At 40.4% G+C, this 57,671-nt stretch carries 62 protein-coding genes and 1 pseudogene (1 of these 63 running past the window's edge); 34 read left to right on the plus strand and 29 right to left on the minus strand.

Features of this window, described 5'->3' with window-relative positions:
- Positions 1–246: 246 nt before the first annotated feature.
- The 7 genes from F0227_RS11605 to F0227_RS11645 form a co-directional block, all read right to left on the minus strand.
- The gene (locus F0227_RS11605; protein WP_171753375.1) at positions 247–819 is read right to left on the minus strand and encodes a hypothetical protein; all 573 of its coding nucleotides are present in this window, start codon (positions 817–819) and stop codon (positions 247–249) included.
- Positions 820–977: 158 nt separating this feature from the next.
- Positions 978–1,994 carry a hypothetical protein gene (locus F0227_RS11615; protein WP_103163841.1) on the minus strand — a complete coding sequence of 339 codons (1,017 nt, stop codon included), beginning with the start codon at positions 1,992–1,994 and terminating at the stop codon, positions 978–980.
- A gap of 158 nt (positions 1,995–2,152) precedes the next feature.
- Complete coding sequence (locus tag F0227_RS11620) at positions 2,153–3,988, minus strand: NERD domain-containing protein (protein ID WP_171753376.1); 1,836 nt, start codon at positions 3,986–3,988, stop codon at positions 2,153–2,155.
- A 179-nt stretch (positions 3,989–4,167) separates the two neighbouring features.
- Positions 4,168–4,614, minus strand: coding sequence for a hypothetical protein (locus F0227_RS11625; RefSeq protein ID WP_171753377.1), 447 nt, complete (start codon positions 4,612–4,614; stop codon positions 4,168–4,170).
- Between the two features lie 104 nt (positions 4,615–4,718).
- Positions 4,719–5,510 (minus strand): hypothetical protein, encoded by a 792-nt coding sequence (locus tag F0227_RS11630; RefSeq protein WP_171753373.1) that lies wholly within the window; start codon positions 5,508–5,510, stop codon positions 4,719–4,721.
- Positions 5,461–5,868: a hypothetical protein gene (locus F0227_RS21940; protein ID WP_171753374.1), complete on the minus strand. Its 408-nt coding sequence runs from the start codon at positions 5,866–5,868 to the stop codon at positions 5,461–5,463. Before F0227_RS21940 ends, F0227_RS11630 begins: the two co-directional genes overlap by 50 nt.
- Before the next feature lie 204 nt (positions 5,869–6,072).
- Positions 6,073–6,861, minus strand: a complete 789-nt coding sequence (locus F0227_RS11645) for a hypothetical protein (RefSeq protein ID WP_171753378.1) — start codon at positions 6,859–6,861, stop codon at positions 6,073–6,075.
- Between the two features lie 238 nt (positions 6,862–7,099).
- Here F0227_RS11645 and F0227_RS11650 point away from each other — a divergent pair, with 238 nt between their 5' ends.
- Complete coding sequence (locus F0227_RS11650; RefSeq protein WP_171753379.1) at positions 7,100–8,065, plus strand: integron integrase; 966 nt, start codon at positions 7,100–7,102, stop codon at positions 8,063–8,065.
- Positions 8,066–8,149: 84 nt separating this feature from the next.
- Here F0227_RS11650 and F0227_RS11655 read toward each other — a convergent pair whose 3' ends face one another.
- Positions 8,150–8,779: a response regulator gene (locus tag F0227_RS11655; protein WP_171753380.1), complete on the minus strand. Its 630-nt coding sequence runs from the start codon at positions 8,777–8,779 to the stop codon at positions 8,150–8,152.
- A gap of 67 nt (positions 8,780–8,846) precedes the next feature.
- Positions 8,847–10,532, minus strand: coding sequence for a nitrate/nitrite two-component system sensor histidine kinase NarQ (gene narQ, locus F0227_RS11660; protein WP_171753381.1), 1,686 nt, complete (start codon positions 10,530–10,532; stop codon positions 8,847–8,849).
- A gap of 250 nt (positions 10,533–10,782) precedes the next feature.
- On the opposite strand from narQ, the gene napF reads away from it, so the two are divergent.
- From napF to F0227_RS11700, 8 genes are all read left to right on the plus strand, one after another.
- Positions 10,783–11,298 carry a ferredoxin-type protein NapF gene (napF, locus tag F0227_RS11665; RefSeq protein WP_171753382.1) on the plus strand — a complete coding sequence of 172 codons (516 nt, stop codon included), beginning with the start codon at positions 10,783–10,785 and terminating at the stop codon, positions 11,296–11,298.
- Positions 11,282–11,533 carry a chaperone NapD gene (locus F0227_RS11670; protein ID WP_253822083.1) on the plus strand — a complete coding sequence of 84 codons (252 nt, stop codon included), beginning with the start codon at positions 11,282–11,284 and terminating at the stop codon, positions 11,531–11,533. The genes napF and F0227_RS11670 overlap by 17 nt, the downstream gene beginning before the upstream one ends.
- 10 nt (positions 11,534–11,543) lie before the next feature.
- Positions 11,544–14,030, plus strand: a complete 2,487-nt coding sequence (gene napA / locus F0227_RS11675) for a nitrate reductase catalytic subunit NapA (RefSeq protein ID WP_171753384.1) — start codon at positions 11,544–11,546, stop codon at positions 14,028–14,030.
- 23 nt (positions 14,031–14,053) lie between these two features.
- A complete protein-coding gene (gene napG / locus F0227_RS11680; protein WP_171753385.1) occupies positions 14,054–14,824 on the plus strand; it encodes a ferredoxin-type protein NapG in 771 nt (256 codons plus the stop codon).
- Positions 14,825–15,679 carry a quinol dehydrogenase ferredoxin subunit NapH gene (gene napH / locus F0227_RS11685; RefSeq protein ID WP_171753386.1) on the plus strand — a complete coding sequence of 285 codons (855 nt, stop codon included), beginning with the start codon at positions 14,825–14,827 and terminating at the stop codon, positions 15,677–15,679.
- A complete protein-coding gene (locus F0227_RS11690) occupies positions 15,669–16,103 on the plus strand; it encodes a nitrate reductase cytochrome c-type subunit (protein ID WP_171753387.1) in 435 nt (144 codons plus the stop codon). The genes napH and F0227_RS11690 overlap by 11 nt, the downstream gene beginning before the upstream one ends.
- Before the next feature lie 8 nt (positions 16,104–16,111).
- On the plus strand, positions 16,112–16,693 hold the full coding sequence (gene napC / locus F0227_RS11695; RefSeq protein ID WP_171753388.1) for a cytochrome c-type protein NapC: 582 nt from the start codon (positions 16,112–16,114) through the stop codon (positions 16,691–16,693).
- Between the two features lie 151 nt (positions 16,694–16,844).
- A complete protein-coding gene (locus tag F0227_RS11700) occupies positions 16,845–17,168 on the plus strand; it encodes a hypothetical protein (protein WP_171753389.1) in 324 nt (107 codons plus the stop codon).
- 16 nt (positions 17,169–17,184) lie between these two features.
- On the opposite strand, the gene F0227_RS11705 is transcribed toward F0227_RS11700, so the two are convergent.
- The gene (locus tag F0227_RS11705) at positions 17,185–18,324 is read right to left on the minus strand and encodes a GGDEF domain-containing protein (RefSeq protein WP_171753390.1); all 1,140 of its coding nucleotides are present in this window, start codon (positions 18,322–18,324) and stop codon (positions 17,185–17,187) included.
- A 310-nt stretch (positions 18,325–18,634) separates the two neighbouring features.
- Between F0227_RS11705 and F0227_RS11710 the strand changes: the two genes are divergently transcribed.
- Complete coding sequence (locus F0227_RS11710; RefSeq protein ID WP_171753391.1) at positions 18,635–20,995, plus strand: ATP-binding protein; 2,361 nt, start codon at positions 18,635–18,637, stop codon at positions 20,993–20,995.
- 139 nt (positions 20,996–21,134) lie between these two features.
- Here F0227_RS11710 and F0227_RS11715 read toward each other — a convergent pair whose 3' ends face one another.
- Positions 21,135–21,869: a flagellar brake protein gene (locus tag F0227_RS11715; RefSeq protein WP_171753466.1), complete on the minus strand. Its 735-nt coding sequence runs from the start codon at positions 21,867–21,869 to the stop codon at positions 21,135–21,137.
- Positions 21,870–22,322: 453 nt separating this feature from the next.
- Between F0227_RS11715 and F0227_RS11720 the strand changes: the two genes are divergently transcribed.
- On the plus strand, positions 22,323–23,300 hold the full coding sequence (locus tag F0227_RS11720; RefSeq protein WP_171753392.1) for a diguanylate cyclase: 978 nt from the start codon (positions 22,323–22,325) through the stop codon (positions 23,298–23,300).
- Here the strand turns inward: F0227_RS11720 and F0227_RS11725 are convergent.
- The 3 genes from F0227_RS11725 to F0227_RS11735 form a co-directional block, all read right to left on the minus strand.
- Positions 23,293–24,342: an endonuclease/exonuclease/phosphatase family protein gene (locus F0227_RS11725; RefSeq protein ID WP_171753393.1), complete on the minus strand. Its 1,050-nt coding sequence runs from the start codon at positions 24,340–24,342 to the stop codon at positions 23,293–23,295. The genes F0227_RS11720 and F0227_RS11725 overlap by 8 nt on opposite strands.
- A gap of 160 nt (positions 24,343–24,502) precedes the next feature.
- Complete coding sequence (locus F0227_RS11730) at positions 24,503–26,185, minus strand: alpha-glucosidase (protein WP_216613402.1); 1,683 nt, start codon at positions 26,183–26,185, stop codon at positions 24,503–24,505.
- A gap of 43 nt (positions 26,186–26,228) precedes the next feature.
- Positions 26,229–27,269, minus strand: coding sequence for a LacI family DNA-binding transcriptional regulator (locus F0227_RS11735; protein WP_171753394.1), 1,041 nt, complete (start codon positions 27,267–27,269; stop codon positions 26,229–26,231).
- Positions 27,270–27,551: 282 nt separating this feature from the next.
- Here F0227_RS11735 and F0227_RS11740 point away from each other — a divergent pair, with 282 nt between their 5' ends.
- The 7 genes from F0227_RS11740 to F0227_RS11770 all read left to right on the plus strand — a co-directional run bounded on the left by F0227_RS11740 (position 27,552) and on the right by F0227_RS11770 (position 33,554).
- A complete protein-coding gene (locus F0227_RS11740; protein ID WP_171753395.1) occupies positions 27,552–28,901 on the plus strand; it encodes an ABC transporter substrate-binding protein in 1,350 nt (449 codons plus the stop codon).
- Between the two features lie 95 nt (positions 28,902–28,996).
- On the plus strand, positions 28,997–30,007 hold the full coding sequence (locus tag F0227_RS11745) for a sugar ABC transporter permease (protein WP_171753396.1): 1,011 nt from the start codon (positions 28,997–28,999) through the stop codon (positions 30,005–30,007).
- Complete coding sequence (locus F0227_RS11750; RefSeq protein ID WP_171753397.1) at positions 30,008–31,171, plus strand: carbohydrate ABC transporter permease; 1,164 nt, start codon at positions 30,008–30,010, stop codon at positions 31,169–31,171.
- 57 nt (positions 31,172–31,228) lie between these two features.
- A complete protein-coding gene (gene ugpC / locus F0227_RS11755) occupies positions 31,229–32,320 on the plus strand; it encodes a sn-glycerol-3-phosphate ABC transporter ATP-binding protein UgpC (protein WP_171753398.1) in 1,092 nt (363 codons plus the stop codon).
- Between the two features lie 33 nt (positions 32,321–32,353).
- A complete protein-coding gene (locus F0227_RS11760; protein WP_171753399.1) occupies positions 32,354–32,494 on the plus strand; it encodes a hypothetical protein in 141 nt (46 codons plus the stop codon).
- Positions 32,495–32,893, plus strand: coding sequence for an OsmC family protein (locus tag F0227_RS11765; RefSeq protein ID WP_171753400.1), 399 nt, complete (start codon positions 32,495–32,497; stop codon positions 32,891–32,893).
- Positions 32,894–33,044: 151 nt separating this feature from the next.
- Positions 33,045–33,554, plus strand: a complete 510-nt coding sequence (locus F0227_RS11770) for a DUF2850 domain-containing protein (RefSeq protein ID WP_171753401.1) — start codon at positions 33,045–33,047, stop codon at positions 33,552–33,554.
- Between the two features lie 20 nt (positions 33,555–33,574).
- Here the strand turns inward: F0227_RS11770 and F0227_RS11775 are convergent, their stop codons facing one another.
- Both F0227_RS11775 and F0227_RS11780 read right to left on the minus strand, forming a co-directional pair.
- A complete protein-coding gene (locus F0227_RS11775) occupies positions 33,575–34,468 on the minus strand; it encodes a cation diffusion facilitator family transporter (protein ID WP_171753402.1) in 894 nt (297 codons plus the stop codon).
- A 172-nt stretch (positions 34,469–34,640) separates the two neighbouring features.
- Complete coding sequence (locus F0227_RS11780) at positions 34,641–35,519, minus strand: LysR family transcriptional regulator (protein ID WP_171753403.1); 879 nt, start codon at positions 35,517–35,519, stop codon at positions 34,641–34,643.
- 459 nt (positions 35,520–35,978) lie between these two features.
- On the opposite strand from F0227_RS11780, the gene F0227_RS22090 reads away from it, so the two are divergent.
- On the plus strand, positions 35,979–37,166 hold the full coding sequence (locus F0227_RS22090) for a tyrosine-type recombinase/integrase (protein ID WP_171753404.1): 1,188 nt from the start codon (positions 35,979–35,981) through the stop codon (positions 37,164–37,166).
- 129 nt (positions 37,167–37,295) lie between these two features.
- Here F0227_RS22090 and F0227_RS11790 read toward each other — a convergent pair whose 3' ends face one another.
- Positions 37,296–37,871: an outer membrane beta-barrel protein gene (locus tag F0227_RS11790; RefSeq protein WP_171753405.1), complete on the minus strand. Its 576-nt coding sequence runs from the start codon at positions 37,869–37,871 to the stop codon at positions 37,296–37,298.
- Positions 37,872–37,988: 117 nt separating this feature from the next.
- Positions 37,989–38,597, minus strand: coding sequence for a hypothetical protein (locus F0227_RS11795; RefSeq protein WP_171753406.1), 609 nt, complete (start codon positions 38,595–38,597; stop codon positions 37,989–37,991).
- A 333-nt stretch (positions 38,598–38,930) separates the two neighbouring features.
- Between F0227_RS11795 and F0227_RS11800 the strand changes: the two genes are divergently transcribed.
- The 3 genes from F0227_RS11800 (at position 38,931) to F0227_RS11810 (ending at position 41,133) form a co-directional block, all read left to right on the plus strand.
- Positions 38,931–39,413 (plus strand): tetratricopeptide repeat protein, encoded by a 483-nt coding sequence (locus tag F0227_RS11800; protein WP_171753407.1) that lies wholly within the window; start codon positions 38,931–38,933, stop codon positions 39,411–39,413.
- A 309-nt stretch (positions 39,414–39,722) separates the two neighbouring features.
- Entirely contained in the window at positions 39,723–39,935 is a 213-nt protein-coding gene (locus tag F0227_RS11805) for a DUF3955 domain-containing protein (RefSeq protein WP_171753408.1), read from the plus strand.
- Positions 39,936–40,476: 541 nt separating this feature from the next.
- A complete protein-coding gene (locus F0227_RS11810; RefSeq protein ID WP_171753409.1) occupies positions 40,477–41,133 on the plus strand; it encodes a hypothetical protein in 657 nt (218 codons plus the stop codon).
- Positions 41,134–41,645: 512 nt separating this feature from the next.
- Here F0227_RS11810 and F0227_RS11815 read toward each other — a convergent pair.
- Positions 41,646–43,232, minus strand: a pseudogene (locus F0227_RS11815) (GGDEF domain-containing protein); the annotation flags it as partial.
- Positions 43,229–44,281, minus strand: coding sequence for a spermidine/putrescine ABC transporter substrate-binding protein (locus F0227_RS11820; protein WP_171753410.1), 1,053 nt, complete (start codon positions 44,279–44,281; stop codon positions 43,229–43,231). The pseudogene F0227_RS11815 and the gene F0227_RS11820, both read right to left, overlap by 4 nt.
- 231 nt (positions 44,282–44,512) lie before the next feature.
- Between F0227_RS11820 and F0227_RS11825 the strand changes: the two genes are divergently transcribed.
- Positions 44,513–44,713 carry a hypothetical protein gene (locus F0227_RS11825; RefSeq protein ID WP_253822084.1) on the plus strand — a complete coding sequence of 67 codons (201 nt, stop codon included), beginning with the start codon at positions 44,513–44,515 and terminating at the stop codon, positions 44,711–44,713.
- A 103-nt stretch (positions 44,714–44,816) separates the two neighbouring features.
- On the opposite strand, the gene F0227_RS11830 is transcribed toward F0227_RS11825, so the two are convergent.
- The 7 genes from F0227_RS11830 to F0227_RS11860 form a co-directional block, all read right to left on the minus strand.
- Positions 44,817–45,107, minus strand: coding sequence for a hypothetical protein (locus F0227_RS11830; RefSeq protein WP_171753411.1), 291 nt, complete (start codon positions 45,105–45,107; stop codon positions 44,817–44,819).
- A gap of 70 nt (positions 45,108–45,177) precedes the next feature.
- Complete coding sequence (gene yejK / locus F0227_RS11835) at positions 45,178–46,182, minus strand: nucleoid-associated protein YejK (RefSeq protein ID WP_171753412.1); 1,005 nt, start codon at positions 46,180–46,182, stop codon at positions 45,178–45,180.
- 238 nt (positions 46,183–46,420) lie between these two features.
- Positions 46,421–46,678 carry a hypothetical protein gene (locus F0227_RS11840; protein ID WP_171753413.1) on the minus strand — a complete coding sequence of 86 codons (258 nt, stop codon included), beginning with the start codon at positions 46,676–46,678 and terminating at the stop codon, positions 46,421–46,423.
- On the minus strand, positions 46,662–47,315 hold the full coding sequence (locus F0227_RS11845) for an AAA family ATPase (protein WP_171753414.1): 654 nt from the start codon (positions 47,313–47,315) through the stop codon (positions 46,662–46,664). Before F0227_RS11845 ends, F0227_RS11840 begins: the two co-directional genes overlap by 17 nt.
- Positions 47,312–47,830 (minus strand): PadR family transcriptional regulator, encoded by a 519-nt coding sequence (locus tag F0227_RS11850; RefSeq protein WP_171753415.1) that lies wholly within the window; start codon positions 47,828–47,830, stop codon positions 47,312–47,314. Before F0227_RS11850 ends, F0227_RS11845 begins: the two co-directional genes overlap by 4 nt.
- 94 nt (positions 47,831–47,924) lie before the next feature.
- On the minus strand, positions 47,925–48,434 hold the full coding sequence (locus F0227_RS11855; protein ID WP_171753416.1) for a hypothetical protein: 510 nt from the start codon (positions 48,432–48,434) through the stop codon (positions 47,925–47,927).
- 303 nt (positions 48,435–48,737) lie between these two features.
- A complete protein-coding gene (locus F0227_RS11860; RefSeq protein WP_171753417.1) occupies positions 48,738–49,448 on the minus strand; it encodes a S24 family peptidase in 711 nt (236 codons plus the stop codon).
- A 141-nt stretch (positions 49,449–49,589) separates the two neighbouring features.
- On the opposite strand from F0227_RS11860, the gene F0227_RS11865 reads away from it, so the two are divergent.
- Positions 49,590–49,832 carry a YdaS family helix-turn-helix protein gene (locus F0227_RS11865; RefSeq protein ID WP_171753418.1) on the plus strand — a complete coding sequence of 81 codons (243 nt, stop codon included), beginning with the start codon at positions 49,590–49,592 and terminating at the stop codon, positions 49,830–49,832.
- Between the two features lie 513 nt (positions 49,833–50,345).
- On the opposite strand, the gene F0227_RS11870 is transcribed toward F0227_RS11865, so the two are convergent.
- Positions 50,346–50,642 carry an addiction module antidote protein gene (locus F0227_RS11870; protein WP_171753419.1) on the minus strand — a complete coding sequence of 99 codons (297 nt, stop codon included), beginning with the start codon at positions 50,640–50,642 and terminating at the stop codon, positions 50,346–50,348.
- Positions 50,643–50,645: 3 nt separating this feature from the next.
- Positions 50,646–50,945, minus strand: coding sequence for a type II toxin-antitoxin system RelE/ParE family toxin (locus tag F0227_RS11875; RefSeq protein ID WP_171753420.1), 300 nt, complete (start codon positions 50,943–50,945; stop codon positions 50,646–50,648).
- Positions 50,946–51,013: 68 nt separating this feature from the next.
- Here F0227_RS11875 and F0227_RS11880 point away from each other — a divergent pair, with 68 nt between their 5' ends.
- The 10 genes from F0227_RS11880 to F0227_RS11925 form a co-directional block, all read left to right on the plus strand.
- Positions 51,014–51,325, plus strand: coding sequence for a hypothetical protein (locus F0227_RS11880; RefSeq protein WP_171753421.1), 312 nt, complete (start codon positions 51,014–51,016; stop codon positions 51,323–51,325).
- Positions 51,318–51,710 (plus strand): hypothetical protein, encoded by a 393-nt coding sequence (locus F0227_RS11885; RefSeq protein ID WP_171753422.1) that lies wholly within the window; start codon positions 51,318–51,320, stop codon positions 51,708–51,710. The genes F0227_RS11880 and F0227_RS11885 overlap by 8 nt, the downstream gene beginning before the upstream one ends.
- Positions 51,703–52,746 carry a hypothetical protein gene (locus F0227_RS11890; RefSeq protein WP_171753423.1) on the plus strand — a complete coding sequence of 348 codons (1,044 nt, stop codon included), beginning with the start codon at positions 51,703–51,705 and terminating at the stop codon, positions 52,744–52,746. Before F0227_RS11885 ends, F0227_RS11890 begins: the two co-directional genes overlap by 8 nt.
- Before the next feature lie 101 nt (positions 52,747–52,847).
- The gene (locus F0227_RS11895; RefSeq protein WP_171753424.1) at positions 52,848–53,225 is read left to right on the plus strand and encodes a hypothetical protein; all 378 of its coding nucleotides are present in this window, start codon (positions 52,848–52,850) and stop codon (positions 53,223–53,225) included.
- 9 nt (positions 53,226–53,234) lie between these two features.
- Entirely contained in the window at positions 53,235–54,260 is a 1,026-nt protein-coding gene (locus F0227_RS11900; protein WP_253822085.1) for a DUF968 domain-containing protein, read from the plus strand.
- A complete protein-coding gene (locus F0227_RS11905) occupies positions 54,257–54,727 on the plus strand; it encodes a VRR-NUC domain-containing protein (RefSeq protein WP_171753426.1) in 471 nt (156 codons plus the stop codon). The genes F0227_RS11900 and F0227_RS11905 overlap by 4 nt, the downstream gene beginning before the upstream one ends.
- 84 nt (positions 54,728–54,811) lie before the next feature.
- Positions 54,812–55,285 carry a hypothetical protein gene (locus F0227_RS11910; RefSeq protein WP_171753427.1) on the plus strand — a complete coding sequence of 158 codons (474 nt, stop codon included), beginning with the start codon at positions 54,812–54,814 and terminating at the stop codon, positions 55,283–55,285.
- A 160-nt stretch (positions 55,286–55,445) separates the two neighbouring features.
- Positions 55,446–55,676 (plus strand): hypothetical protein, encoded by a 231-nt coding sequence (locus tag F0227_RS11915; RefSeq protein ID WP_171753428.1) that lies wholly within the window; start codon positions 55,446–55,448, stop codon positions 55,674–55,676.
- Positions 55,677–55,885: 209 nt separating this feature from the next.
- A complete protein-coding gene (locus tag F0227_RS11920; RefSeq protein ID WP_171753429.1) occupies positions 55,886–57,010 on the plus strand; it encodes an HD domain-containing phosphohydrolase in 1,125 nt (374 codons plus the stop codon).
- Between the two features lie 524 nt (positions 57,011–57,534).
- Positions 57,535–57,671 carry the beginning of a TIGR02642 family protein gene (locus tag F0227_RS11925; RefSeq protein WP_171753430.1) on the plus strand. 658 nt of this gene lie beyond the right edge of the window, so the window shows 137 of its 795 coding nt (coding positions 1–137); the start codon lies at positions 57,535–57,537; its stop codon lies off the right edge, out of view.

A 57,671-nucleotide genomic window follows, 5' to 3' on the forward strand; every position in this document is an offset into this window, starting at 1 on the left:
TTTATCCTTAACGCAAATAGCGATAACACCCCAATTGATAACGAAATACGTGTTTTTCTGCTGACATTGCTTAACCAGTTTAAGCATCAGGATAAAGAGTAACAGATAAAAGACAGGCACCATTGTCGGTGCCTGCTTTCGTAATTATCTTAATAAATTCAATTGGATACCAAAAATTTCAAATTATAGAAAAAATTATATTAGTTTTTTCATGAGGTGCCTGTCCTCGTTGTCCTAAATTTATTGTTATGTTTTATTTTCTGGTGAGTGCACTTTTATTGCGCTCATATGCTCTTTCACCCATTTAATGATAGGTATGGTTGAGAACAAAATGAGCAAATATAATATACTATGTATATTAATGCCCTCATCAACTAGTTTGCTTACTCCAATATACCCTAGATACAATGCACTCCAAAACGGCAACCCCATAATTGCCAATGCAGTTCCTATCACTACATTTTTGTTAAACGGTACATTCTCGTTTGGACTCATATAGTGATGGAACATTATAAAGTTGAATGAACTTGGATAAAGCAACCTATAAATATCATTTTTCTCATTTTCCTTGATGTATTCGAATACGAGATAGAACTGATAATAGAGAACTGAAAAAAACTTATAAAGTGTGAAGTAGTAGAACAGCAAAACAACAGCAATGGCATCAGGCCTCTTCAATTCAAACGATATGATCGGAACCTTTATGACTTCTTTTCCATCCACATTTGATATCAGAAGTACCAGCAAAATGAGTGAACTGACCAAAAATGTAAGGTGTTTTGATAGAAGCTTCCCTGCTTCAAATAGTGTATTTTCCAATATTGACCTCCCACTCAGTTTGATAAAACATAACGCCCTGTTAAGGTGTGAGCAACGCAATACAAAAGCCGCCGCATACCACCTTAAACACTAAGCGCAACGCATAGTGAAAATGCCACGCGTTGCGAATCACTCTTGAACAGTTTGTTAGGCGAATTTTACTTTCGAGGTCGTGCTTTCTTTTTGTAGATGACAACTTTCCAAGATATTTCCCTATTATATGATTCACTGATTACTTTAGATGTATCGCGTTTATTTTTACTCGAAAATACATCATCAGGTAGTTCTTTCGCTAGGTCATAGAAAGCGCCTAAAACTCCTTTCAACATTGAACCATATTCATCCCCCCACAGGTATTTAAGAGACAAATCTATATCAACCTTTTGACAACTAGCTATAAATTTCGAATTGCTAAAGTTTGATTGCAAAAGTATTCGATCAATTTCAGAATACACTTTTTCATATTTCTGACTAGTTGCCTTTGCTCCAACAACAACTAAAAGACCATTATTGCGTAAGTTCTTCATACAATCATAAAGTTCGCTCTCGAACTCTTTGACTTGAGAAACTTCCGTTAAAAAATTGCTGAATACTACTAAATCATATCGATGCTTTTGAGTGTGACGCCTAACTATATTATCACCATCAGTACCAATATCATGCATTAGAAAGTGCTGATCAAAGGATATATTTTTAAAATCATGGAATGTTCCATGATGGTATGGCACATTCCAGAAGTGTTTATTTATAACTTCATAGTTTGCATATTCAGTAAAATGATGTAGCCAGTTTCTAAACTGATGACTTCTCTCTACATAATCAATTTTGAAGTTTTGATTGTTTTTGGAAGCGAAAAAGTCAGAGAGCGCAAACATGGACGGTCCAGGACCGGTACCAACATCAAGAATATCAAAGGGGTATTCGCTCTGTTTTTCTACAATCAGATTCAAATTATCAAGCTCTTTAAATATCAATTGAAAACGATGGTATCGATCCAAGAAATGGATTAGCGCATAAGCCTCTGCAGTACCAACGTCTTCATACGTAATTTGATCACAATTTCTAAGTACATTTTCAAATTGGGAGCATATTTCAACCAAAACCTCGGGAGATGAAGTAAGCTGCTTTACATAACCTAATAGCACTTCATTCATCAATTCAAACTGCTTTTTCATTTTACTCTCATGTTGATTTTGTTATTCGCCTAACGCCGCGTTAAGTAGTGAGCAACGCTGCCACAAAACTGAACCATAGCACCGTAAACACAAAACCCAACGATAGAATGAAAAATGCCATGCGTTGGGAATCTGTCTTAAACGCTTTGTTAGGCGAATTATTTCCGGCGATTTTTACGCTTTGACTTGTTGGCTATTTTTCTTTTGGCTTTCTTTTCTTTAGACGCCTTACTTTTTGGTTTTTTCTTTCCAAAAATTGAGTCGCGATTTAACTCTTGCATAACAGGAACTACAGGAGAATGAGTAAACTCCTCTCCGTTAAGCATAGCCATATATATTTTATCAAAGATATTTGATTCGGAAATGTCTAGGGGAATAAAATCGGCTTGAGCCTCTATGAAATGTTCAAGTCCGCCGTAGTTTAAATATGCTCCAGCGTACTCAAGTTCATCAGTGCCAAACACCTTGCCATGTAGTTGCGATCTTTGATTTAAATAGTTATAAAATTCGTCATGTTTTAACCCCAAGAAGTTAAAGCCATTGATCATGCACTCCAAATCTTCAATATTTATAACCCAAGGGTATGTATCTTCATTTTCCTTTTCCAAAAGCAATGATAAATCAGTAGCTAAAGCGCCAAAATCATCTCTTGTTATGCATATACAGTAAATATTCTCAAATTGTTCTAATCTCAGCTCTCTAAGGTGGTTACCTTTTTTATCATATAAATTGGCAATACAATTTTTTCTTATATTATCTTCTAATGCATGTGCTTGATTATATGCTTTTTGGATACCCGCATTACTTTTAAAATGGTCGTTGATTCGTGTGAAAGCTCTAGAAGGATCACGCAAAGGTTCTCTAGGAGGAGAGGCTTTAGCCTCTACGACGATAAGATTTTTCTCATGTATAATTACTAGATCATGCTCATGATGGGATTTGTCTGTTTCAAAAGCACTCTCGTAAAACTCGGCATCTGTAGGAAGTATTTTCTTAAACTGGTCGATAGTTTTTTCTTCTAGCCTTCTATCTCTTGCTTTGAGAAAAGAAGCAGATTTTTTACTTTTAGAGAGTACCTTCTCAACATTCTCTATAATTGACTGATAAAAAGAATTATTAACAACAAAATATAACTTCTTTCCGTCTACAGAGAAAATTGGCTTTGATGTGACCGGATTAGTATCAGTGATATATTTAATTTCATCAGACTCCCCTCGAATTGTAGTGAAGTATGTCAAAATTGATGATTTTACTTTTTCGCCAAATCGGTCTTCTAAATCGGATATATCAATTGCGTATAGCTCATTTGTACCATTAAAGAACTTTTCAGTTAGCTCCTTTAGTTCCTGATTATTTTTAACACTTTCCAGAGCAGTATTAGAATCCAAGTCCATTTGCTTTACGAACTCAGCATGGTGGTCCTTCATTTTGTTGACAACAACTTTCAGCTCTTCAAAATGCTCCATGATTCTTTCTTCAAAGTAGTCGCCTACTGCGAGCATTTCCTCGTGAGAGATACCGAATGTATCAATAACTGTTTGCTCAAACCCCGAATAATAATATCTAACCCTAGACTTAATCTGGTCTGTAGAAATCTTAAATCCACCTGCAAAGTAATTTATAAATGCAGGCATTGCGACATGTCGATCTTTGTGCCATTTCTCACTAAGCCCTTCAATCTGTTCTCTTTTCTCAGGGAAATAGGCAAAAGCATACTTATTAAAAATTGAGTTCAGTATCTTAATGATTTGAGTCGATTTACCCTCGTCTAATACTTTTTTCTCAGATGGGTCAGGCTGGTGACTTGCAATTGCAAGCAAGTACATTCCTTGCTTTTGAGGAGAGGATAAGTAGTCTCCTTTCTGATTCCCAGCTACGAAGTTTCTTTGCTCCATTGCTACAAAATTAACGATATCTTCTAAAGATAACTCACTCGTTATTCTTTTTAGTTTTGCAACTTCTGAGAGGAGTTCTTTGTGTAACAACGTATTCATCATTTACCTATTATTATATTTTCGTGGATACCACTTTATTCGCCTAACGCCCTGTTAAGGTGTGAGCAACGCAACACTAACGCCCCTGCATACCACCTTAATCACTTAAACCAACGCATGATAAAAATGCCACGCGTTGCGAATCACTCTTAAACAGTTTGTTAGCCATACTGCCATACTTAGGCACGCTTCATTTTGTTTGCTAACTTGTTGTTAATTTGAATTTTTTTATTAAGCTGATTTGGAGTAAGTTTGCGCTTTCGCATAACGTCTAAGTAAAAGCTTTTTTCCCAATCATTAATCCAACCTTTGTCGTAAGCGTAAGTTATTGCCTCTGCATTTAGCGATTTCTCATCGTCTTTTCTAACCCGCTTTATTGCTTGGAAAATCTTATCTGAAGGTAAACCAATGAACTTCTTAACACAGCAGTTTCCAACGGTCGCATAATTAGAATTTAACTTGTTCTTAAGATTACAAATTTCAATGATAGGGAAGTGCCCACACAAACAACGCTCGGGTTCGTCAGCTTCGTATATTTCGTACAGAATCCATTCAGATTTAGCTACATCCCATAGCTGCGATTGAGACAGCTTAATTATTTCTTCTGTTAATTTATATTCCGACATACTTACCTCGTATGGCTAACGCCGCATTAAGGTGTGAGCGGCGCTTGGCTATACTTGAGCGAAGCGAAAGCGCCAAGCGTTGCGAATCACTCTTAAATGCTTTGTTAGGTTTTTTGCGTTGATTCTTCTACTTTTTCTTTTTTACCACTCTTTTTATTGAAAGCTTGACTAGAGTGAATCATGTCTCCAGATTTTATACCTTTTTTAAACTTTCGGATATCCAGTTTCAAGGTACACCAAAGCCAAAAATCTACTCTAAATGCCACTTTCAATAAGCTATTTTCCACAACATACTGTGCAGCTAGTTGACCTGTTTCATTCCCTGCTAAAAGCTGTAAATATATTGCTTCTTTATCAATGAAGCCATCAAGACTCTTAGTCTTAATAAAGCGATACTTCCGGATAAACTGACTTAGCTTTACAGCGATCAATGGATACTCCTCAGACACTAGCATTACCGCTTCATCAAGCTCTTTTTCAAATTCTTGAGAGTTGTCTGCATACTGGGAAAAAGCTCTCTGTCGACCATGTTCCCAATCCTTAAGTTCAGTGCTTAGGTTTTTGGTATATTCTTGTGCGCCTTTAACCTCAAGCATTTCAAAGTTCAGTTTATATAATGATGTAATAGCTTTACGCATTGAACGTCGACGAAGATTTCTCGATTTAACAGCCCCTGCCACCTCACTAAGAAACCAGCCTACAGCGACACCTAAAATGGGTAGTATGTCTTTTATTTCCACGAAAATCCCTCTGAAACCTAACACCGCATTAAGGTGTGAGCGACGTTTGGCTATACTTGAGCGAAGCGAAACTGCCAAGCGTTGCGAATCACTCTTAAATGCTTTGTTAGGCTGATCTACACTTTCGACAGTATGACTGTGCTCGCTTAGTTCCATTCGTCATAACTCGATAACCGAAGTAAGCTTCTACTTCTTGAGTTGTTTTGGCAATCGTATTGCATGTCGGTGATGGGCACTGAGCTATAACACCTTCAGGTTTCACTTTCTTAACAAAGGAGGTAACTTTGTTTTTTGCTTTGTCCAATTCACGCGTTGTTAGACTTTTAGAACCGATAGGCTCTTCGACTTTATATCGACGATAGAATTCTGTACATACGAAAACCAACCCACAAAATACAAAGAATGGCTCATATGACCCTTCAGGATCTAGCATCCACAACATACCCAAGATAACCAGTACAATAATTGCACCCAACTCTAACTTGGCAATTTTACCCAAGTTTTTAAAATTCATAGTAAATAACTTTCTCCTCGTGAAGCCTAACGCCTTGTTAAGGGGTGAGCAACGCAATACCGATGCCACCGCATACCACCTTAAACACTAAACGCAACGCATAGTAAAAATGCCACGCGTTGCGAATCACTCTTAAATTTATTGTTAGGTACTTTGCGCTCCGATGTTAAAAATAACACTTCATTTTTTATATTTCCAAGATACTCAACCAAGTTCGCAATAAACTTTTGAGAAAAATCCGACGTCTTCACCAATTACCCTGTCAACTGATAGATTGTGATATTCTGCAAGCCATATATACTTTTCTTTAGCCTTATCATTAGGTGCACTTTGATAAGCTTTTTCAATTGATTTTGCATGAATACTTAACCATTTAGCCTTTTCGAAGATTCCCTTAACGACAAGGTCTTGCTCACAATATACCTTGATGTAGTCTATAAAGTACAAGCCATTTTTATCAATAAGAAAATCACTAAAATAATCACTCCTCATAGGCTTTCCATTTTCATTTCTTTTTACCGTAGGACTTACGAAAGTATTATAAAAATCTTCGCCAACTGTTATTATTGGCATTAAAGCTTCTGACTCTAGCCTTACAGTGTCAATTGCAGCTGGACCTATCAAAGTATTATCTTCACTAAACAACCAGCTAAACTCTATCCCTCCACGAAGAAAAATACCATCATGCACGCATTTAGCCTGAACAATTGAAATATAAGCTATAAATTCCTCAAAAAAAACAGGACTCATATACCTTCCCATTGGAACATTAAGAAAAGCACAGTCAGAAAAATAAGAAAACTTTCTACTCTTTAAAAAAGGCGCCATATATAACCAAGGTTCATAGTCCGCTGTAAATATCTCCCTGAGACGATTTACTTTATCTACAAGATTTCTTATATCCTCCTTAGTATCACACTTTCTTATGTCATTGCTCATTCCCAAAATATCTATAAAAACAACTATATTTTCATTAATGTTATCTAAATTCATAATCCCCACCAAGATCTATACCTAACAATTCTTATACGACAAAATGTCCATATAACATATTTCTAAATTGTCGTATATTAATCTAATTTTATATAACCTATCACAAAACCATATATAGAACATTGCGATAGCCATTTATTGTTTTTGAAGTTGGTCGAAAAAAGAGACAGTCGTTTTAGAAACTGGACATTAGGTGAATTCTACTCTTTCTGTATATAAAAACAGCTAAGGTTGCTTAATGAAAAGTTTATTTCTGCTTAGTTTAAAAGAACATATGATGGCGCGGCATTATGCCAAAAGAACAATTAAAACGTATCTGTTTTGGGTTGTGCAATACATTCGCTTTTTTAAGTTAAAACATCCAAGTGTGCTTACTACACAACACGTTGAACAGTTTCTTAACCATTTAGTAATAGACAAAAATGTTTCTTCCAGTACACAGGCTGTTGCGCTTAATGCTCTTCGATATTTATATATTGAGTACCTTCAAGTCGCAGACTCATTCGAGCTTAACTATCAATACGCGAAACGAGCAAGGAAGCTCCCAACGGTGCTTACGCATGTTGAGGTTAAACAATTGCTTAGCCACTTAAAACCAACACTTTCATTGCCTATTAAGTTGATGTACGGCTCGGGGTTAAGGGTGTCTGAATCTATACGTCTTAGAGTTCAAGATATCGATTATGACTATTTAGCAATTAAAGTTTGGCAAGGGAAGGGCAATAAAAATCGCATTGTGACTTTGGCGCCAGAACTAATCGATGGATTGAAGTTGCAAACAGAAAACGCCCGACATTATTTTAATATAGATCTGCTTAATGCTAACTATGCTGGAGTCTGGATTCGTCCATCGTTGCGCCGTAAATATCCTTTGGCTTCAACAGAGTTTGGTTGGCACTATCTATTTCCTAGCGGTAGGTTAAGTCTCGATCCTGAGACAAACCTATTGCGACGGCATCATATAAATGAAAAGAGTTTGCAACGGGAGCTTAAAAGGGCGGCCAACATGGCAAAAATTTCTAAAAATGTCACTTGTCATACCTTAAGGCACAGTTTTGCAACTCACCTTTTAGAAAGTGGTGCGGATATTCGTACGGTTCAAGAACAGCTTGGCCACCAAGATGTGAAAACAACTCAAATATACACTCATGTTTTACAACGAGGGGCACATGGAGTACGTAGCCCTTTGTCATCGTTGATTTAGCAAGGTTTACGTTGGGTAGAAGTTACCTAATACCGCACTGCATTGATTACTAACAGTTTGGTATTAGGTCAGAAAGGAAATAACTTAGGCTTTACCTTGGCTCTCCAAGTAAAGTACGGTGGCTGCCACTCGTGATTTTACTCTTAGTTTCTTAAGTAAGCTTTTAATGTGTACTTTTACCGTTGCTTCTGAAATAAAGAGTCGTTCGGCAATTTGGCGGTTACTGTAACCACGAGCTACCTCAACAAGTATCTCTTTCTCGCGTTCAGTTAATGAGCTAAACATGTCATCGGTTTTGGATTGATCGCGCATCACATCAAGTACCACCTGACTGTATGCAGAGCCGGTGTCCATGGCCTTTTTTAGTAGCTCGACAAGTTCATCCGGTTCGGTATCTTTTAGAAGGTAACCGTCTGCACCAGCTTCAATGAGTGCGCGGATATCTTGGCTGTTATCAGATACCGTTAGGACGATAACGGTTGATGTTACCCCTTCTTCTCGCAGAACTTTTAGGGTATCCAGTCCAGACATGCCCTTCATGTTTAGATCAAGTAATATAAGGTCAGGCTCATTCTTACAAGCCAGTGTAACCGCATCGGCCCCATTACTTGCTTCAGAAATATCAGTAAACTCTTCTTCATATGAGAGCAGCTGACTAATACCACGTCGCATCAGTGGGTGATCATCAACAATAAGTACGTTCCAGTTTGACATTCGTTTTTCCTGTTATCTATCAAATCTTGTACAACAAAATTATTACCATTCGTTGTGAGGCTTGATATTACATCTGTAATGGGAAAAGTAGCTGAATTGTGCAGCCTTCTCCTGGTTTACTATTAATATGTAAATCGCCCTGAAGGCGATCTGCTCTTTCTGCCATTATAGTTAAACCATAGTGATTTAGCTTTTCCACTTCGGTGCAGAACCCGGTGCCGTTGTCGGTGATATTGATATTTACAATGCCACCTTTCTCTTGGCAACTTACTCGAATATTTGACGCTTGGGCATGCTTAATAGAGTTAAGAACGGCCTCTCTAATTAACTGAATAACATGCACTTGATGGTTGGCCCGCAGCGAAATGGACGCCAGCTTATTATCCAATGTTATCTTAGCATCCGTCTGTTCTTCTAATGGTTTAAGCAATTCTTGCAACGCCTCGCCCAAATTTGCTTTGCCTATGGTCAATCTAAAGGTGCTAAGCAACTCTCTTAACTGAGTATAGGTTGCACTAAGCTGAGTATCGATCTCTTTAGCAGTGTCGCGTGCTTGTGGGATGTTCTCTTTGGCAATGCTGCGATTGAGTAACGTGGTTTGAATTTTAAGATAAGAGAGTGATTGAGCGATGGAGTCATGCAGCTCTCTGGCAATGGTGGCGCGCTCTTCCATAAGCAGTAATTGTTGAGTCTGTTTTTGGGCATTGTTGTAGTATACGCCGCGCGACATAATGTGAGAGACATTGGTGATCAGCTCTTGATCAGGGCAGGGTAGTATAAACTGCCATTCCAATCTTCCTAACACGTCATCATCCAGTTTTAATGGCTCTGAATGCCACTCGTCTAAAGTTGGTGTGCCCGTCTCGATTGACCATTTTGCGTTTGACTCTTCTACCGTCATACGAACGGCGGTGATCCCTTCGGTGGCTTGTAACAAGTCGAGCATATTTCTAAAATTTTGCTCGTTCAGTTGACTGGCGGACAACTCTTGCTGACAACCGTATAGAACCTCTAGAGAATTTTTGGCATGTTCGAGGCGGTGGGTTTTTTCCGCTACCTTTTGCTCAAGCTCCAAGTAGTGCTTCTCTAACTCAGAAGACATGCCATTGAAGGCGTTGCCTAAAATACCTAATTCATTTTGGCTATCTAGCCGTACTTTAAAACCAAAATTACCTGACTGAACTTCGCTACTTGCCACCATTAATTGTTGCAATGGTTTTACCACTTTACGTTGTGAAAAGTAGATCACATAAAAAGCAGTAACCAGTATCAATGAAAAACCAAACCCATAAGCGAGTGATAGAAGCTGTAATTTGAGTTGAGAAAATTCCTGTAGTTCGTAAACAAATCGATCAATTTGGTTAACAAATTCAGCTACACCGACTAAGTAAACATCCTTATCTTCTGATTGCAAGGCAGGTTGTAGCGCTCTCCATCTGGCCAGAAGTTGATGATAGTTTTCGACTAATGAGCTGGGGGTAAACCATTTATCAATCCCACTCAGGGTTGGCGAATAGAGTGAGCGTTCATAGTGAATGAGATGCTCAACAAACTGCTCTGAGTGTGTCTCAATATCGAAGGCTAACCGGTAGCTTTGCATCCTTAAAGAACCCGCAATATTTATCGCTTCGGCGTCGTCGAGGTTGGAGTAGAGCGAGTAGAGAGTAATGCTGGTGGTTGTCACTGACAGCAGAAGAATGAGGGTCATTGCTCTTGCGATAGTTTGAGTGATTGATTTTTGTGCTTTCCGCAAGACGCTTCTCCTATCCGTTTTAGAATTGCTTATTGTGTGAACTAAAGCCACTTCAATTATTGATCTCGCTCAAGTCTATATCTTATTTAACCCTTATGGGGTATTTATTCACGCAATGCAAATCTTAGACTAAAGTTATTAACAATAAGTAAAAAAATAATGAAGTAAGTGGAAAAAAGTTGTTTTGTTTTAAATCACTTACAAGATGTAAATAACAATACTGTAATTAGAGCAGTTACCGAGGAAAGCATTGGTTGATCTAGCACGACGCCGTTTGTTTAGCAGAGCACCGAAAACTCATATTGATATTGCAGCGCCACAACGTATGCCATGGCTTGTAAAAGAGCAAGCATTTATTGATGGGTGTACTCGATGTGGTAAATGCATCGAAAACTGTGAAACCGCCATCATTTTTAAAGGTGAGGCAGGGTTCCCTGAAGTCAATTTCAAACTGGGTGAATGTACGTTCTGTGAAAAATGCGCGGATGTCTGCCCTGAGCCTCTCTTTCTCTCCCGAACTGAACCTGCATGGTCGCAAGTTGTTGCGATTGATGACAATTGCTTAGCCAAAAAAGGGGTTGAGTGTCGGGTGTGTGGAGAGATGTGTGACTATGCAGCTATTCGTTTTAAGTTACAGATAGGTGGTACCGCTCAACCTATTTTAAATGAGAAAGATTGTTCAGGATGTGGTGCTTGTATTAAGCCATGTCCTTCGAATGCAATACAGGTTAAACAAACAGGAAGTGAAAATGAGTTATCACGTTAGCAGTTTGGCAGTTCACGCTGCGGCAGACCAACTCGAAACGGTAAAGTCCGCCATCGAGCAGATGCCGGGTGCGGAAGTACCGGGTACTAGTGAAGTGGGTAAGTTAGTGGTTGTCATCGAAGGTGATAGCCGTGACAGTCTCGCGGATCGTTTTGAAGAGATTAAACAATTGCCAGGGGTGTTAGCAGCAACCTTGGTTTTCCATCAAATGGATGAGCAAGTTGAGCTTGACTGAGGAAGCAAAAATGAGTGTCAGTAGACGAAGTTTCTTGAAAGCAAATGCAGCAGTAGCTGCGGCATCGGTCACGGGAGTTGTGCTTCCTACATCGATCGCTCAAGCCGCTGGAAAGGATAATGAAGTAAATTGGGACAAAGCACCCTGCCGATTCTGTGGTACGGGTTGTAGTGTTCTAGTAGGTACACAAAATGGTCGCGTAGTGGCGTCTCAGGGTGATCCTGATGCACCTGTAAACCGTGGTTTGAACTGTATCAAGGGTTATTTCTTACCTAAGATCATGTACGGACAAGACCGTTTGACTCAACCATTATTGCGTAAAACCGATGGTGTTTACGACAAAGAAGGTGAGTTCACCCCAGTGAGCTGGGATGAAGCCTTTGATGTAATGGCGGACAAATTTAAGAAAGCGCTGAAAGAGAAAGGGCCTACTTCTGTTGGTATGTTCGGTTCTGGTCAGTGGACAGTATGGGAAGGTTATGCCGCGGCAAAACTGTACAAAGCCGGTTTCCGTTCTAACAACATCGACCCGAATGCTCGTCACTGTATGGCGTCTGCGGTAGTTGGTTTCGGCCGTACTTTCGGTATGGATGAGCCAATGGGTTGTTATGATGATCTTGAAAAAGCCGATGTGTTCGTGCTTTGGGGATCAAACATGGCCGAGATGCACCCAATTTTGTGGTCACGTCTAACGGATCGTCGTTTGTCTGATAAGAATGTACGTGTAGCGGTACTATCTACCTATACACACCGTTCTTATGAGCTAGCAGATAATCCAATCATCTTTACCCCACAAACTGACTTGGCGATTCTTAACTATATTGCGCACTATATTATTTCTAATAATAAAGTGAACCAAGACTTTATGGATAAGCACGTTAATATCCGTGAAGGTGAAACAGATATCGGTTACGGCTTACGTCCAACTCACCCACTTGAGAAAGCGGCGAAAAACCCAGGTAGCAAAAAGTCTAAGCCAATGAGCTTTGAAGACTACGCTAAGTTCGTTTCTAAGTATGATGCAAAATACACTTCAGAACTATCAGGTGTGCCTATTGATCAACTTGAAGAGTTAGCGGAAATGTACGCGGATCCAAGTAAGAAAGTAGTTTCTTACTGGACAATGGGCTTTAACCAGCATACTCGTGGTGTATGGGCAAATAACCTTGTTTATAACATTCACTTACTAACCGGTAAGATCTCTAAACCAGGTTGTGGTCCGTTCTCGCTAACCGGTCAACCATCAGCATGTGGTACCGCTCGTGAAGTTGGTACGTTTGCTCACCGTCTGCCTGCAGACATGGTGGTAATGAACCCTAAACACCGTGAAATGTGTGAAACTAAATGGAACATTCCAGCAGGAACCATTCCAGCAAAACCTGGTTATCACGCAGTACTTCAAGACCGTATGTTGAAAGACCGTAAGCTGAATGCTTACTGGGTTCAATGTAACAACAACATGCAAGCGGGTCCGAACATTAACGAAGAGCGTTACCCAGGCTACCGCGATCCAGCTAACTTTATTGTTACTTCAGATCCGTATCCAACCGTCACGGCTATGGCATCTGACTTGATTCTTCCTACAGCTATGTGGGTAGAAAAAGAGGGTGCTTACGGTAATGCAGAGCGTCGTACTCAGTTCTGGCGCCAGCAAGTGTCTCCACCGGGCGAAGCTAAGTCTGATATGTGGCAGGTAATGGAGTTCTCCAAACGCTTCACAGTTGAAGAAGTTTGGCCGCAAGAGTTGATTGACAAAAAACCAGAATTAGCCGGCAAAACGTTATTTGAAGTTCTGTTCGCTAACGGTGAAGTTGATAAGTTCAGCACGGATGAACTCGCTGAAGGTCAATTGAACGATGAATCTCGTGATTTCGGCTTCTACGTACAGAAAGGTCTGTTTGAAGAATATGCCTACTTTGGCCGTGGTCATGCGCACGATTTAGCACCGTTCGATATGTATCACCAAGCACGTGGTCTTCGTTGGCCTGTGGTTGATGGTAAAGAAACACTATGGCGTTATGCTGAAGGGTATGATCCATATGTAAATAAAGGTGAAGAGTTCTCGTTCTACGGTAAGAAAGATAAGAAAGCGGTTATTTTCGCTCTTCCTTACGAACCAGCAGCGGAATCACCAGATGAAGAGTATGACCTGTGGTTATGTACCGGTCGTGTTCTTGAACACTGGCACACAGGTTCTATGACACGTCGTGTACCTGAGCTATATCGTGCTTTCCCAGATGCAGTAGTGTACATGCACCCACTGGATGCGAAGAAGCGCGGACTACGTCGTGGTGATGCAATTACCATTGCTTCGCGTCGTGGTGAAGTTACCAGCCACGTTGAAACACGTGGACGTAACAAGGTGCCACAAGGTCTGGTTTACATGCCATTCTTTGATGCTGGTCAGTTGACTAACAAGCTAACCCTTGATGCAACGGATCCGCTATCGAAAGAGACCGACTTTAAGAAATGTGCTGTTAAGGTAATGAAGGCTTAGTTGTTGTCAGGGAGCAGTGAAGAATGAAAATTTTACATTCTTTACCATCGGCCAGTAGAAGGCGTTTCATGCGAGACGCTCTTCGAACAGCAGTTGGGGTTGGTGCCGCAACGACAGTGCTTGGCCTACAGACCAAACAGAGTAAAGCGAATACATCGGGTGTGCCAATTCGCCCACCCGGTGCATTAGATGAAGAAGAGTTTCTAAATTCATGTTTACGATGTGGTTTGTGTGTTCAGGCATGCCCTTATGACACCTTAAAGCTGGCGACGATGATTTCGCCAGTAGCAACAGGGACTCCATATTTCACCGCGAGAAGCATACCGTGTGAAATGTGTGAAGATATTCCTTGTGTCGTAGCTTGCCCAAGTGGCGCGCTCGATAAAGGTTTAACTGATATAGAAAAATCGAGAATGGGAACTGCGGTTCTTATCGACCATGAGACATGCTTAAACTGGCAAGGGTTGCGTTGTGATGTTTGCTACCGAGTATGTCCGCTGATAGATGAAGCCATTACTCTTGAACCGATACGAAATCAACGTACAGGAGTACATGCTAGCTTTATTCCAACCGTTCAATCGGATAAATGCACCGGTTGCGGAAAATGTGAAGAAGCGTGTGTGTTGGAAGAAACAGCGATCAAGGTTGTTCCAACCAGTTTAGCGAAAGGTGAGCTTGGTCATCACTATCGCTTAGGCTGGGAAGAGAAAGCCAAACATGGTGGAGAAAGCTTGATTCCAGAGCAATTAACACTACCGACTCGTAAGCCGGAAGGCTCAAAGGGAGGTTTGTAAATGGCTAAGAATCATGCAAAAGATGCAGGCAAAGCAGCAACAGAAGAGTTAGGTTGGTGGATTTCACACCGTTTTCTCATTCTTCGTCGCTTATGCCAACTCTCGGTAATCGGTTTGTTTATTATGGGCCCAACGTGGGGAATCTTGACCGGGAACATGTCATCCAGTGAATTGCTGGGCGTCGTTCCAATGACAGATCCTCTACTATTGCTCCAAACGATCGCAACGGGTTATTGGCCCGAAACAACAGCCATTTTAGGTGGTTTAATCGTCGCAGGGTTTTATGCGATTGCAGGACCAAGAATGTTCTGCGGTTGGATTTGCCCTATGAATCTGGTAACGGATTTCGCGGCATGGATACGAAGAAAAACAGGGCTGAAAGCAAGCTATCAATGGCCGTCATCGTTGCGCTATTGGTTGCTCGCCGCAATCCTAGTGGGAAGTGCCGTATCTGGCACTCTCTTATGGACATGGTTAGATCCTGTCTCTGCATTACACCGAGGTCTTGTCTTTGGTATGGGTGCAGGCTGGGTATTAATCTTACTGGTGTTCCTTATCGATCTGCTCCTTGTTGAGCATGCTTGGTGCGGTCACTTATGTCCACTAGGGGCTACTTATGGTGTTATCGGTCGCTACAGTTTATTGCGAGTAACTGCGACTAATAGGGAGCAGTGCAACAACTGTATGGATTGTTACAACGTTTGTCCGGAACCGAAAATATTGAGACAACCGTTGAAGCAAGGTGACAGGAAAGTCATGAGTCAAGATTGCATTAGTTGCGGTCGCTGTATTGATGTCTGTGCTGAAAAGGTATTCGAATTTAGAATAAGAACTGGAGCTAAATATGAAGAGTAAGTTTGTCGTGTCTGCAATGCTGGCGGCTTTAGTAAGTACGGCAGCATTCGCCGAAGTGACATCACTTCGAGGCGATCAGGGTATTAGTGATAATAATGAAATTGCAAAGATCAAAAAAGTGCCAAAGAGTCAGGATAAGTTAGGGTTGGACTATGTTCATCAGCCACCACTTATTCCACATGAAACTGGCCAAGTGCAATTGAATCCAAGTAATAACGGCTGTTTAGAATGTCACGATGTAAGTACTTATCGTAAAGCAGATGCGCCACGTGTAAGTCCTACTCACTATATGGATCGTGATAATAAGATCCTGACGGAAGTCGCACCGCGTCGTTATTTCTGTCTACAGTGTCACGTGACTCAAGTAGATGCAACACCACTGGTAGAGAATGAGTTTAAGCCAGCTGGTAAATTCGGTCAGTAGGGGGCTCTATGGGAATGCTAAAACGCTTTTGGGCGTGGTTCAGTAAACCTAGCCATTTGGCTCTGGGTACGCTACTGGTCATTGGTTTTGTAGGTGGCATTATTTTCTGGGGTGGTTTTAACACCGGCATGGAAATGTCAAACAGAGAAGAGTTCTGTATTGGCTGTCATGAAATGGAAGATAATGTTTACGAAGAGTATGTAGGAACGATTCACTACACTAACCGCTCTGGAGTACGTGCAACCTGTCCGGATTGTCACGTTCCTAAAGAGTGGGGGCCGAAAATGATCCGTAAGATTCAGGCAAGTAAAGAACTTTATGGGAAAGTGTTTGGCACAATTGATACGCGTAAAAAGTTTGAAGATCATCGATTTGAAATGGCGTCTCGAGAATGGGCCCGTATGAAGGCTAATGACTCGCAAGAGTGTCGTAACTGTCATAACTTTGAGTTTATGGATTACGTAGCTCAAAAGCCTGTGGCGGCGCAGATTCATGATAAAGCTGAAGATCAAGGTCAAACTTGTATTGATTGTCACAAAGGTATTGCTCACGATTTGCCGAAAGGACATACGATATCTAAAGAGTTGTAAATTATCACAACGCTGACATTGATGAATACCCGGTAAGCTAGTCTGACCGGGTATTTTTTTGCCTTGATTTTATTGCAGATTATCCTGAGGTATCATGGATGGGATTTTCTGACTATAATTTAATCAGGTGTCGCTAAGTAAAGGGGGGATGATGGCAGTTACAAGAATGCATACTGATCCAGGTAAAAGTTATGATCCAAATAAGGAACTGACTAACAACCAGCGCCGACGATACTCAGATGTCGCCAATAAAGCAGAAGAGCGCAGAGAGCAAAGAGAGCTGTACAAAGCCGCGTTAAACCCACAATTGAAGAGAGCAGAAGCGATTGCTAAAGCAAAAGCTGAGCTAAAGAAACAGCAAGATTTGCAGACAAAAAGGCGCATGCCTGAACTGTCATTCTTGAGGGTGTTAATCTGGTCTCTAACGTTAGGTGCGTTTTGGTTGTGGGTAGCGTTTATGTTCCCGAGTGGATAGCCAGTCGCTTCTTCATTTACATTATATGTAAATGGGATATAGGATCTTTGCTTTGCTCGTTTTGTGAGGATTGATAAAAACGGAATCGATTCTTACCCAGTTTTTTGGCTTCATACATCGCTTTATCAGCACATCGAATTAACTCTTCAAGTTCATCCGCATCTTGTTTATAGACTGCAATGCCAATACTAAAGGTTAGATTCGCGTCATAATTATCCTGCTTTAAATCGTCTTCAAATAACGTGTTTATGCGATGAACAATGGCTCTTACGTCATCCATGGTCGGAATGTCATATAGCAGAAGCATAAATTCATCCCCCGCATAACGAGCCACGGAGTAATCTTGTTCCTCGGTTTCTCGATCTCTGTGGCGCATGTTGCCAGATAGGCGAGTAGCAAAGTGCTGCAATAACTTATCACCTGTATCGTGACCATAGGTATCATTAACAAACTTAAAGTTATCAATGTCTAAAAACAGCAGCGCCGATATTGAGTCGCTCGATGCCTGCTCAATGAGCTTCTGTTTCGCCCATGTTTCAAAACTCCAACGGTTTGCTAAGCCTGTTAAACGATCTCGATAAGCTAATTGATCTATCCCTTCTTGGTACAGCCCTTGTAAGTAGTCTATCGCTTTGTGGTAGTAGTAGTTGGAAACCAGCGCGATAAAGCACATTACGGTTAAACTAAAAATGAATCTATCTGCAGGGAGACGATGGGTGCTGAAATTCACCCAGCTAAAGTCATTAAAGTATAAGTAAACGGAAGAAACGGCGATAAAGGAGGTACTGGTTATTAATGCCTGTTTAAAATCGTTAATGATGATCACCCCTGCGAGGATGGGAAATACCCAAAAAACAGTACCGTCAGGGAAGATTAAGTTAACGGCAGCATTCAGCAGCATCGCAATGTTGAAGAGTGTTGGGTGGTGATCGCTGTATTTTTTAACGCATAGGTAGCCAAAGTACACGGCGCAAAGTAACGCTCCGGCAAAGTTAGTAATGGCAAAAATTTCACGGTCTAGTAGCCAGTTGATACAACCATAACCCGCCAGAAAAACCACAGACACAGAACTAAACGTCAACCGAAATTTCTTTTTTCGGTTTTGGTTAATGTCTGCCATATCTTCAAGTTTTATGCCGGTTAAAAATTGTCGCATCGAAATTTAAGTGGTCTCTAGGGGGAATTTTAAAGAGGCTATATTGTATATTTCTAGTATAAAATGTGAACAATAAACACTATATATAGTGTGATCTACTTCAATCTCTAACAAAAATATGGAGCAAGATCACATTGGATCTTTTGCTAGAAAAAGGATCCTATTGTGGTGAATTGCTCATCTTCTGCGCAGTTAAACAGTAATTGCACCTAAATCACTAAAAAATATAATAATTACCACTACACTGAAGGTATGTCTTTGTGCTTTCGCCATTTATTAATGAATGGAATGGCTATTTCTGGAGGTGATAATGCCGACACTCTCGTTGACTCCACAAGATCTGTATTTTGAAGCAAAACTAGAAAACTTGCCGTGTAAATCCACAAAAGAACTCAGCCCTATTGATGAGATCGTTGGACAGGAACGGGCGCAAAAAGCCGTTGAGTTTGCAATGTCCATCAAGGAGAAGGGGTACAACATTTACGCCATTGGCAGAAACGGTCTTGGTAAGCGGACGATGATTTTGCGATATCTTAGCCGCCACCAGCATGAAGCCGACTCATTATATGATTGGTGTTATGTCGCCAATTTTGATGATATCCGTACACCTAAAGTGCTTAAGCTACCATTAGGGATGGGCAATAAGTTTAAGCAAGACATTGAAAAGTTATTAGTGAAGCTAGTGAAAGCACTTCCTCTGGCCTTTGACAATGAAATGTACTTTACTCGAGCGGAAAAGCTAAAGAGTCAATTAGCGCATAAGCAGCAAGGCGAGCTAGAAGTCATTAGCAAGCAGGCGAAAGAAAAGGGCATTAGCTTAACATTAACCACCCAAGGTGATTATCAGTTTATCGCCATGAATGGTGAAGATCTGCATACGGAGGAGAGCTTTGATGCGCTCTCAGCTAAAGAACAGTTACTGTTTGGTGAGAACATTGATGCGCTAGAGATCCAACTACGAACGATGGTGCGTCAACTGACCGAGTGGGAAGAGAAATACAGCGAAAAAATACAGAAGTTAAATGATGAAGTGACACTAGAAGTGATCACTCATTTTATTAAGGAGTTGAAGAAGAAATATCTCGGTTATGGTGCCATTAAAAAACATCTTACCGATCTACAGAAAGATATTGTTGAGAACGTTGAAATCTTCTTAGAAGAGGGGGATGAGCAAGGGGAAATTGCTTCTGCTTCTTTGGAGAAAAAGCTTCCTCGTCGCTATAAAGTTAACGTGTTAGTGAGTCAATCTTCAGATGAGTTTCCAATCGTTGTTGAAGAGAATCCCAACTACCATTCTCTCTTTGGCTATACCGAAACCGCAACGTTCAAAGGTACGGTGTTTACCGATTTCTCTCTTATTCGTCCCGGCAGTTTGCATAAAGCAAACGGCGGTGTTTTGCTTATGGATGCCATTAAAGTACTTGAGCAACCATACGTGTGGGATGGTCTTAAAAGGGCACTTCGTTCTCGTCAATTGAGCTTAACTTCGTTAGAAAAAGAGCTCACCTTAACAGGGGCGGTTTCGCTTGACCCTGAGCCGATTCCACTCGATGTTAAAATCATATTGTTTGGTGACTATCGAACATATCAACTGTTACAGCATTATGATCCAGAGTTTAGTGAATTATTTCGGGTTACGGCTGACTTTGAAGATGAGATGAAACGAACAGAGGAGTCGGAACTGCACTATGCCCGCTTTATTTCAAGCATTGTGCATGATAACGGCATGCTTCATTGTGATAAAAAGGCGATTAGCCGAATTATCGAACACAGTTCACGCATAGCGGGAGATCAGAAGAAGCTCTCTTTGCATTCTGCCCACATTGCTAACTTGCTGCGTGAATCCAATTATGTTGCTAAAAATGCTAGGTCTAACTTAATTCGGGCGAGTCATGTCGAACAAGCTCTAGATAATCAGCAGATGAGGGTAGGTCGGTTACAAGATCACGTGATGGAAAGCTTCCATAATGGCACTACACTTATTCATACTTCAGGCGATGCCATAGGGCAAGTGAATGCACTGTCCGTCTTGTCCACCAGTGACCATATGTTTGGTGCACCTAATCGTATTACTGCAACAACAAGCTATGGACAGGGTGAGGTGATCGATATTGAGCGTAATGTTGACCTTGGTGGCAGCATTCACTCCAAAGGCGTGCTGATTCTGTCTGCCTATTTGGCGTCTGTTTTTGGTAAAACCGCCAAAATCCCATTAACAACAAATATCACATTTGAGCAATCATATGGTGGCGTAGATGGGGATAGTGCCAGTATGGCAGAGCTGTGTGCTGTCGTTTCTGCTTTCTCAAAACAAGCAAACCGACAAGATATTGCCATTACCGGCTCTATGAACCAGTTTGGTGAATCTCAACCCATCGGTGGTGTTAATGAGAAGATAGAAGGTTTCTTTGATGTTTGTACCATAAAAGGTCGTTGTCAGGGGCAAGGTGTAATTATTCCTAAGTCCAATAGTCAGAACTTAATGTTGAGAAAAGACATTGTTAAGGCGGTAGAAAAGGGAGAGTTTCATATTTGGGCCATTGACCATGTATCAGAAGCGATTGAGCTCTTTACAGGGAAAGCTGCCGGTCAAGCGAGCGAAGAGGGAAGTTATCCTATTAATACTGTGTTCGGTATAGCTCAGGCTAAACTTAACGCATTAAGAAAGTAAGTGGTTACTACCTTTACTGAAGAGACTAAAGTTTAAGAAACAAAAGTTAGAAACTAATAGCAGCAGGGGGACAGTGTTCTCCTGCTGCTATTGTTGTTGGAGGCTAAAATATTCTTGCCAGTAACATAACCAAAGATAGTTACAGTTTTAGTGACAGTTTTACCCCATCAAATTTCAAGTGACTTAAAATACCTTGAACATTCTTAAGGCCTTCTTCATCAAACTTTAAACCGTACTTTGCGTAATGCATCGATGACTGAAGGTTACATATGGTTCCAGAAAGTGGTGAGAGTTGTACTTTAGAACCGTTAGGAGTGGGGATATTAACGGTAATATAATCCCCGACATCAAAGTGCTTGGCTAGAGGGCTAGTGATAAATCGGCAGCCCCCTTTGGATAGGTCACGAATTTCGCATTCAAGTCTGAGTGACTCGGTGACTGCGTGCGCTTTGAGGTTGACGTCGTAACGAGGTTCTTTACGTAACTGGTTAATTTTCATCATGCCGGGAATGGAGATCATAATGATTGGCACAGGCTCAAGCAAAATATGCATGATTTGGCTACGGAAATGTATTAGCGCCCCTTCTCCTTTTTGAGAAATGGCGCGGACATTCATCCAAAAGCCTTCTTGAAAAAAGAAGGCGAAGTCATCATCGGAGAGTTCAGGCACTTCTAACAGCATAAAGTTGTCAGAATGGGTTCCAATAAACTTGGTTTTACCTAAATATCGAATGCCAACAGGGGTTGTTAGGTTGATGGTTAACTCGCTGCCATGGCTAACCATATCAATAGCATCAGTACTGTTCATGGTACTTTCTGTGCCATTAATAGCAGGCTCGTTCTTAACATCGATTCGATTTTCTCGTTTTACCATGCTTGCTCTCGCATTCACCTGCCAACTCCTGAAAACTCTGTTTTTATAATAGTATGTAAGAATTTATTAATATAGTAATCAGAGTTTACCTATAATTGCTTTTCTTTCAAAGCTCTAATACATAACACAATGTGATTATTGTTATAAATATCATTCATAACAAGCTTGCAACAAGTATTTATTGTTTGCATGAATGTTTAATAACATTGCTCATGGGCATATATTTTGTAATGGCAGCACAATGCTTTGGTAAAGTGGCAAAATAAAATGTCGATAGGTCACTTGAGTATATAGCCTGAGGCTCGATCTTATTTAGCTGACATTCACCGCAGATAATGCTGTAGTGTGTGATAAGGAAATGTTAAAAGTTTGAACTAGATAAAAAAGTGAGTGAATTTTAAGCTAGTAAGTTATCTTTACCGATGATAATCTTTCGCAAATTAGCGAAATCTGATGCATATAGGGAACATGGATAGCTCTTCTCAACATTTAGTTAATGAATTAACTATTCAATCTACAGAGATTTTTAACGCCATGCCGGAACCTGCATTCTTACTGAGTGAGGATGGTGTTTACCTGAATGTATTTGGTGGAAAAGATGCTGAGCGCCATCATGATCCTGTCGTATTGAAAGGAAAATCTTTGTTTGATGTTTTTCCTGAGAAACTGGCATCACTATTTTTGACCTATGTTCAAGAGGTGATAGAGTCCGGTATCTCCAGAACGTGCCAATATACTATGGATTTAAGTGATATTGATGCGTTTAAAGATCAGACCGGTCCAAAGGGTGTTCGCTATTTTGAAGGATTTCTCTGTCGCGTATCGGCAGGTAATGATCGTTTCGGCGTGCTGTGGACGGTGCGTTGTATCACCGCTTATAAAAGCCTGATATCAGAGCTTAAACAGCAGAAAAAAGAGTTAATGAACGTTTCTCAACGGGATCATTTAACGGGTGTCTACAATCGAGTGGCGTTAGAGAGTGTGTTGCCTAACATTCTGCTCAAAGCGGAACAATCTCGCAGTAGTATTGCAGCATTAATGATTGATATTGACTACTTTAAACAGCTAAATGAAAAATTTGGTCATATAAGAGGTGACAAAGCCTTGGTTCAGCTTGGCGATATGCTGAATACGTGCTTTTATCCGGATGGCTACTGTTTCCGCTATGGCGGTGATGAATTTTTAGTTGTGTTGCTGGACCACACCATAGATCAAGTTCAACAGCTTGCCGAGCAATTTCGGATGGCTGTTTCCGATGCGAATATTGCTAACCCAGACTCACCCGTTGCCAAGTATTTAACGGTGACAGTTGGTGTCTATTTTAACCAGCAAACAGATGCGAGTCTTGATCCTGATTATCTCGTTCATTTGGCAGATAAAGCACTTATTAACGCCAAAGCAGATCAAAAAAATACCACCTATATTATTTAATAATACCAATCTCTATGCGCACGGCAGCATGGTCACTTGATAAATGGTCAGTTTGATAGTTTGGATTGATGATATGTTCATCGTAAGTGTGATACTGATTAACCGATAAATATCCACCACTGTTTGGTGCGAATTCATTACTCAGTAAGATATAGTCTAATACTTTTCCCATAGCCCCGTAGTAGTGCGTTGCAGGTCGAGACCATTGCAGATTTGCCGAGTCAAATTGCTCACAATAGAGCTCCCAGCTATCATAGAAGTGAAGCTGATTGAGGCTCTCATCGTTTCGATTTCTGTGAGAAGGATGTTGAGGTGAGAGAGCAAAAAAACAGTCAAATTCTATACTGCTGATGGTTTGGTTAAAATCACCTAAAATAATGCAAGGCCGACAGGTTTTTGCTCTAAATTGGCTGAGTATACTGTAAAGAACGTTGGCCTCGAATCCTCTTTGACTGGCTGAGCGCCATATCCCCATTATATTCTCTGTGCAGTCGTTCTCGTTTGTACATCCCGGATTCGTTTTTGAGGTAACTTGATGGATATCAGGCGGAGTGAGCGTTGGCCGTTGAGATTTAAAATGGACAACAACAAAATCTATGATACCCAGTTGGCCGAGCTGTATGGAGACCAGCAAAGGCTGTCGACTAAACTGAAAGTCTTGAGTTAAATCTTGATGGTGGAAAAGCGTGCGATCTGCTGTGAGTAATTGTGCATCCAGAATGGGGTGTTTGGATGCCAACGCCAGTACGGGGTCAGAGTATTGATAGCCATCCCTAACCGAAGGACTATCTAAACAGACAAAATGCGGGTAGCCAAGTTGATTCAACGGTTGCTTTAATATGTCGGGACTAAAAACTTCTTGGAAGGCAATAACGTCTGACTGTAGTTCATTAATACAGTTAGAGAGCCAAGTTACCTTTCTTTGCCACTCTGTATCGCTATATATATTATCAAATTGATAAAAAGCGTTGGGGGGCTGCAGATAATTGAACAAGTTTAGTGTGCTAATGTTAAATGTCGAGGCGCAATTAAGTCTATTCATAAGTTGCCATTTAAAATGGGGCCTATGTTTAAAGAATATCCTAGATCATCAATAAATAAAGAACCGCCTTGTTATTTACTGATTAACAAGGCGGTTGTCGTCTCTGTTGAGAACGCTTCACAAAGTGGCGTTATCTCATGGCTATCTAGCCGATGAAATGTCAGCTAATTTCAATAATACTCGCTTGATACGGCTGTAATTGCATATTTTCCAGCGAGTGAATCTCTTGAGAATAGTTGCTGAGCGCGGTTTTGATTACTTTTCCAGAGTAGCTCCGTTGTTGAATCTCTCCACTGAAGTTAGCAACGATTAACAAGGTTTTACCTTGATACACTCTTTGATAGGCGTAGACATCACTATCATTGGCGTCGAGTAATTGGTGACGACCATAAACAATAACATTGCCATACTCTTCGCCTTGACGTAGTGCGATGAGTTTTCGGTAGTGATTAAATACCGAGTCGCTATCCAAAACGGATGCTTCAGCATTAATCTCTTTATAATTCTCATTGATGGCTAACCAAGGTGTTCCGCTAGTGAAGCCTGCGTTGTGTGAGTTATTCCACTGTACGGGAACTCGAGCGTGATCTCGGGAGAAAAAGTTCAAAAAGTCTAACGCCGCTTGTGGCTCTACACCTCTTTCGAGCATTTTCTGGTAATGGAAGTGTGCCATTAGATCATCAAACTCACTGATGTCAGCAAAATGCTTGTTTGTCATGGCAAATTCTTCACCTTGGTACACATAAGGCGTACCGCTCATCATATGTAATACCGTCCCCAGCATTTTTGCGCTAATGACTCTATTTTCACCTTGATCGTTGCCAAAGCGTGACACAGTACGAGCTTGGTCATGATTACTCCAATAGAGGCTGTTCCAGCCTTTTTGGTATAGGTCATCCTGCCATTTAGCCATAATGGCTTTATACTCAACTAAGTTGAACGGCTTTTTAACCGCATTATGCTCTTCACGGTCGATACTCATATGCTCAAATTGAAAAATCATGCTGATTTCATGACGTTTTGGATTTGAATAGAACTGACCATCTAGCGTCGTGGTAAAGGGCGTTTCACCTACCGTCATCACATCATAATGAGAGAGGACTTGTTCATTCATCTCTCTAAGATATTGGTGCACTAGCAAGTTATTTGACCAGTGTTCCCAACCCGCAACGCCGGAGTCGAAAATAGTGGCGTCTGGATAATCTGACGGTTTACCAATCATATTGATCACGTCCATGCGGAAGCCACCAAGGCCCTTCTTAAGCCAAAAGTGCATCATGTCGTAAATCGCTTGGCGTACCTCGGGATTAGCCCAGTTGAGATCCGGCTGCTCCTTGGCAAACAGATGGCAATAGTATTGACCACTCTCTTGGTCGAGAGTCCACGCTTTTGGGGTAAAAAATGATTCCCAGTTATTTGGCTCACTGCCATCTTCTTTGGCATCTTTCCAAATATACCAATCTCTTTTGGGGCTGTTTATGCTGCTTTTTGACTCGATAAACCAAGGGTGTTGATCTGAGGTATGGTTAGCCACTAAATCCATTACAATCTTGATGCCACGCTGGTTAGCTTGTTCAATCAAGTTGTCCATATCTTGCATGGTGCCAAATTCAGGAGCGATCTCAAAATAGTCAGAGATATCGTAACCATTATCATTCATTGGCGATTTATAGACAGGGCTTAGCCAAATAACGTTGGCACCAAGCTGTTTAATGTAATCAAGTTTTTCGATTATGCCGACAATATCACCAATACCATCACCATTGGAGTCATTAAAACTGCGAGGATAAATTTGGTATACAACGGCATTATGCCACCAACGTTTCTCTATAGAGTGAGTCATTATATTTACTCCTTAAATAAGGGCTAGATATGCTTTTGGTGAATTAACTGCTCTGTCTGAGTTGGATTTTCTCTGCCAACTCAACAGATTCATACGGTAATATGCCTAAGGCAATTTTAGCGGCGATCCGGCCTTTCTCTGCGATAGGTTGATGCACGGTTGATAGCCCAGCTCGCTCTGCTTGGGGAATATCATCAAAACCAACAATTTTTAGTTGTTGCGGCACTTCTATCGATAACTCTTTCGCTGCATCTAATGCCGCAAGTGCGATGCGATCACTCATACACAGCAAAACATCAATATTGTCTGGAGCCGTCAGAGCCCCCCTCAGTACAGCTTTCATCGCATCATGCTCTAAATGGTGGATCTGCCATACATGATGAGTTTCTAATTCTATTCCCACCTCTTTCATGGCTTTTTTATACCCTTCTAGGCGACGTCTAGAGATGCACTCTTCCGGTGTGAATAGCTTATCAAACGAGCTAAATGACAGCGCATTAGATGGCTCAAGCCTTAAACCTAATATAAGTAACTTTTGTTCGGCGTGGTTAAGAACATTTGAGGCAATTAAGTAAGCCGATTTTTCATTATCGATACTCACTGAAGGGGTTTTCGGCAGGTCAAAATCAACCGTTACTAACGGTTTGCCTTGTTGTTGTAGCCGCTCTAGAACATGTCTGTCTGCGGGTTTACCGTAAACAATAAAGCTATCGGGTATGGTCTCTGCTTGGGTACTTTGATAGTTCTCCGTATTAGACGGAAGAAGCAGCATATTAACGTGTTGCTCATCTAAGGTTTCAGATATGCCGGCCAAAAACTCGCTGGCCACAGGATCGGTAAAGCTATACGAGAGGTTGTCAGCAAGTAATACGCCAATTACACCGGTTTTACCTGTACGTAAGCTTCTGGCGGTCAAACTCGGGCCGGTATAACCAAGTTGTTGACACTGTTCTAAAATTTTAGTTTTTAGAGAGGCGGATAACTGATCCGGTCGATTAAATGCATTAGAGACAGTCGCAGTAGAAACCCCAAGTTGTTTCGCCACATCTTTAAGTGTTGGCTTTTTCACTGTATGACTTTTCATTGGGACATTTCCTTGAAGTAATAGCAACAAACAAAAGCATTTTCTGAATTCTAGAACGATTAAGAAGGCATAAGAAATACTTTACCTCTATTAATGGTCAATATTTGACGCTGAGTCATAAAAATGAGTGATAAATAGTCATTAATATGATCTAAATAACAACTTCAGCAGCTTAATTGGTCGAAACTATTTTTGGGAGCTATGGTTCCTCTATGGACTTAACCGATTAAGTCTTTCGTGAAACAGTAAAATAAAAAACAGAAATACATGGAGTTCGAACTGATGAAAACTACCCTTGTTACTAGTGCAGTCGCTCTGGCGATACTCTCATCTTCTGCAATGGCCGCCGATCTTAAATATACACCCGGTGAAGATAACCGTTTTAACTGGCCAAGCTATGAGGCACTAAAAAAAGTAGACCTAACTGGTGAAACCGTCACCATAAGTGGCCCTTGGCTTGGCCCAGATAAAGCCTTGATTGAAAGTGTGATTGCGTATTTTGAAGAAGCGACAGGTGCCGATGTTCAGTATGCCGGTTCTGACTCTTTCGAAACTCAAATTGTCATTGATGTACAAGCAGGTAGTGCGCCGAATATTGCTATTTTCCCTCAACCAGGTTTGGCCGCGGATCTTGCTTCTAAAGGTTTCTTAACACCGTTGAAAGGTGATTGGAGCTCTTGGATTGAGAAAAACTATGCCGCAGGAACATCTTGGGTTGACCTAGGTACCTTTGACAATAAACAAGGCCAGAAAGATCTGTTCGGTTTCTTCTATAAAGTCGATCTTAAATCTTTGGTTTGGTACGTTCCAGAAAACTTTGAAGATGCGGGTTATGAAGTACCAAAAACCATGGAAGAGCTAAAAGCGTTAACTCAGCAGATGGTCAAAGACGGTGAAACACCATGGTGTATCGGTCTGGGAAGTGGTGGCGCTACAGGTTGGCCTGCAACTGACTGGGTTGAAGATATGATGTTGCGTACTCAATCTCCTGCCGATTACGATGCATGGACTAAGAATGAGCTGAAATTCAACGACAAGAAAGTCGTTGGCGCTATTGAAGAGTTTGGTTGGTTCTTGAACGACGATTATGTTGATGGTGGTTCTCGCGCGGTTGCCGCAACAGATTTCCGTGATAGCCCTAAAGGCATGTTTAGCTCTCCAGCTAAATGTTACATGCACCGTCAAGCTTCATTTATCCCTAGCTTCTTCCCTGAAGGTACAGTATTGGGTGAAGATGCCGACTTCTTCTACTTCCCTGCTTATGAAGGAAAAGATTTAGGCAAACCTGTATTAGGCGCTGGTACCGTATGGAGTATTACCAAAGACTCAAAAGCGGCACAAGAGTTCTTGAAGTTCCTTCGTCTGCCTATCGCTCATGAAGTATGGATGGCTCAATCTGGTTTCTTAACACCATTTAAAGGCGCGAACCTTGAGACTTATGCCAATGACTCGTTGAAGAAACAGGGTCAGATCCTATTGGGTGCGACAACGTTCCGTTTCGATGGTTCGGATCTAATGCCGGGTAAGATTGGTGCGGGCGCGTTCTGGACTGGTATGGTGGATTATAGCGGCGGAAAATCTGCACAAGATGTTGCTAATGATATCCAAAAAACGTGGGACGCTTTAAAGTAACTCGTTAGTGATAAAAGGTCAGTACCGTGGTACTGACCTTCTTTTTATTCTCGATAGTTTGACTGTTAGTATTTTCGATTTATTGTGAGGTTTTCATGGAGCAATTGTATTACTCCCTTTTTATCATGATCCTCGGTGTAGCTGGTTGCATAATCTATTTTGTGGGTAGCAACTTCCTACTTACTCTGATTTTTCCCTCCCGTGGTGTTTCAAATGAGCAGAAGGCAAAAAATATCAGCCGCGCTGCGTCGGTTCGACCTTGGCTGTTTTTAGGTCCTGCGCTGTCATTTCTAGGGCTGTATTTGGTTTACCCAATTTTTGATTCTTTCATGCTCTCTTTACATGACCGAAGCGGCGATGTTTTTATCGGAGCAGATAACTATGTCTGGCTGTTGAATGACAGAGAGTTCTTAGAATCACTACTGAATAATATGTTGTGGTTATTGGTTGTGCCGGCAATGTCGACCTTCTTTGGTTTAGTTATCGCTGCGATGACTGACAAAGTGAGTTGGGGAAACATCGCTAAGAGCATGGTCTTTATGCCAATGGCTATTTCCTTTATTGGCGCGTCGATTATCTGGAAATTTGTATACGACTATAGAGCGGAAGGTTCTGAGCAGATCGGCATACTTAATGCGATTGTAGAAGCCCTTGGTGGTACGCCAGAGGCATGGATAACCATACCGTTTTGGAACAACTTTTTCTTAATGGTTATTTTGATTTGGATCCAGACCGGTTTTGCTATGGTTATATTGTCTGCCGCGTTGCGCGGTATTCCTGAAGAAACCGTTGAAGCTGCAGTGCTAGATGGCGCAAATGGCGTTCAAATATTTTTCAAAATTCTTATCCCTCAGATATGGGGAACCATTGCCGTTGTTTGGACAACCATTACGATTACCGTACTGAAGGTATTTGATATTGTTCTAGCCATGACGAACGGTCAATGGAATACACAGGTACTTGCCAATATGATGTTTGATTGGATGTTCCGGGGCGGCGGTGATTTTGGCCGAGGAGCGGCTATTGCCGTCATAATTATGGTCGCGGTTATTCCAGTGATGGTTTGGAATATTCGACAAGCCAATGCTCAAATGGAGGGACGCTAGATGTCAGATGCACAATTTGGCCTAAGTAAGCTAAGGCGTTCACCTTTAACAATTTTAGTTCACTTATCGGTGTTGCTGGTGGTGATTCTTTGGACTCTTCCTACTGCTGGCTTACTTATTTCATCGTTTCGAGATAAAGAACAGCTTGCTGTGTCAGGCTGGTGGACCGCACTATCCGCTTCAGAACAGAACCTAATCGGAAGGACAGGCCATCCTGATCAACAAGTACAAAAAGATGGTGTGTACGTGTTGGAAGGACAGTTAGGCGAAGATGGCAATGCGATAAATGTTAAACGCTTTGGTGCATCATCTAAAGCGCCAACCAAATATATGCCTGGAGAGACGGCACCGATGCGCAAAGGGGCAACCCTGACCGTTAGCGAAGATGGCTATTACGTTATGACCTCGCCTGAACCGTTTAAAGGTAGTCGCGGTAAGCGTGTTTTCTATACTTCCGAAGTGGCACCTAAATTTGGCTTGGACAACTATCGTGAAGTATTAACCGCAGAGGGCATAGGACAGTCTTTCATTAACTCGTTAACGGTAACCATACCTGCAACGATTATCCCTATCTTGATTGCTGCTTTTGCCGCGTATGCGTTGTCTTGGATGCGGATGCCGGGTAGACCTATATTGATCGCTCTGGTTGTTGGACTATTGGTTGTACCGTTACAGATGTCGTTAATACCGCTATTGAGGTTGTACAACGAGGTTGGTGCTTTCTTTGGTGTTGGTGCCAAAACATATTTGGGGATATGGCTTGCCCATACCGGTTTTGGTTTGCCGTTAGCCATTTATTTATTACGTAACTATATTTCTAGTTTACCAAGAGAGATCATTGAGTCGGCTCGTGTTGATGGCGCGACTGATTTTGAGATATTTGTTCGAATTGTTTTACCACTTTCTTTCCCTGCATTGGCGTCATTTGCCATCTTCCAGTTCCTTTGGGTTTGGAATGATTTATTGGTGGCAACCGTGTTCTTAGGTAATGGTGAAAGCGAGTTGGTGCTTACCGGACGACTTAGAGAACTGCTTGGTTCTCGAGGAGGAAACTGGGAGATATTGACGGCCTCAGCGTTTGTCTCTATTGCCGTTCCGCTAGGGGTATTTTTTAGCCTTCAACGTTATTTAGTGCGTGGATTGCTTTCTGGCTCAGTTAAGTAAGCGGGTTGAGTTAAGTAATCTGGTGCAATAAAACAATTTGATAAAGAGAAGAATTCGATGACTGGTTTAAAATTAACAAATATTAAAAAAGCCTACGGCGACACTGAAGTACTGCATGGTATTGATTTAGATATCGATATTGGTGAGTTTATTGTTTTTGTTGGTCCGTCAGGTTGCGGAAAATCGACTCTGCTTCGTATGATCGCAGGGTTAGAAGATATCACCAGTGGGGAGTTAGAAATTGAAGGGGCAGTCGTTAACGATATGCCTGCCGCCATGCGTGGTATTGCTATGGTGTTCCAAACTTACGCGCTATACCCGCATATGACCGTATATGACAATATGGCCTTTGCTATGCGCATTGCAAAGGAATCAAAAGAAGAGATCGACAAACGGGTAACACAGGCGGCAGAGATGCTGCAATTGACGCCTTATCTTGGTCGGTTACCTAAAGCACTCTCTGGTGGACAACGTCAACGTGTGGCCATTGGTCGAGCCATTGTCCGGGATCCTAAAGTATTCTTGTTTGATGAGCCATTGTCTAATTTGGATGCGGCTCTTCGAGTGCAGACCCGAATAGAAATTGCCAACTTGAAAGAGAAGATGGATAAGACCACCATGATCTATGTTACCCATGATCAGGTGGAAGCGATGACATTGGCGGACAGAATTGTGGTGTTGTCGGCGGGTAAAATTGAGCAGGTAGGTTCGCCATTGGAGCTATATACCAACCCGGCTAACATATTTGTGGCGAGATTCATCGGCTCGCCAGCAATGAATATTTTGCCTGCGGAGTTAGTCGCTGCAGGAGAGAGTGGCACGGTTCAATTTAGTAATGGTAACCATGCTGTCTTCCCGCATTCGTGTCCAGAGACGTTATTGAATCAGCAATTACAGGTGGGTATTCGCCCTGAAGATTTTGAACTGGCAACAGAAGAAGAGTCGTTCGTTTCAGGTCAGGTGCTGTTTGTGGAGTCACTTGGTGAAGTAACGCTATTGCATATTGAAGTTGAGGGGCAGGAAGAACCTATCGTCGCGAAGTTGCCGGGTATTATCAACCAAAGTAAAGGACAGACCATTCATCTTAAAGCATCGTCAGACACGCTTCACTTGTTTGATAACAATGATATTTCAGTCAAGCACTTGTAATTAATCGTTAAAGTTATTTCGGCGGGAGGCATTATGCCTCCCTTTTTTATGCCAGTATTGACCAGTTACTCAATGGAAATATTTACCGTACAGGTAGGTTATGCCATAGTGGGTTACGATTTGAGCAAAAACAGAAGATGCTTGAACTTAATGACAGAATTTAAAGGTAAATAGATGCAAGCTGAAGTGAAATGGGTTGAAGAGTTTAAATTTGTTGGACATTCACAGTCGGGACATCAAGTTGCGATGGATGGTAATGGTGGTGAAACTGCACCAAGTCCTATGGAAATGGTATTGATCGCTGCTGGCGGTTGTAGCTCGGTGGATGTAGTTGACGGACTGAAAGAGCAAGGCCAAAAGGTAACGAGTTGCACTGCTAAACTAACGACCGAAAGACAAGAAACCGCGCCACGATTTTTTACCGCCATCAACATTCATTTTGAAGTGTCTGGCGAAAATCTTGATCAGGATTTGGTTGAAAAGGTTACTGCAGATTCGTTAGAAAAATATTGTTCAGTCTGTTTGATGCTAGCAAAAGGGGTAAAAATGACCCATAGCTGGGCTATAATTTAACCATAACTATGTGTGGTTTGTTCAAGAATGAAGCCAAAGGTCATAGAGTATCGACCAACAGTATGTATGATAAAACGCGTTTTATGACGGCACAGTATATGTGACGGTAAAATATGTAATTGACCTCAACAAACAGGATTGAGAGACGTTTATGGCACGATTAGTTAACAACAGACAAGCCGTTAACAGTAACCAATCAATGAATATGGGATTGGCCTCTAAATGCCGAGGAATGTCGACGGTCATGACGGTGTGGTTATCATTTGTGGTGGTGGTGGCCATTTTGGCCGGATATGTAGGTTTTGTTACTTATCAGCAGCATATCGACCCGAATCGAGTCTATGGTAAATGGACTGAAATTGGTGGTCCAGAATGGGCGGCGGATCAGTTCTATCTAAGTGAAAATGGTGTTAAGAAAAACAATCGCTATTTGGCGACGTTTTTCTTGTTTGATGGAAAGATCGTGACCTATCAGAGTGGCGACAAAACCGTAGAGTTACAGATTTTTGGTAAAAGTGATGAGAGACTACGCCGTATTACGGGCGGTGGTCATGCGACCTCATTTATCAAAGAAGGCTTTGAACATACCTTACCTAAACAAGATAACGTGGGGCCAGCACGTAGAGTCTCATTAGCGGAGCATTTTCAAAGTAAGAAGTGACCAAGCGTAGCCGAGAGAGGCTAAGCTAGTTTCAAGTTTAACCGAAGATCCAGTGGTAAATCTGCCAAATGACCAGCCAAAGCGCAGCGTGTGTGTTCTATCTCTTTAGGTAGAATCGCTGTGTTTGGTCGGGTTTTAATCGTGACATCTACCCGTAGTTCTCTACCAATTTTGGTTAAACCTATCAGTTCAATATCGTGCTCTCTGACTCTAGATACCGCACGCATACCTTCATCAACCTTAGTGCAGATCTCTTCGCTAGGCCTCATCATAAGCAGTTCACGTAGCGCATCTTTTAACATCAGCAGAGGTACTTTAATAAAGTAAACAGATATCAAGCACATCATGACAGGGTCGGCGTAGACAGCGTACTGAGATGAAGAAGAGTGGCTTATTATCCATGCAACAATAAATCCTAATGTGACTGCGATACTTAATACGGTATCCATTTTCCATTGTTTTACTTCAGCATCTATCAACCCACAGGCTAAACGTTGGTTTTTCTTTTGTAGATACCACCAAGTAAAGCCACAACCGATAACGTTAATAACGCCAAAAAGTACTGCAATGGTGGACTCTATTGCTCTACCACCATTAAATAGATCAATCGTTGCATTATAAAGTGAGACGGCAACTACAGAGAGTATTACCATACCTTTAATCGCAATGACTGCCGGCTCTAACATTGCTTTACCAAAGGGAAAACTGGATTTTGAAGGCTGTTGGATATATCTGGCGACCGCCAGTGATAAGAGCGTTAAAAGTAGACTGACTAACGAGTAAAAACCGTCAAAAAGAATCACTAAAGAGTCTGCAATAAGCCCTAATACCAGCCCCCCTAGAGCGAATGCCGACGCAAATAGAGCGGAAAGTATCAGTACTCTGTTCTGTTGATTGGTTGATAAAAATGACATTGCTACTCTCGGTTAAAAACCTGTCATTAATATTGACAATCTAACGGAAAGTTACAATGAGTGATTAAAATTTCCACATCGAATAATGAGAGGGGTGATAATTACTTGAATAAAAACAGTAAGATAAGTGGCTATCTACCTGTCAAATAAACTGACGCTCACTGCTGTGCGGTTAAAAATCGAATAAGAAGTCGCTGAGTTTGTCGGTTAACCAAAGCATACCAGGATCGTCTCCCATACCTGCGGCAGTAAACATGCAGTAATCTTCTTGGGTTAACCCATAGGTGTGTTTAATGACGGCCAACTGCTCTTGGCGTAAATGGTGTCGTATAAGAGGTTCAGGAAGTACTCCCCACGCCTCTTCAGACAATATGGTGTTCAACATATAATCAAAACTGGAAAAACCAATGTAGCGTAGAGAGAATGGCTGTAACTCTGGGTTATCTTTCTCGTTCAGATAGGCCATGGATGCTTGCATATGCTTTCTTAGCTCGTCATCAGAAACACGGCGCATTTTACTAAGGGGATGCTCTTTTTTACACACCGACATCATACGGATCTTTCCCAATGGCTGGTAAATGACTCGTGGGTCATCATTTCGCTCATAATCCACACCAAATGCAAAGTCCACTTGCTTTGTCTCAACCAGATTTGCCAAGTCACCACTGGATGCGAGTACAATATTGAAGGATGTCGCGGGAAAGTTGTTGTTGAGTTGGTGCGCGAGATCTTGCCACAAGTCATCTGGTAATGCGTCATCACGAGCAATCCACACTTCTGCGCTAAACTCGGCAGATGCATGGCTACAAGTTTGTTTAATTCGGGCATAGGTAAAAAGCAAATTTTCACAATCTTTATAGATCGCTTTACCAGCTTCTGATAACTCTACATGATTGCCGCTACGAGTAAATAATGAAACATCGAGATCTTTTTCCAATGCTTTGATTGCCATACTAAGCTTAGTTCTATTGCAGTTTAATTGTCGTGCCGCCTCAGAAACAGAACCTAGATCGGCGACTTTGCAAAATGCTTCAATATGTGACAAATTCATCATTACTCCTTGATTGCCAGCTAAACGGATGACTTACAATGCGTAAATGTGCATTCGATAGCTTTTGAGTGAGTCAAGGGTAACTAATTTGCTTCACTTTTCCCACGTATTAGGTGAACAATGTTGCTTCTATTGAAAAAAAGTAAAAAAGATCGACATTTTGGCGTGAAGCGAATAAGTAATTTGTTTACCATACGTAAGCAGATCTAAAGGATGTATACGGAGGCCAAATGGCTCATAACTGGGATAGTTGAGTATAACCCTTTCTCTATTAATCATCATTTTCCTTTCTTGTTCCCATACCTTCATTTCAACTCAATTAAAACAATGGATTGATATGATTTCGTATTGTATCTTATCTTTGGGTTTTATGTTTTTTCTTACTTTTACATTTGAATTTGCGTCCAATTATGCGTCCAAATCTTAATGTAGGTGCGTCCAATTATAAGAGATCTTATTGTGAGTATTACCGACAAACAGCTAAAAGCAATTGTTAGATATAACACCTATACTGGGCCATCAGAACTAAGTGACGGCGAAGGTTTTATTGCCAGGGTGTCACCTAAGGCAAGAATTACATTTCAATATAGGTGCCGGTTCAACGGTAAGAATCAGCGATTTAAGATAGGTAAATATCCGATAGTTAGCCTTAAAGAGGCAAGGCAAATTCATAAAAGAATGCTAGAGCATAAAGAAGCGGGACGAAGTCCTGAAATAGCATTAACTTGTGAAACCGAATTTATTACTTTGGATGACTGCCTGAATTATTGGTTTGAAAATAAAGTATCTACTTTGAAAGAAGGTACTCAGGTTCTATATAAATCGGTTGCCGATAATCATTTCTATGGCGAGTTCCCTGGAATAAATGTAGCAAGTATTACCGCTCGAGAATGGGTGGTATGGTTGGATAAAATCGCAGAGAAGAATCCCAAAGTGGCAAACTCAGCGTTTGCTCGGATGAGAGCGTGTTTAAATTTTTGTAAAAGTAAGTTTCTTATTGATGGTACTCATCTTGATAAGATTAGACAGCAAGATATAGGTGCCCCCTCAGATGTTGGAGATAGAGTACTTACTTGGAGTGAATTGGCAAAAATCTGGATAGCGATAGAGCGAAGCCAAGCGGCCACTCCAACGAAGAACCTTCATCTTATTACATTGCTATGGGGAAACCGGATATCAGAGCTTAGATTAGCAAGGCGAGAACATTTTGATATGAAGGCGGGGATATGGACGGTACCAGCAGAGTTGAGCAAAACTAAAAAACCAATTCGACGTCCGATACCGGATAAGGTAAGGCCTATCTTAGAGAGAGAAATGCAAATTTATGACGATGTCCTTTTCCCTGGTGCTAAATTAGATATTCCACTGTCTATTGCTTCTGCAAATCGATACATTCGTAGGTTAAGAGCTGGTATCGATATTCCAACCTGGAGAACTCATGACTTTAGACGTTCAATATCAACGGGAGCTTCTGAACTTGGTGTCATGCCGCATGTGGTTGAAAAGATGTTAGGACATGAATTAGGTGGTGTTCTGGCTATCTATAACAAACATGATTGGTTGGACGAACAGTTGGTGGCTTATAACTTGTATGCAAATAAGATCTTAGAATATGTTGCACAATTGCGATGTTATTTATTAAGTTAGTTTTATATTTTTAAGTGACAAGGTTTCTGTGTCTTTGAAATTTATTTTTAATAAGTATTTCTATAGTGGCATAGATAAACATATACGCCGATACTTAGATAAAGTACTTTTAGTATCGGCATATGTATTTTAGAAGTTAAATGCAAGCCCTGCGAACAAAGTACTTGTGTCAGATTCAATGACTCTATACCCTCCTTTTATCGAAAGCTGGTCGGTAATTAACATGCCGAGCTCTCCACCAAAGGTGAACCCTGAATCCACTTCATCGGCGAGATCGGAACTCGTTGTGTTGCCGTTAACAGTATAGCTTGCTTTACCTGAAGCAGATAAATTGGCATACCCCACTTGTCCTCCAATGAAAAAACGGCCTAAGTAGAACCTCGGTTTGTAACTTAGGTTTATTGCTGTTAATTCCAGTTCTCCAGAACCTTTGATACCAAGTGCTGTGTCATCAAAATTATATTTTGCAGTTCCTAGATTTATGTATTCAAATTCAAATGCATTGGTCCAGCTACTAGATGATGGAAGTTGATAACCAAGCTGTATTGCATACCCAGAACCGTCTTTCTTAGAGGCTGATGGGATTTCTGGAAAATTAGAATGTACATAATCGAGTCCAACATAAAAATTTGACGGGTCATTAGCCGCCAAGGCAGAACCAGAAGTGAAAACTGCGATGGATAGTATAGTGAATAATTTATTCATATGATATTTCTCTAAATTTAACATTTTGTAGTGGTTAAAAAAGACTGCTTACGAGAGAGCAGGTTAAATAATCGTTCTAATTCATTGGTATCAAAAAGTTATTTTTTTGAAGATTAATTAGTGAAAAGAAAATTGAATACCTAGGTTTATTCCAATTTCTCTTTCTTCTCTTTTTGCGAACTCAAGACCAGCAATTAGCCCAAATGTGGAGCCAAACTGAAATACATTCTTTACTTCGATAGCATCGCGAGCTGTGTCAAGAAAGTCCCGCTGATAGGAGATATGGGCCATCCAGTGATTAGCAATTTGACTCTTTATGCCTCCTTTACAATATAATCCTTCTTCAGTATTATTTTCGGCATAATCACTTTCTGTTCTGAAATTAACAACACCACAAGAAAAAGGTGTTGAAAATATAGGGTTTCTAAAAGTAATATAACCAACGCCTGCCTCCCACTTATCAACACTAGTACTAAATCGAGTATTAAAGGCAGAGTAACCTTCAATAAAAAAATCGCCCACAATGTTCGCACTTAAATCTAGATATAAACCACCTAGAGTCTTATCTTCTTTATTATCATATTCGTCATTCGTGTAAGGCTTTAATGCACCAGAACTATATTTAATGCTAGTGTAACCAAAACCGAGATGAGAGTAATTTTCTGCAATATTACTATCCGCAATAGCTGGTAGAGAAAGTAGGGCTAAAAGGAGTGTTTTTCTCATTATAATTTCCTTCATTATAACTTAATGTAACTTGTCTTTACATTTTTGTAACTTAATGGGGCTGTATTTTACATTTTGATGCGTAAAGTAAAGGTATTACTTAATATATTTACTTTATTTATTTGTATTTTTCAATAGGCAATATTGATTTCATGAATGCGTCTAACATATTTGATGTGTATGAACATTAATGCGTTCTATTGAGCTTTTAGCACGATAGCTGTTATGTTAGGTGCATGTTGGTTATAGGATCAAGTATGATCGGTGGTTGAAGAAGTATAATACGAGTCTACGGGCTCAAGATGATCTTTGTTATAAACTTGGAGAAGAAAAATGGAAACTGTTATCAACCAAGCAATTGTATTGAGGAAAGAGGAAAAGTACCAAGAGTCTAGGGCTTTGTTAACAACGTTATTAGATGATAATAGTTATGCAGCGATAGCTCATTTACATATAGCGTGGTCATATGACAATGAAGGTAAGGAACAAAAAGCTATTGAACACTACCTATCATCTTTGTCGGGCATGCTTTCTTCGATAGAGAGGTTTGATGCTTTATTTGGTTTGGCGAGTACTTATCGAAGTATTGGGAAATACTCCGAGGCATTAAACTATTTTGAGCACATTATAAATGAGTATCCTAGTTTTATCGAAGTTCAGCCTTTTTATGCTATGTGCCTCTACAACTTAGGCCGCCACAAAGAAGCAACTTCGTTGTTGCTTAATCTTATAGTGTCAACAACAAACAGTGATGCAATTAAAGAGTATCAGCGGGCTATTTCATTATACGCACAAGATTTAGATAGAACTTGGTAAAACGGAGTGTATTTAGCTACTTGGTAACAAGTTTTGCGATATAGGAAACAACAGGTGCTATATTAATCTTTTCATACTGTGTAACTTTCTATATTAAAATACGTTCTGTATTTTTATGGTTTTTCAAGGGGTTCTATATGAATATTAGGCCAATAATTCTTATTATCGTTATTGCTGTTTTTTCATTTTGGTTGGGGGTTCTAGCTAATGAGTTTTATTATGATGATATATGCTTAGATTTAGGTGGTGGAAAGAACCCAGGAGACTATCCTATTTGTATCATTGAAAAATAAAAATCAAGAGTTTTATATGAAAGTAAAATTATTTATTGCTAGTACAATCATGCTAGTTTCATCTGCGCTGTTTAGGGTATTAGAGATTAAATTTTATGGTGATATTGGTCCTGATGGCGTACTCCAAGAAAGCTTGTTCCTTCCTTTGTCATTTATTTTCTTTGCACTGGCAATAGTTCTTTATCTTTTATTAATAATAAAGTGGATAAGAACAAAAATAAGAAGTTAATAAAAGTAACTGAAAGCTTATTTATAGAATAAAAATAATTTTAGTAAAACTAAGTGTTAGATTTGTCATTATGGAGTAACTAAAAGGATTCAGAGTCATGTGTTCCTAATGATAATTTTAGGAGCCGATTGACGGCTACAAATGGCGTATGAGGCATGAGGGCAGACAACAGGCGGGTTGCTTCACAGCGTCAGAATTCCTGTTACAGAAGCCGAAAGTATCGTCAAACTCTTTTCTATGATCAGATAAAGAAAAGCTTATCTCGCAAGGCAAAGGAGTCTGTTGAGAGAATGGTCTGATGAACACTTTTTTAGAATCTTAAAATCAGAATGGATGCCAGCTAGTAGCTACCGTAGTTTAGCTGGCCACAGATTCGAAATAATCAAAGGATTAACCAGTGAAAATAGATGTTGCGTTGTATATCCGAAGAGTTATTGCTTAAGTAATCGTCGAATTACATTAAGTGAAAATACGACTTAAGTCATATTCATCTGGTAGAGTACGTGGGATACTCACTGTTTTTGAAAACTAGCTAAAAATAATGATGAACAACAAGAATTTAATCATACTAGGTGCAGTTGTAGTGCTATCCGGCTGTCAAACTACCATCGAAGCAAATCAATATAGTGTTCTAGATCCTGAGACTAACTTTTATGTTAACACCCCAATTGTAGTCGCTACGTTTGATGAGAATGACCTTTCTTCTAAGTATTATATTCGTCCAGTCATTGATGCTTTAAAAGAACGTGGCTTTATAAATGTTTACTCGAGTAGTGAGCTGGTGGATAGCGATATTACGCCTATAGCAGCTGCATATATTAAACTCGATAAAGAGTACGATACATACACATATGAGTCTGCTGATTATGGCATGGTTGATAGCGGTTATTCGACGACAAATTGTACTGGATTTGGATTGACAGCTACATGTAGTAGTACACAGCAACAAACATTTGGTGTAACGGGGACATCTAAAAAAATTGGGACTACGGTGTTTCACTCTTTTGCTTTACATTATTATGACCTTGCCTCTGGAAAGAAAGTCTTATTCTCAATGGGGTCAACCTTTGACAAGAGTTGTAACACTGATTTTCTATATAAATTTCTAATTGATGAAACTATTTTACGTACTGATTTCGAAATTCCAACGGAATATAAATACAAAACAAAATTACCAGATGGAACTCAATGTAAGTAAAGAACCAAAGAGCAGATTAGAAACTGATGAATATGAAGGCGAATGTTGAAAAGTAGCTGTAGTTCGGGATATTAGGTTAATTCAACTGTCTTTAATGGGTAAATGAAATGTAAAAAGAGAGTATAAGTCTAGTTTTACTTACTCTTTTATTCCACATTAGAAGTGTATTATTAAATTAAATAATAAACTATAGGAGAAGAAATTGAAAAAAATATCTAAGTTAATACAATTTATGTTGTTAACAGTTTTTGCTGAATGCAAACGAGTAAGAAGCGCTATCGAAGTCCCCATTTCCGTTTTCCTTACGTATTCAAGAGTATCGCTTAAAGGAAGAGCCTACCCTTGCACAGGTAGGCTTAATGAAATGAGTAATTGCGAGTACCCGATTTCATGTAGAAACCAGATGCTACAGAATTGAAATTAAGGAAAATGTGACAAGAGTGATAGCCATTTATAGCTATAGCCAATTACTGCTTACTAATAAACCTTTATTCAAAACCATCACCCAAAGTCTCCTTTGAATAGAACTGATAATGATTTCTTCCCGCCACATTTTTACAGGCATACATCGCTAAATCAGCGTTGTGGACCAATTCGGTAACAGATTTAGCATCATCAGGGTAAACAGAAATACCCACGCTAACTCCAATATCAAATTGAATATCATCCATTTCGAAACCGTCCTCGAAGAGAGAAAGAATTCGATGAGAAAACTCGATAAGTATATCTAAATCGTCCAACCCTCCCACTATGATTGCAAATTCATCACCAGATAACCTGAAGAATTCAAACTCAGAGACAATTAGAGTTTCCCACTCATAATCTACAAAACTCTCGACGAGGCGTTTTGCAAATACTTCGAGTAAGTGGTCTCCAATATGATGTCCATAATTGTCATTCACATGTTTAAAGTTATCGATATCAAAATAGATAACGGCGCATTTTTTATCCTTTTGGGTGCAGTTATCCATGATGCGCGTGATATCTAGGTTGAATTTTTTCCTATTTGGTAAGCCCGTAAGAGAATCTCTTTTTGCCAGATCATCGAGTTCAGTGATCAAATCAATGTATTTATTGTTAAGGATGGAGACTTCGTCGTTACTCTTCAAACGTTCTAAGTAGATTAAATCATCATAATTTACGGACTCTACTTGCTCAGTAAGCCTCTCTACTGGCTTAATGACCTGTTTTACTATAAGCCACTTTAGTAGTAAGAAAGTGACCGAAGTTACTAACAAAACAATAATAATATAAATAAGCTGAAAGGGTTTATACAATTCATTAAGGTACTCTTCAAAGAAACAAATCTTGATCAACCATATGTCATGCATCAATTGAAAACCAAATTCATGGTCTGGCAGAGTATTTTTTTCTAATTGTTCTTCGTTCGACAGCGAATGCGAAGTTGCATTAGGTCTAAGCATCAATTGAGCATCCGGACCAAGCTTACTTTTTACCGAATTTTGAAATTTATCGTAGTGCTTAAGTTTAGAGCGAACCACTGCAGTTAATAGTATCTGCCCACGAGAAAAGGTTGGAACAGTGTAACTCTGCTCAAATGTAAATGTCTTTACGACTAGAAATTCAAGGCCTTCAACACCATCGTCTAATTTGTAGGTAGAGGAGTTAACGCGAGCCACACCTCTCACATCTAATGCTTGTTGAATCGCAGCAAGGTGATCTGTCACAACCATATCAGCAACGTATTTTGTAAATGGCTCCGACATGTTAAAGTAAATAAGCTCTTCGCCATTAATATCCACCAGAGCAAAACTCTCGATCGTACTGTGATTAAGTTTTAATTGATTAATATACCTCTCTAATTCTTTCTTCATATAATACTGAAATGTGTCATCATTTATTTCAATGATATGCTTTTGAATATGGTAGCTTTCTAGACTCATTCTGATAGCAGAATCTAACTCTCTAAGTGCTTCATTAAGGTCATTAGAAATATAACTAAGTTCATTTTGTATTTTTTCCGATAACGACAAGTTCAGTTGCATTTTTTGACTGAAATACGAAAACACTCCGGCGATGGAGAAGATCACAATCATAACAGGAAGCAGAATATAATTAATCTTTAACGACAGTTTCATTTTTCTATCTTTTCTTTTTTGTTATGAATAACAGTGAGTATTCGGCTTCTCAAGTCTAAAGCTTCTTTACTCAATCTCTTATAGGTAAACGATAAATTACTGTCTAATCCCATTGGAAACAACTCATCATCTAGTAGATAATCATCACTTGCGAAATCCAATACGTGTTTGTTCGAGCTTGCGAACCACATCTCTTCAGCATTTGTTGCCGATCTCTCAGGAGTGTTAATAAAGTTAAGAAACTCAATTGACGCCTTGCCAATGGGCTTCTCTTTATTGACACTAAAGCATTCATGCCACATCAAGGTGCCTTCTTGAGGAATCGTGTAAATCCAATCATCTTGTTCTGTATACGATGCTATTTGTCCTTTTTCTCCTGAGTAGATAACAGCAACTTCCATTTTAGAACCTGATTTTTTATCTCTAGCATAACTAACACCCGTTCTTATTACTAATAACTGCTCTCGGACCTTCATCAATAGTTTGTATGCTTGTGCTAGTTCAACTTCATTTTCGGTCATGGGATCAAACCCTAACGCCAATAATGCGATTGCAACAGTATCCACATCATCATCAGGAATCACAACGGTCAAAGGGTGTTCTAATGCGTAGTCGAAAACGTCCATCCAAGAGGTTATGCCTTCAGTGACCTTTGAAGAGCGAAATGCGACACCCATGGTACCATTAACATACGGGATGCCATATGGTTCACATACTCTGCGAGATACATCAGTGAAGCTTGAATTACGATCATCTAAAGTATTGGACAAATCCCCTAAAAAACCTTCACTTCCCAGTTCATCGAGCGATGACCCATCAATAATAAATAGGTCATAGGCTAAGGCTTTACCAGAGTAAACCACCACATTACGCAACCTTTCACTTTCAAAATAAACCTGAGAAACGGTATGGCCATACTGTTCTTCAAACTCCTCTATCAGAGTATCCGAGATATAGTCTTCCCAAATGAAAATTTTGAGCGATTCGGCAATACTTTGTGTTGAGAAAAAAATGGAACAAGTTAAAGAAAAACAAGTTAAAAAACGCATCATATACCTATTATTAATGAACTTGATGGAGTTTAACCATGACGTTAATTTTATTTTTATTAATTATAAACTAGATTTTACCTCCTTATTCGATATTGTGCTGAGATTTATATTCAATTTAGGGTAAATAATTGATTTATGAAAACCTCTACCTAGATAAATAGTTGAAAATGTATAACGTCGCCAAGTTAAACTTTTCATATTGGCTCAAAAAAACTAAATTCGAGCCATATGGAAAAGAAAGAAACCGCAACTTGGACGGACTTAGATTCTATAATCGGAGTTCTAAATGAGGTTGCTCAGGTTAGAGCTCTCAACCATATGTTCTACCCTACGGGTGGTGGTCATACGATAACAGCCGCCTCAAAAGCTAAAGAAGATGGGATGTTAGCTCTACATGTTGGTGAAAAATCTAGCACGCTTTTATCCTAAAATAAGCGGCGTTGTATCAGATACCAGCTTTCTATAAACTACTACAGTTGGCATTCTTGTAGTAAGAGGACTTTCTTAGCGTTATGTGTTTAATTTAAAGCTGTTAATCAACACTAAACCCACCCACATGCACCTGCCAGGCATTAATGCTTTCACGTAGAAAACGCTGTGGGTTACTGGATATAGGGTTAGGAAAGTTGCGATGATGACGCCAACTGATGATTGCACCGCGCTTAACTCCAAACGTATCCATTACCTCTTGTAGGCACATGAGATTATTTGAGGAGTCAGGATATTTTTCTGCGTCATATAGAATACTAGTGGGTTGAGCCTTCTCTTCTTTCGGCTCTAGGAATGCTGGTGGAGTGTAGTTAAAGCTGTTTATATGTTGCATGATGGCACCTGTAAATAACAGGCTATTACCGTAATAGCGTATTAAGGTAATAGCCTAATAGAGTATTAACTTATTGCTTTACTCGAATAAGCTGGTCTTTAAGGTTCGGCGGTGTGCCTTTTATGATAAGCGTATCGGTTTCGGGGTCATAGAAAACACGTTCCCCAAGCAGGGTTGAATCAAAGCTGATGTTAAAGCCTCCTCCTGCACCTACGTACTTAGTCAGCTTTCTAATAGCTGTGCGATCTGCTGGAAAGCTTTTTTCAAGCTCGTAACCTTTATCCTGTGTGTAGTTGTAAAGACTGGTACCGTCTTCGCTTAAAGGGACTTCCGATGAAAGCTCTTTAACCACAATTTCTTCGTTTAAATTGAGCTGTTCATTGCAATAATCATGGACCTGTTTTTTGTAGCTGGTGGTTTCTTCCTTATCTAATTGGCCATCGCTACAAAAATCTTCGACTGCCTGCATCAGTACCTGGTTTTGTTGCTTAGTATCAAAACCAGTATCGACTTGCAAAAAATCCAAAAAGAAATCGGAAATTTTTCGACCAACACGGCCTTTCAAGAAACTGACATAACGATTGCTGTCCTTGTCGAACTCCATTGTTGTGAGATCAATACGAGCAGCAACAGTCATGCCGGTGACATTGAGGTGATCTGTTGCGCCTACATCAAGGTGGCTATCTACTTTAAGGCTCTCTATGGAAGGAAGAATGGCAATAAAGAGGTAATCAGTAGCTAGGCTTTGGTACTGAGCAAATATAAAAACGCCAGTATCAGCGAATGGATACTTCGTTAATTCGTTTTTCAGCCGTTCTGCTGAACGTTTAGAAAACTCGTAGTATTCGATATCTTTGCTTTTCTGTTTGGCAAGCCAGGTACTAAACTCGCTGTGCTCTAGAAAGCTACCGAATCCTTTACCTGCCTTTGCGTTATATACTCGATGTAGTTCTGCAACAAGTTGGTAGGCCGAAGCATTAAGATCGAGTAGGTTATCTCGGTAATTGACGACTAATTCATCCTGGTCATTCATCTCTAACTGATGAAGGGCGATGTGAGAAATGGTTAGGCTCATAATTGTGCTTCCGTATTGGGTTAAGGATGGCAAATAGCCGGAGAAGTGTTGTGGTAACCAAATGTTCTGCAGTAGTCATGTACCTGCGATTTCGGCACAGTTTTCAGAAATTTGCGCAAGAGCTCGTAACTCGCTATAGTTAAGTCGTTCATAACTATTCCTTATGTTGGTAGGTTGTGAAACAAAGACCCTGAACGTTGGTAGCGGAGCAGGGTCTTTTGCTATCTGGAGTATGCCTTTATAGGCGTTTTTTCTTTGCTAACTTAGCCATATCATCAATGCTGTTTTGCTTAAAAAACTGAGCAAGAGCCATTTCAACAACTTCAGAAACAGAAGCATCTTTAATACGGTGGCTAAAGGTCAGCTCATCTACCCAGTGGTTAAGTGTGTCTATCTGTTCGATTGGTAGGCTGACACTTTGGCCTTTCTTTTTTGCCTTGTTAGGCTTAGTGAATGAGGGAGAGGTAATAGCATCTTTGCTAACCGGCATCTTCATATCCCAGCACCTCTTTTAGTTCATGAAACAGTTCTAAGAAGTTGTCTCGAGCTTTCTTACCTTTATCGCCCATTTCCAGAACACTTAGGCCGTGAGGAACGGAGCCCGAGAATGCTTTGTTGATGTAAATACGCGTATCAAGTAAATCTACATCGTCAAAATGCTTCAATGTCTCTGCCGTACCAATGGCATCATCCATATTACAAAGTGGCTGGCACCGGCTAAGGAAGAAACGGGATTTAAGGTGTTTATTGGACCATCTGGCTTTTTCGATAATCTTAAGAAAGTCGGGTAGGGTATTTACATCAAGCTGGCTTGGTTCCATAGGGCAAAGAACAAGGTCGGCAACCTCTAATGAGGAAACCAGCTCCTGAGTAATACCGCCTTCAAGATCCACAATCACGTAATGGTATTTACTGTCTAGATTACGAAGCCCTTGGCCAATGTCTCCCCTTAGGGAATAACAGTGAATGTCAGGTTTAGTCTCTCTTAGGTAGTTCCATTTGGTGACAGACTGCAGGTCATCAGCATCAACCAGTACAACGTCATAACCTTTTTGCATCAACGCCACGGTTAGGTTAAATGCGGTGGTACTTTTACCTGGTCCACCTTTAGCCGTTCCTATGGGGATAATCATGAAGCCTCCGAAATACTGAGAGTATCGAGCGCTTCTTTTGCCCAGTTAATATCGGCTTCCACTTTGAAGAGTTGCTTTTTGATAATCAGGCCGTAAATTTTGCTGACACCTGAATCCACTGACTCCGCGAGTAGTGCCGCTTGTTTTGCTTCACATTGTGTTAGAAAAGCATGAATTTTGTCTGAGGCGACTTCATCGCTATTGGAGGCAAACAGGAGAACAGCTAATTTGTCTCGAGTCACTTCCAACTGCAGTTCTTCATGCCGAAGTTCTGCTAGGTGTTTTTTGCCTGCAGGTGTCAGTGAATATTTAATGCGGTCGGGCTTTCCTGATTGAGGCTCTATTTGAGTGGTAGCAAAACCAATTTGCTCAAGTTTGCTTAAATCTCGATATACCTGCTGATGGCTAGCGGACCAAAACGAGTGCCATTTTTCCTTTATCATTTTGGTAATGTCATAGCCAGTTAGACCGTCGTTCTCTTCAATAGCGGCAAGGATAAGTGTTGGTAGGTTCATAGGTTATTTCTCTATTCGGTTAATAAGGTAATTGGGTGTTAGGCTAATAGCGTAATAAAGTAATACGTTGGTAGCGGAGTAAGGTATTACGCTATTAGCGTATTGGGGTAATACACTCAGAGTGCGCTTGAGAAGCGGTAGCTAAAAGAATCTTTTTAACTCGGCTAAACACTTGCTTGGTAAAAGGTTGGTCAGTGATTTTGGAAACCGCGCCAAGCTTGAGTACTCTATCCAACGTTTCAAGGTGTGTATCTCTGGCTTCTACAATCATGGATATCAGTAATTCATCCATGCCTTCAGTACGAAAAGGTCGTTGGATAGATTTAGAGAACCTGGCGCTGCTTAACTCAATACCAATCTTCTCGAAGAACAGACTATCAACCAGTGAGAGGGCTTCTTTTCTGGTTTCGGATAGCTCCATGAGCAGTGTTGTATCGTCCTGGTACTTTTGCATCTCAGTAGAAAAGTCATCTTCAAAGGACTCAACAACGATGCTGCGGTATTGTTTAAATAGGTTTATGTAAAACTCGGCTGGTAGCCTCAACTGTTTATTTGCAACATAAGCGCAGAGCTTATCGGTTGAGCGTTCATAGATTTTGTCCATAACAGTTCCTTGTAATCAAAACTCACTGGATCAGTAAGCTTTGATAAAAGCTGTATTCCTGTTCGTGTCCGTAACAGTCATCGCCCAGCTTTGGCGATTCGATTTTTGGGTTAACCTGCCCGGGCGCTTCTTCGCCCTTTCAGTAACGTTGGGTAACGGATAAGTATTACCCGATGCATATTAGCTTACTTATTAGTAACGCTTCGTGTCAATTACTTTTTGGTAACGCGTGTTTTTGGGGTACAAAAAAACCGCTCGAATAAGCGGTTTTGGGAGGTGTAGATTTGTTTGGTGTTTGAGGAGTTACCTTAGCTTCCACTTTGCATCGATAACAACGCCAACTATTTTACAATCGCCATTAATAGGGATTGGTTTATACATTGGATCTGGATTGAGAGGTTTTAGAAACTTTTGCCCAACATCGATAACGAGCTGTTTGAATGTTGCCTCATTCACACTTTTTAGCTTTGCGACCACATAGCTTTGATTGATTGCTTCAACTTCTGGATCAATCAGGATGTACATCCCATCAGGAAAGCTGATTCCGGATAGTGTGGACATAGAATCCCCTACAACTTTGAGCCAAAATGCATTATCACTCGCTTTTTCTGTTGTAAGTAAATACTCATCAATTTCATGACGTTGGTATGGTTCCACCGCTTCAGCCCAAGTACCTGCGGTCACGGCACTGATTACGGGGTACTTGTTTTTGATTTCTATTGATTCAGGTACTTCAGATACATTGCTAAAATCAAATTCAGGTGGAGGTGCGATACTGTTTGGATCAAAATCTGGATGATCAAATGCTCCTTGCGGTAATCTAAAACCTGTATTAATAAGCTCTACCATTTTCTCTGAAATAGGTTTTTTCCCTGGATTACCAGCAGACATAAGCATTCGTGAAACATACGATGGGCTGCGATCAATTCTTCTTGCTACTTCCGCAATTTTCCCACCACATAACTCATCTTTTAATTTAATTAGATTTAATCTACGAACTTCATATCTATCCATAACTACCTGTTTTAATTCGGCTTATCTTTTATGTACTTGATAATTCTACCACTTATTACCAATAGGTAAATGTTCTAAGGGGAACGTTAATGGTTGATTTAATGCTTACCAATAAGTAACATCAAATGAGAGGTAACGATTATGATTGCATTAAGAAACTACTTAAAAACACTACCATCAGATGAAAAACATGAATTTAGTGACAAATGCGGAACAACAACTAACTACTTGAGAAAGGCTGTTTCTATTAATCAGCTTCTTAATCCGATCGTTTGCTCTCTAATAGAAACCCACTCATGTGGGGCGGTAACAAGAGAGGAGTTACGGCCTGATGACTGGCATATTATTTGGCCAGAACTTAAGGGCCGAACATCGATTAATTAATTCAGTTACTTAAAAGATAGCTGTACTGATTATGCAGTGCAATTGATTTGCTAGGTAATTTTGATCAATGAGGGCGTGTTGCACCCACGCGAAACAATAACCTGCGAGCACCTGGAGAACGAATGATGATTACGTAAATGCTGGTAGATAACGGTACATTTTGGAGACAAGAAAAAACCGCACCCGAGGGCGCGGCCAGTCTCGCTCGTCCAAAAAAAACTGTTAGCACCAGTTTTGGACTGGCGACCTCAATTCACCCGTTTAAGCGGGAGGGCGCTTTGCGTCCTGAGAACCGAGGTTATTCACTAAGGAACCCTGTAAGTATATGCATTACTGGGGTAGGAGACAAATTATGGTGAAGGTTTTCGCATTGATTAAGAAAAGCCACATCACAATTATCAAAGTAGGAGGAATATAATGCTCTTGTTGAATAAAGTTGCTATTGATAATTTTGCTGGCTGCGGCGGTGTAGACTCGCACATCATTCGGTATACGAGTCTAGAGGGAATCTCTCTAGTGGGCGTGATGCTCGGTTGTTGGAGTAATATTTACATTCAGAACGTGCATAACACGATGAACAGTATCCCAACGGGGTTGAACTTTGCCATTAAAAGAACGATAAAGGCTCTCTCTGTTAAGCCCAGCAGCTTCTGCAACGTCGGCAGTACCATGTTTTTTAACCAAGTAGCCGAGTGCTTCAACAAAGACTCTTGGATCTTCATCGTTAAAACAGTCACGAAGAAACTCGTTGATCTCTTCTTGTGTATCCATGAAATCAAATGGATTGTAAGGGTATGTTTTTTCGCCCATGGTTTATTCCTCCAAGTTTCTCAGTATTTCCTTCGCTTTTTGGATATCTTCTTGTTGAGTGCCTTTATGGCCGCCATTAACCAGAATAATGACTTTTCCGTTGCGAACGGTGAAATACACTCGATACCCTTTAGAGATGAAAATGCGCATTTCAAGCACTTCCTCTCCAACATTTTTGACGTCTCCAAAATTACCCAAACTAGCGCGAATGATTCTTCGTTCAATCGCACTGATAGCTTGCCTGTCTTTGAGTTTCGACATCCATTTAATAAAGGTTTCAGTTCTTCTGATTTTGTATTTCATGGCTACATTGTAGCCTATGGGCGACAAGTCCGCAATCAACCTGTAGTGCTTATAAATAGGGAGGCCATATGAGTAGAATCATTTTTTCAAAGGCATATAGCAGTAGTCCTGAGACTCCATTACAAAAACTCATACTGCTGTATTTGGCAATGGAATGCGGTGAATCGGTGTGTTTTTCGCTTAGCCGCGAGAAACTAAACATGATTGCTGAGTTTGCTGTTGTTGAATTAGAAGAGGCTGAGTTAAACATACAAAGGCTTAAGCAGTTGGGCTACATCATTCCTACTCAAGCCCCATATGGCAATGAGAAGTGGTGGACGTTTAATTTCAATGCGCGAGCGGCTGTTCAAATTGCAGCTAAGGAGAGCGGCAATGAATAGTGTTTCAGAACGCTCCATGCTTAGAGCTATCCACCATCCGGCAAAGTCCACAATAGTACCGAACTTTTTTGGCAGAATTTGTAATGGTAATTACAACAGAGCTGTGGTTTTAGAATTATTGATGAATTCAATCTCAGAGGATACTCAATCTGATTGGGTGCTGTTAAAGACAGTAATGATTGCTAAGTCATTATCTATGAGTGAAAAACAGGTATCTCATGCAGTTAAGGGGCTTGTTAGTGACTTAGGAGGGATAGTCGAAACGTCAGTTATTGGTTTAAAGAGAGAGAACGGGCATACGGTGACTCCTAAGAAGCACTTTCGGATCAACTTTGATGTTCTTAATGAACGTTATGACATTGAGAGGAGAGGTTATCGTGACTAGTTATACTCGAAAGATGACTCATGCTTTCAATGTAAAAGAGGCTGAAGAGTATGGTGTTGAAGCTGCAATAGTATTGAACAGTATTCGATGGTGGTTAGAAAAGAATCTAGCGGAAGAACGTAATATCAAAGATGGTTATGTATGGACTTATAACACGGTTAAAGAATTGCGTATTTACTTTCCTTATTGGTCAGAAAAAAAAGTTCAAAGACTGATGAAAAAAATGGCCGATGATGGAGCAATTATCAGTCGTTCTTTGAATGAGAATCCCTATGATCAGACGCGTTGGTATACGCTTTCTGAATTTTGTCTAAAAAAGGACGAAAATCAACCAAAAAATGACGTAAGTGATTGTAATTCTAGAAAAGACAATTCTGAACAATCGATAAGTCAAAATTGTCCTATGCAATCCTCAAAAGTGTCCAATCTAGGAAGGACAAAAATGTCCATTCTAGGAAGGACAGATCTGTCTTTTGATCTCTACCAAGATCTAACACATGATCTAACACAGTTAAAAAAATATATAAAAAAGGATTTCGACAAAGATTATCTCGAGCGGGCTTATCTGACATTTTGGCAGGCAGGGTTAAACCAAACCAATACGGTTCAAGCCGAAAAACTGTTCCATCAACTTTGGCAAGATTTGGATAAAGAACCAATGGAGTTTGCTCAGTTTCTCAGAGAGGACATCGAGAAGCGGCTTAGCCTAAATCAATATGGTTTTGAACGGCTTCACCCTGCAACGTATCTCAAGAACAAACGTTGGCTTGATGAGTACATAGTATTTCGAAAGGGGCGAAAGGTGAGCCTGACACCGCTGCAGCTTCAGATTGACTCTACGCAAGAGCGCCTTTGTCAGTTGCAAGCCAGGCGTAAATCGGAACAACAGAGTTTGGAACTCCATGAGCGAGGAGGTACAGCATCGCTGGTGGCTTTGGATTCTTTTCGAAACAGCATAAAAAACATCGACGGTCAAATTGCTGATACCATGCAACGGCTAACTCGTCTAAGAACCGATAACGGAGGTCTCTCTTGAATTCGCTAGATTTTGACCGGGTATTGGATTTTGTAGTGTACGAATATTTTGTGAAATGGTGGCTACGTTGTTGTTTTGCATAGAAACTTGGTGGTAGTGATATGGCGAGATTAGGTATGACAAAAACAGAGCAATTAATTGAAATACTGGAAATGAAATTTCCAGAAGGTTCTCCTCGAAGAGTAATTGGACGAATACTGATAACTAGCGAGGAGCGAGTATCCATTCGAAATTTGGTTGATATGACAGGTTTATCTACGGGATCAGTAACTAGTGCCGTAGAGACATTTCGGCGAATATTTGTTGTAAATACAGTTGTCATTGATAAGTTGCAGTACCACACTATCCAGGCATCTGATAGTGCTGAAGTAATTGATATTCCAGATTTAGTGAATAAATCCTTAATGTATAATTCGCCAGATGGCTACAATACAAATGGGTATTTTAAGGGCATTGGTTATGGCTCAATCCAGTTGTAGGTGATGGGTTTGTTAATTGCTAAAGCGCAGCCGCTAATTGACATGGGAGTGACTGTTCTACAGACAGGCCCTAATACCCGAAAGACGCATGAGCTGGTGAAAGAAGGCCGTGTATTACTGCAGGTAATTCCAGATGATTTGAATGATGTACCGGATGGATTTCTTACTAACATTCAGATTGATAGGCCGAAGGTAAAACATCCACTGAAGGCTGACTTGTCGTTGGTACCGTTCTTTAGTCATGCGGATGTTGCTAGCAAGTTTGGTGATATAGAACATTTGGTTAGTTTTATTGGTCGGTGTCAGGCTTACGATGGGGATTATTGCCACCAGCAGTTAGTCACAGCCAAAGTAGGAATGAGCGCAGTTCGTCTTTGTTGGCATCATGACAACAAGCTAAATCCAGAACAGTTGGAAAAGACGGCGAATAGAAATCTTGTTGCAATTAGGGTAGGGATAATTGGTAGTCAGTTGGGCTTTGATAAGAATCACGCACTTACCTATGCAGAGCTTTGCTGGTGGGCGGTTAGAAATGATGTTTATCAGCACTTGCCTAGCTCAATTCTCGATGCACAGTTTGGAGTGGAAGAAACCAGAAAAAGAAATGGCGTTAATGGCCATAAAGAAACGAACGCCAGATACAGCAATGCGGACCCACTGGAAGAGCTTAAGCGATTATCTAAGCCGGTATTAAAACTGGAAGTGAATGATGATCCTCCATTGGCGTATATGCGTAAACCAAAACCAATGACCTGGTATTGTGAGAAATATTTAGCATTTGTTAGGACGTTACCGTGTGTTGTAACTGGTGAGAAAACATCTGAAATGGTCACAGTATGTGCTCATCACTTAATTGGTCATGGTGAAGGAAAAATGGCAGGCAAGGCCCATGATTTGTTTGTATTTCCAATTAGAACGGATGAGCACACAAAACTACATGACAACCCTAGGCAATGGGAACGCAGATACGGTAGTCAGCTGCTGCACGTTAAAAATACAATAAGTAAGGCTTTAATGTTGGGGGCAATTGAATGAGTTCAGTTTTTGATTCTGCGTTAGATGCATTGATACAAAGTAAATCGTCCAAAAGAGGGCTTAAGTACAGTAAAGCGGATTCTTCACCGACAAGAGTAGAACGTGAAGCTCCTGAGCAAAAAGCGCTGGTGGATTGGGCCAATGTCACCACAATCGCGGGTTATCGCATAGGTGAATACCTCACTCATGTTCCCAACGAAGGAAAGCGAGGTCCGTTGGCTCAAAAGCAGTTTAAAGAGCTGGGTGGTAAGGCAGGCTATCCAGACCTAATACTTGATATCCCAACTAAGAAGTATCACGGCCTACGTATTGAGATGAAGCCACCACGTCAATACCGAAGCAAGTTATCGCCAGCTCAAAAAGAATGGCAGGAACGCTTGAATAAAGTTGGATACCTGGCTGTGGTTTGTTATGGGCTTGAGGAGGCTAGGAGTGTGATAGGAGCCTATTTAGACTCTAGCGATTAATTTTACTATATGAATATTGATCATTAACACCTACTCATAAAAAAGTTATATTGTTGTTTTATAATGAACTAAGTGAATATAAGAATGAAATTAAAGCAGTTGGCGTTATTTTTTTTATTAGCACTGATGGCATCCAAGTCGATGGGCAATACTTCAAAGGACATATGTAATAGCTTGAAGCCAGAGGTAAGTGTGTTGCAGGAACAACTCCCCATCCGGATTGATTATGTAACATCTTTAATTGGTGTTCAGGCTATATATTTAAGTTCTACTTGTTTAATTAATTATAATTATCTTGTAGATACTGAAGTCTATGTGAAAGATGTTTCCAAGCATGCGGGCCTCACCATGGAAGAGAGTATCGAGTGGCTTAAAACGGATGAAGCTTACGCATCGATGAAAGAGAACTTTACAGTGGTGGCAACTGGGGCTGTAGATTCAACAATGACTGAGTTGAAAAAATATAAGGGAATAAAAATCCTTTTTAACTATAGTTTTGATGATTTATCTATAACTCCAGTTATAGCAACAGGTTTTGATTCAACTGGAGAGAAATGATATTTCTTAGATTGGAATTTCAGCCCTCTACTGAGTCTGATAGCTATCTGTGCTGGGCTAAGAAAAGGAGAAAATAGGCATGGACTTGTCATAGGTGCTGTGTTTATAACCAGTGTGTGATAAATTGGTTATAAGTTAGCTTGTTCAACGAGAGGTATATATGGCAAAAAGTAGAAGTGAACGATTAGGCGATTATTACGCTAATCGTTCACATATTGTTGGTTCTGAAGCGTGGTTAACAGACGAAGAGTTGGCAGTAAAGGAACGCATTGAAGAGCGAGAAAATCCAAATCACCCCAATAACTCTCCTGAGGCTAAAGCCGCTAGAGAAAGGTATATAGATGAGTTGCTAGGTAAACCAGTGAAGCTGTATGAGAATATTAGGGGTTGAGGTTGAATGTTTGTTATTGGTTTCACAATAGAAGAAACAGTGTCTAAATACATTACTGCATCGAGACTTTCTGTTGCAGTTAAAGCTTAAGCCTTGCATTAACTAAGGCTGGTCAAATTATAGGGTGTTATACTATTAAAAAGTAAGCTGAAATACGCGGAAAGAACTAAAATTAAAGTTGATAAAAGTTTTAAGGGGTTGAAAACTCTATGAGTATGGATTTGCTTGCGAGAAACAAATATCTAACGAGTCATGACTTCTACCGAGATCTTATTGATTTCTTGGTGCAAGAAGCTAAGAGCGATATCGGATATTTCCATTTCTACTCTTATACTAACGAAGAAATCGTATTAAATGTTTGGTCGACCTCTGTTTTAGAGCATTGCCATTCCAGTCATGAAACCCACTACCCACTATCATCTGCAGGCATATGGGCAGATAGTATAAGAACTAAAAAGCCCGTAATACACAACGACTATGATGAAAATTATTCTAAGGGTGACTCTTTACCAAAAGGTCACATAAAACTAACCCATCACTTCAGTCTTCCCGTAATCCAAAACAATGACGTAGTTGCAGTCATTGGTATAGGCAACAACAACACACCATACACTCATGATTTCGTAAATCAGTTTTACAGTATGATTAATGCCATATGGCCTCAGGTACAAATAAAGGCAAGTAAGATCGAATCTGGATTTGCTAAAAATCAGCTAGAGTTTGATTCTTCTACCCCGATCACGATTATGACTAATATGCTAGGCGCAATATCTCACGCACTTGAAATTCGTGATGAGTACACTTCCTCTCACCAGCGTAATGTCGCTCATATATGCGGTCTTATAGCTGATAAGCTTTCACTAGAAGGCTCAGTTAAAGAAGGGCTAGTAATTGGAGCATTGGTTCATGATATCGGGAAAATCACGATTCCGTCTCAAATATTAAATAAGCCTGGGAAGCTCATGCCAGAAGAGTACAAGTTACTCCAAAGTCATGCAGAAGTAGGAGTAAAGATTTTTAACAAAGTATTTTTTCCTTGGCCAATCGTTGACATGATCGAACAGCATCATGAAAGGTTGGATGGCTCAGGCTATCCAAACGGAATCAAAAGAAATGAAATTTTGCTTGAGGCTCGGATTATAGCTGTTGCAGATACCTTCGATGCTATGGCTAGTGACCGCCCATATAGAAAGGCTGTTGGAGCTGCGAAAGCTATAGATGTACTACAACAAGGTCGAAATAAACTATACGACCCCTATGTAGTGGACGCTTTTTTTAAGTGCTACGAAGAAGATGAGACTTTAGGTAGGTTGTATACACCTGTTAATTTTTAATAAAAATCTGGTATGTGAACTAATCCGTTCCATCCTAATTTAGTAATATAACTGTAAGCGCTTAATTCTCGACATCATTCCCATTTAAACCCAAGCCCTGATAATGACAACAGTCATTATCTATGGAGGCTTTTATGTCATCTCTACAACAAACTTGGCAGCATCGTGTCGAGGCATCTGCCTTTGGTGTGGATATCGGGGTCTATTAGGAATAAACAATCACATAACATGTGCATATATCGAAGGTTCCAAGATACTTTTTCTGATGTGATATGATTTAGTAGAGCTAACGCATTTCTGTCTAGAGGTGAGTTTAATCAGAAGCTTATTTCCAAATTCATGCCCAATTCCGTACAGCGAGAATATGGCTACCACCCTTGTCACATTTTCCTAAATTTCAATTCTGTAGCATCTGGTTTCTACATGAAATCGGGTGCTCGCAATTACTCATTTCATTAAGCCTACCTGTGCAAGGGTAGGCTCTTTCTTTAAGCGATACTCTTGAATACGTAAGGAAAACGGAAATGGGGACTTCGATAGAGCTTCTTACTCGTTTGCATTCAGCAAAAACGGTCAACTGGGAAAGTGTTTCTGGCCGCAGTAGTTTAACTGCCGATGTAATAAACGGAGCCATTGCATTAGCTGAGAAGAACAACACGAT

Origin of the sequence: Vibrio sp. 99-8-1 (assembly GCF_013114595.1) — a bacterium.
In the GTDB taxonomy this organism is placed as follows: Bacteria; Pseudomonadota; Gammaproteobacteria; order Enterobacterales; family Vibrionaceae; genus Vibrio.

Bases quoted from the DNA above. Each gene is read 5' to 3' on its own strand.
- F0227_RS11615 (WP_103163841.1), bottom strand. From the start codon at position 1,994: ATGAAAAAGCAGTTTGAATTGATGAATGAAGTGCTATTAGGTTATGTA.
- F0227_RS11620 (WP_171753376.1), bottom strand. From the start codon at position 3,988: ATGAATACGTTGTTACACAAAGAACTCCTCTCAGAAGTTGCAAAACTA.
- F0227_RS11625 (WP_171753377.1), bottom strand. From the start codon at position 4,614: ATGTCGGAATATAAATTAACAGAAGAAATAATTAAGCTGTCTCAATCG.
- F0227_RS11630 (WP_171753373.1), bottom strand. From the start codon at position 5,510: ATGGAACTAAGCGAGCACAGTCATACTGTCGAAAGTGTAGATCAGCCT.
- F0227_RS21940 (WP_171753374.1), bottom strand. From the start codon at position 5,868: ATGAATTTTAAAAACTTGGGTAAAATTGCCAAGTTAGAGTTGGGTGCA.
- F0227_RS11645 (WP_171753378.1), bottom strand. From the start codon at position 6,861: ATGAATTTAGATAACATTAATGAAAATATAGTTGTTTTTATAGATATT.
- F0227_RS11650 (WP_171753379.1), top strand. From the start codon at position 7,100: ATGAAAAGTTTATTTCTGCTTAGTTTAAAAGAACATATGATGGCGCGG.
- F0227_RS11655 (WP_171753380.1), bottom strand. From the start codon at position 8,779: ATGTCAAACTGGAACGTACTTATTGTTGATGATCACCCACTGATGCGA.
- F0227_RS11670 (WP_253822083.1), top strand. From the start codon at position 11,282: ATGAGTTATCACGTTAGCAGTTTGGCAGTTCACGCTGCGGCAGACCAA.
- napA (WP_171753384.1), top strand. From the start codon at position 11,544: ATGAGTGTCAGTAGACGAAGTTTCTTGAAAGCAAATGCAGCAGTAGCT.
- napG (WP_171753385.1), top strand. From the start codon at position 14,054: ATGAAAATTTTACATTCTTTACCATCGGCCAGTAGAAGGCGTTTCATG.
- napH (WP_171753386.1), top strand. From the start codon at position 14,825: ATGGCTAAGAATCATGCAAAAGATGCAGGCAAAGCAGCAACAGAAGAG.
- F0227_RS11690 (WP_171753387.1), top strand. From the start codon at position 15,669: ATGAAGAGTAAGTTTGTCGTGTCTGCAATGCTGGCGGCTTTAGTAAGT.
- napC (WP_171753388.1), top strand. From the start codon at position 16,112: ATGGGAATGCTAAAACGCTTTTGGGCGTGGTTCAGTAAACCTAGCCAT.
- F0227_RS11700 (WP_171753389.1), top strand. From the start codon at position 16,845: ATGGCAGTTACAAGAATGCATACTGATCCAGGTAAAAGTTATGATCCA.
- F0227_RS11705 (WP_171753390.1), bottom strand. From the start codon at position 18,324: ATGCGACAATTTTTAACCGGCATAAAACTTGAAGATATGGCAGACATT.
- F0227_RS11710 (WP_171753391.1), top strand. From the start codon at position 18,635: ATGCCGACACTCTCGTTGACTCCACAAGATCTGTATTTTGAAGCAAAA.
- F0227_RS11715 (WP_171753466.1), bottom strand. From the start codon at position 21,869: ATGGTAAAACGAGAAAATCGAATCGATGTTAAGAACGAGCCTGCTATT.
- F0227_RS11720 (WP_171753392.1), top strand. From the start codon at position 22,323: ATGCATATAGGGAACATGGATAGCTCTTCTCAACATTTAGTTAATGAA.
- F0227_RS11725 (WP_171753393.1), bottom strand. From the start codon at position 24,342: ATGAATAGACTTAATTGCGCCTCGACATTTAACATTAGCACACTAAAC.
- F0227_RS11730 (WP_216613402.1), bottom strand. From the start codon at position 26,185: ATGACTCACTCTATAGAGAAACGTTGGTGGCATAATGCCGTTGTATAC.
- F0227_RS11735 (WP_171753394.1), bottom strand. From the start codon at position 27,269: ATGAAAAGTCATACAGTGAAAAAGCCAACACTTAAAGATGTGGCGAAA.
- F0227_RS11740 (WP_171753395.1), top strand. From the start codon at position 27,552: ATGAAAACTACCCTTGTTACTAGTGCAGTCGCTCTGGCGATACTCTCA.
- F0227_RS11745 (WP_171753396.1), top strand. From the start codon at position 28,997: ATGGAGCAATTGTATTACTCCCTTTTTATCATGATCCTCGGTGTAGCT.
- F0227_RS11750 (WP_171753397.1), top strand. From the start codon at position 30,008: ATGTCAGATGCACAATTTGGCCTAAGTAAGCTAAGGCGTTCACCTTTA.
- ugpC (WP_171753398.1), top strand. From the start codon at position 31,229: ATGACTGGTTTAAAATTAACAAATATTAAAAAAGCCTACGGCGACACT.
- F0227_RS11760 (WP_171753399.1), top strand. From the start codon at position 32,354: ATGCCTCCCTTTTTTATGCCAGTATTGACCAGTTACTCAATGGAAATA.
- F0227_RS11765 (WP_171753400.1), top strand. From the start codon at position 32,495: ATGCAAGCTGAAGTGAAATGGGTTGAAGAGTTTAAATTTGTTGGACAT.
- F0227_RS11770 (WP_171753401.1), top strand. From the start codon at position 33,045: ATGGCACGATTAGTTAACAACAGACAAGCCGTTAACAGTAACCAATCA.
- F0227_RS11775 (WP_171753402.1), bottom strand. From the start codon at position 34,468: ATGTCATTTTTATCAACCAATCAACAGAACAGAGTACTGATACTTTCC.
- F0227_RS11780 (WP_171753403.1), bottom strand. From the start codon at position 35,519: ATGAATTTGTCACATATTGAAGCATTTTGCAAAGTCGCCGATCTAGGT.
- F0227_RS11790 (WP_171753405.1), bottom strand. From the start codon at position 37,871: ATGAATAAATTATTCACTATACTATCCATCGCAGTTTTCACTTCTGGT.
- F0227_RS11795 (WP_171753406.1), bottom strand. From the start codon at position 38,597: ATGAGAAAAACACTCCTTTTAGCCCTACTTTCTCTACCAGCTATTGCG.
- F0227_RS11800 (WP_171753407.1), top strand. From the start codon at position 38,931: ATGGAAACTGTTATCAACCAAGCAATTGTATTGAGGAAAGAGGAAAAG.
- F0227_RS11805 (WP_171753408.1), top strand. From the start codon at position 39,723: ATGAAAGTAAAATTATTTATTGCTAGTACAATCATGCTAGTTTCATCT.
- F0227_RS11810 (WP_171753409.1), top strand. From the start codon at position 40,477: ATGATGAACAACAAGAATTTAATCATACTAGGTGCAGTTGTAGTGCTA.
- F0227_RS11820 (WP_171753410.1), bottom strand. From the start codon at position 44,281: ATGCGTTTTTTAACTTGTTTTTCTTTAACTTGTTCCATTTTTTTCTCA.
- F0227_RS11825 (WP_253822084.1), top strand. From the start codon at position 44,513: ATGGAAAAGAAAGAAACCGCAACTTGGACGGACTTAGATTCTATAATC.
- F0227_RS11830 (WP_171753411.1), bottom strand. From the start codon at position 45,107: ATGCAACATATAAACAGCTTTAACTACACTCCACCAGCATTCCTAGAG.
- yejK (WP_171753412.1), bottom strand. From the start codon at position 46,182: ATGAGCCTAACCATTTCTCACATCGCCCTTCATCAGTTAGAGATGAAT.
- F0227_RS11840 (WP_171753413.1), bottom strand. From the start codon at position 46,678: ATGAAGATGCCGGTTAGCAAAGATGCTATTACCTCTCCCTCATTCACT.
- F0227_RS11845 (WP_171753414.1), bottom strand. From the start codon at position 47,315: ATGATTATCCCCATAGGAACGGCTAAAGGTGGACCAGGTAAAAGTACC.
- F0227_RS11850 (WP_171753415.1), bottom strand. From the start codon at position 47,830: ATGAACCTACCAACACTTATCCTTGCCGCTATTGAAGAGAACGACGGT.
- F0227_RS11855 (WP_171753416.1), bottom strand. From the start codon at position 48,434: ATGGACAAAATCTATGAACGCTCAACCGATAAGCTCTGCGCTTATGTT.
- F0227_RS11860 (WP_171753417.1), bottom strand. From the start codon at position 49,448: ATGGATAGATATGAAGTTCGTAGATTAAATCTAATTAAATTAAAAGAT.
- F0227_RS11865 (WP_171753418.1), top strand. From the start codon at position 49,590: ATGATTGCATTAAGAAACTACTTAAAAACACTACCATCAGATGAAAAA.
- F0227_RS11870 (WP_171753419.1), bottom strand. From the start codon at position 50,642: ATGGGCGAAAAAACATACCCTTACAATCCATTTGATTTCATGGATACA.
- F0227_RS11875 (WP_171753420.1), bottom strand. From the start codon at position 50,945: ATGAAATACAAAATCAGAAGAACTGAAACCTTTATTAAATGGATGTCG.
- F0227_RS11880 (WP_171753421.1), top strand. From the start codon at position 51,014: ATGAGTAGAATCATTTTTTCAAAGGCATATAGCAGTAGTCCTGAGACT.
- F0227_RS11885 (WP_171753422.1), top strand. From the start codon at position 51,318: ATGAATAGTGTTTCAGAACGCTCCATGCTTAGAGCTATCCACCATCCG.
- F0227_RS11895 (WP_171753424.1), top strand. From the start codon at position 52,848: ATGGCGAGATTAGGTATGACAAAAACAGAGCAATTAATTGAAATACTG.
- F0227_RS11905 (WP_171753426.1), top strand. From the start codon at position 54,257: ATGAGTTCAGTTTTTGATTCTGCGTTAGATGCATTGATACAAAGTAAA.
- F0227_RS11910 (WP_171753427.1), top strand. From the start codon at position 54,812: ATGAAATTAAAGCAGTTGGCGTTATTTTTTTTATTAGCACTGATGGCA.
- F0227_RS11915 (WP_171753428.1), top strand. From the start codon at position 55,446: ATGGCAAAAAGTAGAAGTGAACGATTAGGCGATTATTACGCTAATCGT.
- F0227_RS11920 (WP_171753429.1), top strand. From the start codon at position 55,886: ATGAGTATGGATTTGCTTGCGAGAAACAAATATCTAACGAGTCATGAC.